This window comes from Flavobacterium sp. K77, from assembly GCF_021608205.1.
GTDB classification, from domain to species: Bacteria; Bacteroidota; Bacteroidia; order Flavobacteriales; family Flavobacteriaceae; genus Flavobacterium; species Flavobacterium turcicum.
Window position 1 is genome coordinate 230,687 of the sequence record NZ_JAKIHO010000002.1, and the last position, 57,671, is coordinate 288,357.

Annotated in this window: 57 protein-coding genes and 3 tRNA genes (2 of these 60 running past the window's edge); 46 read left to right on the forward strand and 14 right to left on the reverse strand. The window is 31.9% G+C overall.

Features of this window, described 5'->3' with window-relative positions:
- Nucleotides 1–309: the final stretch of a M28 family peptidase gene (locus L1S34_RS06660; protein WP_236363348.1), read on the forward strand. 1,074 nt of this gene lie to the left of the window's left edge; only the last 309 of its 1,383 coding nucleotides appear in the window; its start codon lies beyond the left edge, outside the window; it ends in the stop codon at nucleotides 307–309.
- Nucleotides 310–313: 4 nt separating this feature from the next.
- On the opposite strand, the gene L1S34_RS06665 is transcribed toward L1S34_RS06660, so the two are convergent.
- Nucleotides 314–1,075 carry a C40 family peptidase gene (locus tag L1S34_RS06665; protein WP_236363349.1) on the reverse strand — a complete coding sequence of 254 codons (762 nt, stop codon included), beginning with the start codon at nucleotides 1,073–1,075 and terminating at the stop codon, nucleotides 314–316.
- A 71-nt stretch (nucleotides 1,076–1,146) separates the two neighbouring features.
- Nucleotides 1,147–2,325: an acetyl-CoA C-acyltransferase gene (locus L1S34_RS06670; RefSeq protein ID WP_166135294.1), complete on the reverse strand. Its 1,179-nt coding sequence runs from the start codon at nucleotides 2,323–2,325 to the stop codon at nucleotides 1,147–1,149.
- Nucleotides 2,326–2,553: 228 nt separating this feature from the next.
- Here L1S34_RS06670 and L1S34_RS06675 point away from each other — a divergent pair.
- From L1S34_RS06675 to L1S34_RS06820, 30 genes are all read left to right on the forward strand, one after another.
- Nucleotides 2,554–2,637 (forward strand) — tRNA-Ser (locus L1S34_RS06675).
- 18 nt (nucleotides 2,638–2,655) lie between these two features.
- A tRNA-Pro gene (locus tag L1S34_RS06680) sits at nucleotides 2,656–2,730 on the forward strand.
- A 30-nt stretch (nucleotides 2,731–2,760) separates the two neighbouring features.
- Nucleotides 2,761–2,834, forward strand: a tRNA-Arg gene (locus L1S34_RS06685).
- A 140-nt stretch (nucleotides 2,835–2,974) separates the two neighbouring features.
- A complete protein-coding gene (locus tag L1S34_RS06690; RefSeq protein ID WP_236363350.1) occupies nucleotides 2,975–3,751 on the forward strand; it encodes a hypothetical protein in 777 nt (258 codons plus the stop codon).
- A gap of 124 nt (nucleotides 3,752–3,875) precedes the next feature.
- Nucleotides 3,876–4,160, forward strand: a complete 285-nt coding sequence (locus L1S34_RS06695; protein ID WP_144892271.1) for a helix-turn-helix domain-containing protein — start codon at nucleotides 3,876–3,878, stop codon at nucleotides 4,158–4,160.
- Nucleotides 4,161–4,266: 106 nt separating this feature from the next.
- Nucleotides 4,267–5,454, forward strand: coding sequence for a primase-helicase family protein (locus L1S34_RS06700; RefSeq protein WP_236363351.1), 1,188 nt, complete (start codon nucleotides 4,267–4,269; stop codon nucleotides 5,452–5,454).
- Nucleotides 5,455–5,684: 230 nt separating this feature from the next.
- Complete coding sequence (locus L1S34_RS06705) at nucleotides 5,685–6,551, forward strand: toprim domain-containing protein (RefSeq protein ID WP_236363352.1); 867 nt, start codon at nucleotides 5,685–5,687, stop codon at nucleotides 6,549–6,551.
- A 159-nt stretch (nucleotides 6,552–6,710) separates the two neighbouring features.
- Nucleotides 6,711–7,373: a BfmA/BtgA family mobilization protein gene (locus tag L1S34_RS06710; protein ID WP_236363353.1), complete on the forward strand. Its 663-nt coding sequence runs from the start codon at nucleotides 6,711–6,713 to the stop codon at nucleotides 7,371–7,373.
- A 4-nt stretch (nucleotides 7,374–7,377) separates the two neighbouring features.
- Entirely contained in the window at nucleotides 7,378–8,901 is a 1,524-nt protein-coding gene (locus L1S34_RS06715; protein WP_236363354.1) for a DUF5712 family protein, read from the forward strand.
- A 47-nt stretch (nucleotides 8,902–8,948) separates the two neighbouring features.
- Entirely contained in the window at nucleotides 8,949–9,539 is a 591-nt protein-coding gene (locus L1S34_RS06720) for a ParA family protein (RefSeq protein WP_236363355.1), read from the forward strand.
- 66 nt (nucleotides 9,540–9,605) lie between these two features.
- Nucleotides 9,606–9,830, forward strand: coding sequence for a hypothetical protein (locus tag L1S34_RS06725; RefSeq protein ID WP_236363356.1), 225 nt, complete (start codon nucleotides 9,606–9,608; stop codon nucleotides 9,828–9,830).
- A gap of 285 nt (nucleotides 9,831–10,115) precedes the next feature.
- A complete protein-coding gene (locus tag L1S34_RS06730; protein WP_236363357.1) occupies nucleotides 10,116–11,051 on the forward strand; it encodes a hypothetical protein in 936 nt (311 codons plus the stop codon).
- A gap of 930 nt (nucleotides 11,052–11,981) precedes the next feature.
- A complete protein-coding gene (locus tag L1S34_RS06735; RefSeq protein ID WP_236363358.1) occupies nucleotides 11,982–12,221 on the forward strand; it encodes a hypothetical protein in 240 nt (79 codons plus the stop codon).
- Between the two features lie 111 nt (nucleotides 12,222–12,332).
- Nucleotides 12,333–12,482 carry a hypothetical protein gene (locus L1S34_RS06740; protein ID WP_236363359.1) on the forward strand — a complete coding sequence of 50 codons (150 nt, stop codon included), beginning with the start codon at nucleotides 12,333–12,335 and terminating at the stop codon, nucleotides 12,480–12,482.
- Nucleotides 12,483–12,518: 36 nt separating this feature from the next.
- On the forward strand, nucleotides 12,519–12,761 hold the full coding sequence (locus L1S34_RS06745) for a hypothetical protein (protein ID WP_236363360.1): 243 nt from the start codon (nucleotides 12,519–12,521) through the stop codon (nucleotides 12,759–12,761).
- A 3-nt stretch (nucleotides 12,762–12,764) separates the two neighbouring features.
- Entirely contained in the window at nucleotides 12,765–13,022 is a 258-nt protein-coding gene (locus L1S34_RS06750; protein WP_236363361.1) for a helix-turn-helix domain-containing protein, read from the forward strand.
- 17 nt (nucleotides 13,023–13,039) lie between these two features.
- Nucleotides 13,040–14,332 carry a DNA cytosine methyltransferase gene (locus L1S34_RS06755; RefSeq protein WP_236363362.1) on the forward strand — a complete coding sequence of 431 codons (1,293 nt, stop codon included), beginning with the start codon at nucleotides 13,040–13,042 and terminating at the stop codon, nucleotides 14,330–14,332.
- Nucleotides 14,325–15,860 (forward strand): ATP-binding protein, encoded by a 1,536-nt coding sequence (locus tag L1S34_RS06760; RefSeq protein WP_236363363.1) that lies wholly within the window; start codon nucleotides 14,325–14,327, stop codon nucleotides 15,858–15,860. Before L1S34_RS06755 ends, L1S34_RS06760 begins: the two co-directional genes overlap by 8 nt.
- Before the next feature lie 3 nt (nucleotides 15,861–15,863).
- The gene (locus L1S34_RS06765; RefSeq protein WP_236363364.1) at nucleotides 15,864–18,029 is read left to right on the forward strand and encodes a Z1 domain-containing protein; all 2,166 of its coding nucleotides are present in this window, start codon (nucleotides 15,864–15,866) and stop codon (nucleotides 18,027–18,029) included.
- Nucleotides 18,030–18,033: 4 nt separating this feature from the next.
- On the forward strand, nucleotides 18,034–19,029 hold the full coding sequence (locus L1S34_RS06770) for a PD-(D/E)XK motif protein (protein ID WP_236363365.1): 996 nt from the start codon (nucleotides 18,034–18,036) through the stop codon (nucleotides 19,027–19,029).
- Nucleotides 19,030–19,037: 8 nt separating this feature from the next.
- Nucleotides 19,038–19,754 (forward strand): hypothetical protein, encoded by a 717-nt coding sequence (locus L1S34_RS06775; protein ID WP_236363366.1) that lies wholly within the window; start codon nucleotides 19,038–19,040, stop codon nucleotides 19,752–19,754.
- Between the two features lie 104 nt (nucleotides 19,755–19,858).
- Nucleotides 19,859–20,725, forward strand: coding sequence for a hypothetical protein (locus L1S34_RS06780; protein WP_236363367.1), 867 nt, complete (start codon nucleotides 19,859–19,861; stop codon nucleotides 20,723–20,725).
- A 293-nt stretch (nucleotides 20,726–21,018) separates the two neighbouring features.
- Nucleotides 21,019–21,417 (forward strand): NUDIX hydrolase, encoded by a 399-nt coding sequence (locus L1S34_RS06785; protein WP_236363368.1) that lies wholly within the window; start codon nucleotides 21,019–21,021, stop codon nucleotides 21,415–21,417.
- A gap of 116 nt (nucleotides 21,418–21,533) precedes the next feature.
- Entirely contained in the window at nucleotides 21,534–21,878 is a 345-nt protein-coding gene (locus tag L1S34_RS06790; protein WP_236363369.1) for a hypothetical protein, read from the forward strand.
- A 255-nt stretch (nucleotides 21,879–22,133) separates the two neighbouring features.
- Nucleotides 22,134–22,241: a DUF4113 domain-containing protein gene (locus L1S34_RS06795; protein WP_370637586.1), complete on the forward strand. Its 108-nt coding sequence runs from the start codon at nucleotides 22,134–22,136 to the stop codon at nucleotides 22,239–22,241.
- Between the two features lie 130 nt (nucleotides 22,242–22,371).
- Nucleotides 22,372–23,064 carry a hypothetical protein gene (locus L1S34_RS06800; RefSeq protein WP_236363370.1) on the forward strand — a complete coding sequence of 231 codons (693 nt, stop codon included), beginning with the start codon at nucleotides 22,372–22,374 and terminating at the stop codon, nucleotides 23,062–23,064.
- Nucleotides 23,065–23,255: 191 nt separating this feature from the next.
- Entirely contained in the window at nucleotides 23,256–24,131 is an 876-nt protein-coding gene (locus L1S34_RS06805) for a DUF6602 domain-containing protein (RefSeq protein ID WP_236363371.1), read from the forward strand.
- On the forward strand, nucleotides 24,128–24,853 hold the full coding sequence (locus tag L1S34_RS06810) for a nucleoid-associated protein (protein WP_236363372.1): 726 nt from the start codon (nucleotides 24,128–24,130) through the stop codon (nucleotides 24,851–24,853). Before L1S34_RS06805 ends, L1S34_RS06810 begins: the two co-directional genes overlap by 4 nt.
- The gene (locus L1S34_RS06815; RefSeq protein WP_236363373.1) at nucleotides 24,834–25,172 is read left to right on the forward strand and encodes a hypothetical protein; all 339 of its coding nucleotides are present in this window, start codon (nucleotides 24,834–24,836) and stop codon (nucleotides 25,170–25,172) included. The genes L1S34_RS06810 and L1S34_RS06815 overlap by 20 nt, the downstream gene beginning before the upstream one ends.
- Before the next feature lie 399 nt (nucleotides 25,173–25,571).
- A complete protein-coding gene (locus L1S34_RS06820) occupies nucleotides 25,572–25,727 on the forward strand; it encodes a hypothetical protein (RefSeq protein WP_236363374.1) in 156 nt (51 codons plus the stop codon).
- A 287-nt stretch (nucleotides 25,728–26,014) separates the two neighbouring features.
- Here the strand turns inward: L1S34_RS06820 and L1S34_RS06825 are convergent, their stop codons facing one another.
- Entirely contained in the window at nucleotides 26,015–27,259 is a 1,245-nt protein-coding gene (locus tag L1S34_RS06825) for a site-specific integrase (protein ID WP_236363375.1), read from the reverse strand.
- Between the two features lie 510 nt (nucleotides 27,260–27,769).
- On the opposite strand from L1S34_RS06825, the gene L1S34_RS06830 reads away from it, so the two are divergent.
- Both L1S34_RS06830 and ddpX read left to right on the forward strand, forming a co-directional pair.
- Nucleotides 27,770–28,474, forward strand: a complete 705-nt coding sequence (locus tag L1S34_RS06830; RefSeq protein ID WP_236363376.1) for a DUF4328 domain-containing protein — start codon at nucleotides 27,770–27,772, stop codon at nucleotides 28,472–28,474.
- Between the two features lie 173 nt (nucleotides 28,475–28,647).
- Nucleotides 28,648–29,295, forward strand: a complete 648-nt coding sequence (gene ddpX, locus L1S34_RS06835; protein ID WP_236363377.1) for a D-alanyl-D-alanine dipeptidase — start codon at nucleotides 28,648–28,650, stop codon at nucleotides 29,293–29,295.
- Between the two features lies 1 nt (nucleotide 29,296).
- Here the strand turns inward: ddpX and L1S34_RS06840 are convergent, their stop codons facing one another.
- From L1S34_RS06840 to tsaD, 8 genes are all read right to left on the reverse strand, one after another.
- Nucleotides 29,297–29,863 (reverse strand): hypothetical protein, encoded by a 567-nt coding sequence (locus L1S34_RS06840; protein ID WP_166135303.1) that lies wholly within the window; start codon nucleotides 29,861–29,863, stop codon nucleotides 29,297–29,299.
- Complete coding sequence (locus tag L1S34_RS06845) at nucleotides 29,860–31,047, reverse strand: THUMP-like domain-containing protein (protein ID WP_236363378.1); 1,188 nt, start codon at nucleotides 31,045–31,047, stop codon at nucleotides 29,860–29,862. Before L1S34_RS06845 ends, L1S34_RS06840 begins: the two co-directional genes overlap by 4 nt.
- Nucleotide 31,048: 1 nt before the next feature.
- Nucleotides 31,049–32,140: an AI-2E family transporter gene (locus L1S34_RS06850; RefSeq protein WP_236363379.1), complete on the reverse strand. Its 1,092-nt coding sequence runs from the start codon at nucleotides 32,138–32,140 to the stop codon at nucleotides 31,049–31,051.
- Between the two features lie 78 nt (nucleotides 32,141–32,218).
- The gene (locus L1S34_RS06855; protein WP_166135312.1) at nucleotides 32,219–33,169 is read right to left on the reverse strand and encodes a zinc metalloprotease; all 951 of its coding nucleotides are present in this window, start codon (nucleotides 33,167–33,169) and stop codon (nucleotides 32,219–32,221) included.
- Nucleotides 33,170–33,382: 213 nt separating this feature from the next.
- Nucleotides 33,383–34,330 (reverse strand): zinc metalloprotease, encoded by a 948-nt coding sequence (locus L1S34_RS06860; protein ID WP_236363380.1) that lies wholly within the window; start codon nucleotides 34,328–34,330, stop codon nucleotides 33,383–33,385.
- A 567-nt stretch (nucleotides 34,331–34,897) separates the two neighbouring features.
- Nucleotides 34,898–35,536: a DUF4159 domain-containing protein gene (locus L1S34_RS06865; protein ID WP_166135318.1), complete on the reverse strand. Its 639-nt coding sequence runs from the start codon at nucleotides 35,534–35,536 to the stop codon at nucleotides 34,898–34,900.
- Between the two features lie 16 nt (nucleotides 35,537–35,552).
- The gene (locus L1S34_RS06870; protein WP_236363381.1) at nucleotides 35,553–36,260 is read right to left on the reverse strand and encodes a 16S rRNA (uracil(1498)-N(3))-methyltransferase; all 708 of its coding nucleotides are present in this window, start codon (nucleotides 36,258–36,260) and stop codon (nucleotides 35,553–35,555) included.
- Between the two features lie 3 nt (nucleotides 36,261–36,263).
- Entirely contained in the window at nucleotides 36,264–37,286 is a 1,023-nt protein-coding gene (gene tsaD, locus L1S34_RS06875) for a tRNA (adenosine(37)-N6)-threonylcarbamoyltransferase complex transferase subunit TsaD (protein ID WP_236363382.1), read from the reverse strand.
- 174 nt (nucleotides 37,287–37,460) lie between these two features.
- Between tsaD and L1S34_RS06880 the strand changes: the two genes are divergently transcribed.
- The 4 genes from L1S34_RS06880 to L1S34_RS06895 all read left to right on the forward strand — a co-directional run bounded on the left by L1S34_RS06880 (nucleotide 37,461) and on the right by L1S34_RS06895 (nucleotide 45,307).
- On the forward strand, nucleotides 37,461–41,939 hold the full coding sequence (locus L1S34_RS06880; protein WP_370637583.1) for a translocation/assembly module TamB domain-containing protein: 4,479 nt from the start codon (nucleotides 37,461–37,463) through the stop codon (nucleotides 41,937–41,939).
- Between the two features lie 324 nt (nucleotides 41,940–42,263).
- On the forward strand, nucleotides 42,264–43,250 hold the full coding sequence (pfkA, locus tag L1S34_RS06885) for a 6-phosphofructokinase (protein WP_166135327.1): 987 nt from the start codon (nucleotides 42,264–42,266) through the stop codon (nucleotides 43,248–43,250).
- Nucleotides 43,251–43,322: 72 nt separating this feature from the next.
- A complete protein-coding gene (gene gap, locus L1S34_RS06890; RefSeq protein WP_166135330.1) occupies nucleotides 43,323–44,327 on the forward strand; it encodes a type I glyceraldehyde-3-phosphate dehydrogenase in 1,005 nt (334 codons plus the stop codon).
- A 128-nt stretch (nucleotides 44,328–44,455) separates the two neighbouring features.
- A complete protein-coding gene (locus tag L1S34_RS06895; RefSeq protein WP_166135333.1) occupies nucleotides 44,456–45,307 on the forward strand; it encodes an N-acetylglucosamine kinase in 852 nt (283 codons plus the stop codon).
- An 84-nt stretch (nucleotides 45,308–45,391) separates the two neighbouring features.
- On the opposite strand, the gene L1S34_RS06900 is transcribed toward L1S34_RS06895, so the two are convergent.
- Together L1S34_RS06900 and L1S34_RS06905 are read right to left on the reverse strand one after the other, a co-directional pair.
- Nucleotides 45,392–45,772: a RidA family protein gene (locus L1S34_RS06900; RefSeq protein ID WP_166135336.1), complete on the reverse strand. Its 381-nt coding sequence runs from the start codon at nucleotides 45,770–45,772 to the stop codon at nucleotides 45,392–45,394.
- A 58-nt stretch (nucleotides 45,773–45,830) separates the two neighbouring features.
- A complete protein-coding gene (locus tag L1S34_RS06905; protein WP_236363383.1) occupies nucleotides 45,831–48,581 on the reverse strand; it encodes a putative LPS assembly protein LptD in 2,751 nt (916 codons plus the stop codon).
- An 83-nt stretch (nucleotides 48,582–48,664) separates the two neighbouring features.
- On the opposite strand from L1S34_RS06905, the gene L1S34_RS06910 reads away from it, so the two are divergent.
- From L1S34_RS06910 to L1S34_RS06950, 9 genes are all read left to right on the forward strand, one after another.
- The gene (locus L1S34_RS06910; RefSeq protein ID WP_236363384.1) at nucleotides 48,665–49,891 is read left to right on the forward strand and encodes an N-acetylmuramoyl-L-alanine amidase family protein; all 1,227 of its coding nucleotides are present in this window, start codon (nucleotides 48,665–48,667) and stop codon (nucleotides 49,889–49,891) included.
- Nucleotides 49,892–49,924: 33 nt separating this feature from the next.
- Nucleotides 49,925–51,067: an N-acetylmuramoyl-L-alanine amidase family protein gene (locus tag L1S34_RS06915; protein WP_236363385.1), complete on the forward strand. Its 1,143-nt coding sequence runs from the start codon at nucleotides 49,925–49,927 to the stop codon at nucleotides 51,065–51,067.
- 50 nt (nucleotides 51,068–51,117) lie between these two features.
- Nucleotides 51,118–52,089 (forward strand): MlaD family protein, encoded by a 972-nt coding sequence (locus L1S34_RS06920; protein ID WP_236363386.1) that lies wholly within the window; start codon nucleotides 51,118–51,120, stop codon nucleotides 52,087–52,089.
- A gap of 1 nt (nucleotide 52,090) precedes the next feature.
- Nucleotides 52,091–53,422, forward strand: a complete 1,332-nt coding sequence (locus tag L1S34_RS06925; RefSeq protein ID WP_236363387.1) for a (Fe-S)-binding protein — start codon at nucleotides 52,091–52,093, stop codon at nucleotides 53,420–53,422.
- 66 nt (nucleotides 53,423–53,488) lie between these two features.
- Nucleotides 53,489–54,280, forward strand: a complete 792-nt coding sequence (locus L1S34_RS06930; RefSeq protein WP_166135353.1) for a (Fe-S)-binding protein — start codon at nucleotides 53,489–53,491, stop codon at nucleotides 54,278–54,280.
- 1 nt (nucleotide 54,281) lies between these two features.
- Nucleotides 54,282–54,890: a hypothetical protein gene (locus L1S34_RS06935; protein ID WP_236363388.1), complete on the forward strand. Its 609-nt coding sequence runs from the start codon at nucleotides 54,282–54,284 to the stop codon at nucleotides 54,888–54,890.
- A 32-nt stretch (nucleotides 54,891–54,922) separates the two neighbouring features.
- Entirely contained in the window at nucleotides 54,923–55,405 is a 483-nt protein-coding gene (locus L1S34_RS06940) for an ABC transporter ATPase (protein ID WP_236363389.1), read from the forward strand.
- Between the two features lie 258 nt (nucleotides 55,406–55,663).
- Complete coding sequence (bshA, locus tag L1S34_RS06945) at nucleotides 55,664–56,797, forward strand: N-acetyl-alpha-D-glucosaminyl L-malate synthase BshA (protein ID WP_236363390.1); 1,134 nt, start codon at nucleotides 55,664–55,666, stop codon at nucleotides 56,795–56,797.
- A gap of 16 nt (nucleotides 56,798–56,813) precedes the next feature.
- Nucleotides 56,814–57,242 (forward strand): protease complex subunit PrcB family protein, encoded by a 429-nt coding sequence (locus L1S34_RS06950; RefSeq protein WP_236363391.1) that lies wholly within the window; start codon nucleotides 56,814–56,816, stop codon nucleotides 57,240–57,242.
- Nucleotides 57,243–57,293: 51 nt separating this feature from the next.
- On the opposite strand, the gene L1S34_RS06955 is transcribed toward L1S34_RS06950, so the two are convergent.
- Nucleotides 57,294–57,671 carry the 3' portion of a hypothetical protein gene (locus tag L1S34_RS06955; RefSeq protein WP_166135365.1) on the reverse strand. Its footprint extends 108 nt past the window's final position, so only the last 378 of its 486 coding nucleotides appear in the window; the start codon falls outside the window, past its right edge — the gene reads right to left on this strand; its stop codon occupies nucleotides 57,294–57,296.

Here is a 57,671-nt window from a genome sequence, read left to right on the forward strand (position 1 = left end):
TCGCCAAGAGGTTTTTCTATTGATGGAGATGAGGCTAATTTTAACCAGATCAAAAATTGGAATTCATTATTTGAACCGTATTTGATTCACAAATTTGTAAAAGGAAGCTCTGGAGTTGATATTGGACCGTTGCAATCCAAGAAAATTGTAAAAGTAGGTTTGCAACCTGATTCGCAACGCTATTTTGACCATCATCATGCATCCAATGATACGTTTGATGCTGTTAATAAAAGAGAGCTTGAATTAGGAGCTGCCGCGATGGCTTCACTATTGTATTTAGTAGACCAAAACGGAATTGTAACGCAATAAATCCTTAGATTATTTTTTTTATCACACGTAGCTTATGAGTGTGTTTGTTAGTTTCGGCATTAAAAATACCCAAATGATCGAGTCTGTCAATACGCACTCTACCGCTTGCGTGAATGATGTAATTATCAGCCATGATAATACCGACATGAATAATACTACCTTCTTCATTGTCAAAAAAAGCCAAATCTCCTGGCTCACTTTCTTCAATAAAACTTAGCGCTTCACCCTGAGTTGCTTGTTGCGATGCGTCTCGTAAAAGCGAATGACCGTTTAATTTATACACCATTTGCGTAAAACCAGAACAATCAATACCAAAAGGTGTTTTTCCGCCCCACAAATAAGGAGCGTTCAAATACAGTAATGCCGTGTTAATGAGGTTGAATTTTTCTTTTTTACCACTAGTTTTAGTGCCTTCGAACTCAAATTGCGTACTGTTAATTTCAGGATGATGCAAAAAGGAAAGCGATGCTCCCAGTGGAATAGGCAACATAAAATTAGACGGCGCTGTAATGTAATCAATTAAGTCTGCATTGAGAACAATTGCCTCATTACTCAGTTGTATGTAATTTTCAGAGGATATAAGTTGGCATTGCTTACTATCAATCCATCCTTCGTAATTGTCGTAATGTAATTTAATTTTGTACCATTGTTTAGATTGTTCTTTTACAGCAAAATGCTCTCCAAATAATACTTGCGATACAATTTCACTGCGGTCGCTGGCTTCTGCACGAAGCGGGATCATGGCTAAATTACAAATTCCGAACATGAAGGTTTTGATTTATTGTTAAAAAAGTTATGAGTTGCACCAACTGATACAACTCATAACTGATAAAAAAATTATATTCTTTCTACAACAATTGCAGATGCGCCACCGCCACCATTACAAATTGCAGCAGTACCAATTTTGGCATCGTTTTGCTCCAAAACATTAAGTAAAGTAACAATGATACGTACACCAGAACATCCTAGAGGGTGACCTAATGATACTGCACCACCATTTACGTTCACTTTAGATCCGTCTAATCCAAGAATTTTAGAGTTAGCCAAACCTACCACAGAAAACGCTTCGTTAAACTCAAAAAAGTCAACATCGTCTAATGTGATGCCAGCTTTTGCTAACGCTTTTGGAACTGCTTTCGCAGGAGTTGTGGTGAACCATTTTGGCTCTTGCTCCGCATCTGCATATCCTTTAATGAACGCTAATGGTTTCAAGCCTAATTCGATTGCTTTTTCTTCACTCATTAATATCACTGCAGCAGCTCCGTCATTAATTGTTGATGCGTTAGCGGCAGTAACCGTTCCTCCTTTTGTGAAAACAGCACTTAAAGTTGGGATTTTATCTAGTTTTACATTGCTGTATTCTTCGTCTTTAGTAACCATTATTGGGTCGCCTTTGCGTTGAGGAACTGCAACAGGAACTACTTCATTATCAAATTTACCTGCGTTCCATGCAGCAGCACTACGCTCGTAGGATTGAATTGCAAATGCGTCTTGGTCTTCGCGTGAAAATCCGTATTCAGTAGCACATAAATCAGCGCAAACTCCCATCGCACTGTTATCGTAAGCATCCTGTAATCCGTCTTTTTGCATTCCATCAACCATAGTTGTAGGACCAAATTTAGTTCCTGTACGTAGGTTCATGTAATGCGGAATCAAACTCATATTTTCCATTCCACCAGCTACTACAATTTCAGCATCGCCGCATTGAATAGCTTGCGCGCCAAGCATTACAGCTTTCATACCAGAGGCACATACTTTATTTACAGTGGTACAAGCTACGTGGTGAGGCAATCCAGCAAATAATGCAGCTTGTCTTGCAGGTGCTTGTCCTGCTCCAGCCTGTACGACTTGCCCCATGTATACTTCATCAATTAAATTAGGGTTTAATTGTATTTTGTCTAAAGCCCCTTTAATGGCAGCTGCGCCTAATTGTGGTGCGGTGACAGTAGATAATCCCCCCATAAAACTTCCGATAGGTGTTCTAACGGCAGAAACGATAACAACTCTTTTGTTCATGACTTTCATAATGTTAGTTTATGAAGCAAATTTACTCTTTTTTAAGTAATTTCATATTTTGGAAAATGCTTTATAAGTTTAAAAATATTTTTTATTCTATATCTTTGATTGTGAAGCTTTTTTGACTTTTAATAAAAAAAATATAAAAAAAAGTCGCAAAATAGTTGTGAGAAGTCTGAAGATGTCTTAAATTTGCAACCGCAAAACAGAACACGTTTTCTTGAGCTTGGAGGGGTGCCAGAGTGGTAATGGAGCAGTTTGCTAAACTGTCATCGAGTGATCGGTGCCAGGGTTCGAGTCCCTGTCCCTCCGCTTTTTAATTTTGTTTTTCGGGGTGTAGCGTAGCTCGGTTATCGCGCCTGCTTTGGGAGCAGGAGGCCGCAGGTTCGAATCCTGCCACCCCGACTTTTAAAAGTCTATTGAGATTTTTAAAATGGAGGCATAGCTCAGCTGGATAGAGCACCTGCCTTCTAAGCAGGCGGTCGAAGGTTCGAATCCTTCTGCCTTCACATTGAAAATCAAGCCCTTACAAATTTGTAAGGGCTTTTTTTATGCCTTGTAACGAACATTTGACGAACATTATAGTCAAATTAAGTAAATCATACTCTGATTATTTTTTCCTATTTTTGATAAAGTTAAAAATTAAAATATGGAAACTGTTCAAATTATTGCGGGATGTTGGGGTATACTTTTTCTATTTTACCTTTTAATAGTAGGGCGATTGTCTTATATTATCACTCCTGTTTTGTCTACTTATTATTTTGATGAAAAATTAGAATGGAATGAGAAAATAAACTCTGTAAAGTTGAAAATATATTTAATTTTATTTTTGCTCGCTTCCTCTTTAATTTGGTTCAGTTACCAATCGTTTATTGAACCTAAACCTTTGTTTGATATTACGATTACTTTCATTGTCGATTCTGTCGCGTTTGCTGGGATATATTTTTTTTTGGAAAATAAAATAAGAACTCCTTCAAAAGAAAATCTTAATAATTGTTCTAACGAAATCAACGATATTATATTAGTTTCAAATGTAATCAATGATCAAAATAATATTTTGTTAGAAGATGTAAAGAAAATAGACAACTCTTTTTCTTTTACTAATGATGAAATTAAACGAAAGCATGTGGAAGCTTTGGAAAACAAATTGTTTGATTGTGAATTATCAGTTTTTAAAACTTTCATTTTGTTAGAAGAACCTATTGAAAAAATAATTTGGAAACCAGTTGCGGATAGTGGTCATAAAAACAGACAATTACTTTTTGATTATATTAATGATTTGTTTCCTAATCAGATATTGACTAAAGATAGAAACGAAAGTGTAACCATGATAAACAAATATTTTGAGTTTAACGAGATTGGACACCCTAAAAAGGAGAAAGAGGTATATCCTAAGTTAATTGGAGATTGGATGAAAAAAAAATAGGAGAGTTTCTTTTGAGAGTTAGGACAGTTATAATAGATTAACTGTCTTTTTTTCTTTTTATCCTTTCTATTCCTTTGCTTCATGGTTCTCACAAAGAGAATCTAAAATCTTAAAAAAGAAAACTATGAGCAATCTACAAATCGAAGAGAAACTATTCCACATTGAGAATAGTATTCAAAAGTTAAGTCTAGCAGTTAAGACTATTTTATCTCATGAAGAAGCAGCAGAGTTTTTAAATATGAAACCTTCATATTTATATAAGCTTACAGCAAGAAAGGAAATAAGATTTTTCTGTCCATTAGGAAAGTTGAATTATTTTCAAAAATCTGATTTAGAGGATTTTTTACTTCGTAATGAAATCCCTGCAATCTATAAGGAACATACAATTGAGAATCATTGGAAAAAATAAACACAATCATAATAGCTTCCGACTATAATGATTGTGTTCTATTTTGTTTTTAATCCATTCGTATCTCACAAAGATACAATAAAATTCATATTGTATAATGAAAAACATGTATTTAAGAATAGGAACTACCTATTTTAAGAAATCCTTATATCCTTTACCATCAGGTGATTTTATTGAAATTTTAGTTATTTGGTCTGCCGAGTTAATCAGACAAGATCATGGCAAAAATGTCCTTTCAGAAATTGAACGATTTGATGGGTTCATATGCATCCCTGAGAATCGCCCCGAGTTCTTCAAAAAAAGAGTTCAGGATTATTACAACACCTATCATCAAATAAGTAAATCGCCTTTAGAAGGCGAAATTATTAATACTCTGGAGTTTCTATCTCACATTTTTGGTGAGCAACTTGAACTTGGGCTTGATTATTTGCAATTAATTTATTTAAAGCCGACTCAAATTTTACCAATTCTTTGTTTAGTTAGTAAGGAACGTTCTACAGGTAAATCAACATTCCTAAAGTGGTTAAAAGAAATTTTTGAATACAATCTGACTTTCTTAACTAACAGTGACTTTACTTCAAATTTTAACTCCGATTGGAGTTCAAAACTATTGATTTGCATTGATGAAGTTTTATTTAAAACTGATGAACTCACAGAACGGATAAAATACCTCTCTACTACAAATACACACAAAACGGAAGCCAAAGGAAAAGACAAAAAAGAAGCTTCTTTTTTTGGAAAATTTATTCTTTGTTCTAATAATGAAACATCATTTATTAAAATTGATGCTGATGAAATTCGCTTTTGGATCATAAAAGTGAATCGTTACAAAAAAGAGGATGTTAATTTTCTAAAAAAATTAACTGACGAAATTCCTGCATTTCTACATTTTCTAACAACTAGAAAATTATCTACCGAAAATCAATCCCGAATGTGGTTTACTCCAGAACAGATAAAAACTAAAGCATTGCAAAAACTGGTACGCTATCATTCGAGTAAAATTGAAAATGAATTAGCAAACGTCTTATTGAATACGATGGAAAGTTTAGATACTGAACTTTTAGAATTTTGTTTTTCAGATTTATTAAATATTTTGAACAAATTCAGGATAAAGTATGATGCTGCTGAAATAAAAAAAATCATTCGTGATAATTGGCAATTAGTCCCAGCATCTAACTCTAATAAATACCAAAAAATAACACTCACCATGGATTTAGATTTTTATCAAAATCAATCCAAAGGAAGACATTATTCAGTTTCTAGAAATTTTTTAGCTGAAAAATTGATGAATTGATGACAGACTAGTCTTAGCCCACTATTTACAGGGCTTAATCTTGTCATCATTTTGTCATCAAAAATAAAAGTGATGACAGAAAAATGATGACGAGCATAAAAAAGAAATCAAAACTGATGACGTGATGACAAAATGATGACAACGCAAACCCTTTATCATATTGACTTAAGGGAGCTTTGTCATCAAATCATCATTTTTTTGCAATTTTTTAACCCACTAAACAAATTGAGATGAATACGATCCAAGCAAGAGAAATATTAATTGAAAAAGTACTCCAAAATTTAGGCTGTGAACCTATAAAATCTACTGAAAATGAAAGCTGGTATTTATCCCCTTTTAGAATTGAAAAAACAGCTTCTTTTAAGCTCAATAGAAAAATTAATCGATGGTTTGACCATGGAGAACAAAAAGGTGGAAACGTTATAGACTTGGTAATTGAAAAGTTTGGATTTAGTGTTAATGAAGCTTTGAGTTACCTAGAAAAATTCGACACTTTTTTTTCTTTTCAAAAGCAAATTTTTGAAACAGTAACTAAGGAACTAAATAATAAAAATCAAATTGAAAAAATATTACCGGTTCAACATGTTGCTTTAGTTCAATATTTAAAAACAAGAAAAATAAGTAATTCCAAAAATATTGAACAGCTAAAAGAAATTCATTACACAATAAATGACAAAAACTACTTCGCTTTAGGATTTCAAAATAAAAGTCAAGGCTGGGAAATCAGATCTAAATATGTAAAAATATGCCTAGGAAAGAAAGACATTTCATTAATCCATAATGGATTAAAAACGCTAAGGGTCTACGAAGGTTTTTTTGACTATTTGTCTTTTGTACAGATTCGGGGAAATTTAAAAATAGAGGAATCGGATTATTTGATTTTAAATTCTGTGGCATTGTTAGTGAAAAATATTTCGGTTTTGAGTGATTATGATTTTATAGAATTGTACTTAGACAATGACACCACAGGGGATAAATACACTTCATTGGTAATAGGGAAATTTAAAAATGCGAAAGATTGTAGAGTGCTATTTGATGGATTTAAAGACTTAAATGAATGCTTGGTAAGTGGCAGTGAAATTAAAGATAGAATTTGAAGATATGAGGGAGCAAGAGGGGATTGCGCTATGCGACAATCCAAACTACAACTGACTGATTTTTAATGTTTTAATTTATTTTAGTATTAATAAATGCGTGCAATCTTTCTCCTTTTTTACTAAAAAAGACAATAATAAACTAATAATCAACACTTTACGATGAATAATAGTAAACATAATTACATGCAGAAGGATGTAAACATCAGAATTAGCAACGAATGTAAAAGCCAGCTTGATTGGTTGAAAAAAACTTATTCGTTTACAACTTTTAACGATTGCATTTCTCAAATCCATTATTTTTTTAAGGTAAATAATATAGCTCCGAACGAACAAATCTCAAACATGTTTTTGAAAAATTTCGAAGAATTAAAATTTGAAATCAATAATTTAAAAAAGGTAATGAAAGACGATTTTAAAGTGAACGAGAAAATTTTAAAAATAAGCGAGAGAGATATTTTGACTCCTATGAGCCGAAAAATAAATGCCCTTTTTGAAAATAGAAACATTCAATCTATTGATAAAAGAAACGAATCTTTGATTGAAAAAGCGGAAGAACCTAATAAGATTTGGGAGCTAGATAAAAAAATAATTAGCCTCACACGGGACTTATCATCGAAAAATCAACTGCTTATTTCCATGGAAAAAACTATAGAAGGAATAAATGAAGATTTAGAATTTTACAGAAGATTACATCAAATCTTAAGGGAAAACACAAAAATAGAAAAGCAGCTTATCAGTAAGGATAAAGTGGTAATTGAATGGGATATTGACGATTGGAAAGATATTTTAGAATATAAAGAAGTCTTTAAACGAAAACGATAAAATCATGAATATAAAATTTATCGCGCACGATGCCAAATCAAGTTCCAGTTGTTCAGGGCTTGTAGAATATCTAAATAAGGAAAACGAAATTGACACTGATAAGGTAAGACTTCAGGAGAATTTTTTCAATCAAGAATATTCAGAGACACAACCTTTGCAAAACATAAAAATGGATGACGTCAAAGATACTGTGGATTCGAATAGAGGGTCTCGGAAACTAAGCGAATCTAATTTTTACATGCTAAATATTTCGCCGAGTAAAGATGAATTAAAACACCTAGAAAAAATTGCCGTTGCCGAATTAACCCAAAGAGGATACGATAAAAACAGTCCTGTTCATGAAGAAAGCAAACAAGAGCTTATCAAAATGCAATTGAAGCTTTACACCAAAAATCTAATGTCTGAATATGCTTCAAATTTCGAAAGGGAAGTCTTTATTAATCCCCACAAGGTTCCGAACAATGAGGAAAAGAAAGCTCTAGAAATGGAAACTAATAAAATTTACAAAGACTACTTGAGAGAAAGAGGAATAGAGATCAAAGAAAATACAAATCCGAAAGAATGGAAGGAATTGAAAGATTTGAAAATTATTTCGGAAAATAAAAAATCTTTGAAAGTTGAACTGGATTTGGAAGGTTTTGGAAACAAAGAGGTTTCTATTCCAAAAACACTTTTACATGAACAAAAAAATGGAACCTATAAAATTCCTCAAAAATTGTATGATAACAAAGTAAATGAAGCAATTGAGAAAGAATACGGAACCAAAAAAGAAAGTATTTACAAAGGCCTCGCCCAACAAAAAGGGTTTGATTTGAGCAAAAGACAGCTTACGGGGGATGATTTACTTTGGTATGGAAAAGTAGAGACACAAAGGCATTACAACCACAAAGACAGGGAGGTTATAAGAAATAAGGAGCTGTTACGAGAAATTGAAATCGAAAAAAATAATCCTGCAAAAATAAAGGAATTGGAAGCCAAACTAAACAGAGATCCATTAACCAAGGAAGTAATCAAACACGACACTTTGAAAGGTGGCGACAACTTTCACGTACATGTTTTAGTCTCTAGACATGATAAAACCAATCATAACGCACGGGATAAAATATCACTGTCTCCATTGTCAGCCGCAAGGGACAAAATGCTTTTAGCTGGAAAAAATCAAGTTGGTTTTAATCGTAGTGCTTTTTTCAAAACGGCAGAGCAAACTTTCGATAAAAAATTCGAATATGCCAGACCCATTCACCAATCGTATGAATATTTTAATGATAAAAAGAAAAATTATAATATTGAAAAGTCCGAAAAAGAATTAGGAAATAAAATATCCAGTGGGGTAAAAAACGAGGCTAAAAATTTCATATTTAAGCACACTGGGTTAAATGAGGTAAAGCAACAATTGAACCCAATTCAAAGTATAAAAGAGCAAATCCCATTTGCTAAGATACCGACTAGTTTCCCAAAATCCATAACGGATTTGTCAATAAAAGTTGTGAGGAAAATTCTTGATAGTGGTAAGGATTTGGGCTACTAATCCCCTCGCTAAGTTTACAAAAATAATAACCGTTTAAATTTTAAAACATGCCGAAAATTATATTAATAACACACCAAAAAGGTGGAGTTGGTAAAAGCACTCTTACTTTTAATCTTGCACAAAATATTGCTGCAAATTCTAAAGTTGCCGTATTAGATTTTGATTTACAAGGAAGTTTGAGCCAATTAGAAGAATTGGTTACTGATTTTAAAATAATTCCCTATCAAGATAAATTGGAAAGTATTTCAGAGCTGCAATATGATTTTATATTCATAGACACTCCCCCTTATTTATCTAATCATTTAGCTAAACTGATTTCAATATCAGATTTAATTATTGTGCCAACTAAAGCAGGTATTCTAGATCTGCTTGCCATAAAAAGCACCCTTACCCTTATTGAACAAGAGAAAAGAACTATGGATACCTTGGTTGTTTTCAATATGATAAAACCAAACACGACTTTAACCCTAGACATTTTAATTGGCTTAGAAGAATATAACGTGAAAACAGCTACTACGCATATTAGTGATTTGGTCGCTTTTACACGCTCAGTCTTGTTAAAAGGGGTTTCCAATGATAAAAATGCACAAAAACAGATTGACCAACTTACAAAAGAAATTTTAACCAAGCTAATATGATTATGGAAAAATATAAATCTATAAATCTATAAGTCTATAAGTCTATAAAAATACAAATCTATCATTATGGAAAAACAAAACATCAATGACCTAATTAACAAGGCGAAATCAAGCAATCAGCAAAAAGCAATTCAAAAAATTGTTCCTATTGTTACCAAAGAAATAGAAGAAGTCCAATTTTCTTTTTATATTGAAAAAGAACTACTTAAAAAACTAAAGCTTAAAGCCCTGCAAGAGAATACCAGTATGAAGCAAATTGTCAACGAGGCTGTGAAATCATTTCTTATTTAAACTTGATCTTTGATAGATTAATTAATTTAAAATTGATATCGCTCTTTAAAAACTTTGACTAAATTTGAAACTAATATAAGATGTAGCAAAATACAGTTTTAGAAATAAAAATATAAAGTGTTTAGCTTTTGAATTAGTACTATAAAATCGCCAAAATTAATAGCACGCTAATATCAAAACTAAGACGCCCATGCCTAGCGTGGGCTGTTCTTGTTTGGTGTGCGGGTGTTTGGCGATACCTATAGTGCTAACAAGAAACAGTTCCACGCTTTTTTTAAAAACGTCATGGGAAATATAAACGAAAAAGTCTCTAATATTCGAGTTCAAGTTTCAGAAAAATGTACTGAAAGAGAGAAATCAATCATTGAATTGTACTGGAAGTTTAATGGTTTTGAATTTTTAAATACAGTCAAAAGTATCATGGAAACTTTTGAAATTTCTCAAAGTCAGCTAAACAAACTTATTTCTTCACGTGGTTTACTACTGTTTTCTATTCCTTGTGGGTCTTGTCCTAAATTTGATGATTTTCAAGCATCTAGTAGATTGAATTTTAAATCAATTATAAATCAAGCATTGACAAGTAATCTTATTTCAACTTATAAGTGCAATTTTTGCAACAGTAAAGAACTAGAAGAAGCTTATTTGAAAAATGTTCAAGAACAAAAAAAAATAAATGAAAATTTAGAAAAAGCCATTGAAACTGAAAATTGGCTACACCTTTCTAATTTTCAAAAAGGAATGCTATGTAATTGCTTCAAAATGAATTTTGTTGAATTAAAAAAACATTATCATCCCTTATTAGGTTCAGATAATTGGATTCTATTTATTGAATCATTGGAAGCTATTGAGGCTTATAATCTTTTGAGTTTACAAAGAGACTCAACCACGAAAGAGATCATAAATTATCGTTACTTAGATAAACTAGCTAGTTTTAAAAATGAAATCTCAATAAAAGAAACGATTACCAAAAGCTCATTTGATCTAGATATTGAAACAAATGAATTAAAATTTAGATTAACCACTAATAAAGATCAACATTACCCTGATCGTCCTTCTCATACAGGAACTATAATCTTCAATCAGAAAATAGTTATTGAACCTGGAGTAGAATATATTTATGGACTATGGAAAAGAGACAATGACAATCTATATTTGACTATGATTCCAAAAAAGAATTTAGAACTTTTACCAACTTATGGAAGTTCGCTTAAAAGGAAATAATTACAAAAAATGATTTTTTTTTGATCAGTACAAAAAAAATTACGTTTCTATAAAACTAGATTTATAGAATTATATAATTCTAATTTTATAGAAAATATTAAAAGTGCTAATCAGAATTGCCAAAAGTTATTTTCATATTTTTTTATTTTTTTCTTACATTTATTTTAACAACTCTGTTAATTTATTTGCTGTGATTACAATTTACTATAAACTATACATAACCAAAGAAGTAAAAAGCATAGTAGTTAATTGTCTAAAGAATGCAGTACTCCGAAAACTATTAACTCAGTTTAGTTTCACTATTTACGGGGAGCAACAAAATGTTTCAGACTTAATTGTTACTGCAACTTTTATTTGGGCGACTTACCCGATTGTCAGCAACAGCATGATATGATGCTTTTGATTATTGATTTTTTAAATGCTTGTCCTAAAGGGGAACTCACTTCGCTATATTTCTATTTATTAAATAAAAAATACATGGAATAATACGATAACTTTAAAGTTGATTTAAAAGATTCAGATGATTGCATTGAACGCCTTAATTATAAATTCAGTAGCGAATTAGCATACAAACTGTACAATCCAGAATCATCAGAACTAAAGGAAGAACTGCGTAAAGAATTACGAAATTTACGTATCGGATTTGCTTGTGAGTTTGATTTTTCATTGGTTAATAAATCTTCAATTCTTGAAATAGAGGAAATGTTAGAGAGATATTGCGATTAAAGACATATTATTAGTCCTAAAAACTTTATTAATTTTGAAATAGAAATATATAAATCTACATTTATATAGAACTATAAATCTATTGTAGTTTTCACTACAAGAGCTATCTAGCCTTATTTTTATAATAATCAAAAAAGAAATTTTTTACTTTAAAATCAGTTACTAACCTTAAACTAATTATTATTTTATTGAAATTGTATAAAATTGTTAATAAAATGTTCAATATATTGCACTTTATTGTGCTCGGTTTACTATTTTTGTTCAATAAAATACGAAATAATCTACATAAAGGGATTAATTATAAAACCAATTGAAAAAGGACAAATCGTAAAATTTCATACGCCGCTACAAGAAGAGAATCCGAATCAATTGTTTGTTGTGTTGGAGGTAACAGCTGATGATGAAAGACCTAGAGCAGATATTCAAGCTTTGAATACAGGTTAATCTTTTCCGCCAATTAATAAAGTTCGTTTAGGTGATTTAGAAGTAGTAGAAGTTGATACAAATGATTTAATTGGTCATAAAGTAACAATCAATAAATCCGACTATTCTCAAGTGGAAGGAAGAGTGATTAAAGTGAGTGAACAAAAAGTAGAAGTTAATCTTTCTAATGGAGTTCATGGTGTTGTAACGAATGTTTGGCTTATGGTGGTTGATAATGATGGTGTAGAGCACTTAGGAACCTTGTTTGTCAACCCAGAGTAAAGAATCAAAAGAGAGCAAAATTAAAACATTAGTATTATGAGTATATACATTAGTGAAGAAGAAAAACTAAAACATCCATACTATAAATTGATGGAATTGAAAGGAGAAGCTTTGGAAAAAGAATTAAATTCTTGGTCTAGGTTAGATTTAATAGAATGGTTGTGTTGGAATGATCGTAATGGTGTTTACAAAGACGAAGAATCTTTACAAGAATTTGGAAATACGGTTAGTAAAGAAGAAGCGATTGAAATTATTACTAGACAAATAACAGAAGCTTAAAAAATGAAAACCGAGGTAAAACTAACATCCAAAAATATAGATGAGTATCTCAATAGTTGCCGCGTAAAGATTGGCGAATCTATTCGTGAAATCAGAGAAAAGAGAGGGTATAATCAAGAGCAATTAGCAGAAATTATGAATATTAGTAGAACTACCATATCAAAAATTGAAGGAGGTAAATTTAATTTTAGTATGGATTATCTTTCTAAATTTTCATGGTTTTTAGAATTTGATTTTACGGTAATTAATAACAAAATATAAGAATACTAAATTAATAAATGAAGGAATTAAAATTTATTGACCTTTTTGCAGGTCTAGGTGGTTTTCATTTGGCTTTGCATGATTTAGGTCATTCATGTGTTTTTGCAAGTGAATTAAATAGCGAACTTAGAGATTTATATGAAAAAAATCATGACACCAAAATTGAAGGTGATATTAATTTAGTTGATGTAAATAAAATCCCAAGTCATGATATTCTTTGTGCTGGTTTTCCTTGTCAACCTTTTTCAAAAGCTGGTGCTCGATTAGGTTTAGAAGACCCAAGAAATGGAAATTTATTTTACAAAATAGTAGAAATATTAAATCGTCATAAGCCTGAGTTTGTCTTTTTAGAAAATGTTGCAAATTTAAAAGGTCATGATGATGGTAATACTTGGAAAGTAATATTTGATGAATTATCAAAATTATATGAAGTAAAAGAAGAGATTTTATCACCACATCATTTCGGTATTGCTCAACACCGTTCAAGATTTTATATTGTTGGAAGATTAAAAGAAAAAGGAGGATTACAAGATTTTAAATTTCCTGAGAAAGAGGAAAAAGAAAATATAAGTATACATGATATAATCATTCTTGATGATAATGATTTCATGACATTTAAAGATACTACAAAAAACCATTTAGCGATTTGGCAGGAGTTTTTAGATTATTTAAAACCTGAAGAAGTTCCTAGATTTCCAATCTGGGCTATGGAATTTGGGGCAGACTATCCTTTTGAAGGTAAAGCTCCAATTAAGTTAGATGCAAAAGATTTGAAAAACAAGAGAGGAACTTTTGGAACTTTAATACAAGGAAACTCATTTGATGACATGCTTAAATGTTTACCGACTTATGCTCAAGATGGGTTAAAAACTAATCAAAGTGAATTTCCTGTTTGGAAAAAGTATTATATCCGTGCTAATAGAGAATTTTATAAAAAGCATAAGGAATGGTTAGATAATTGGATTCCAAAAATTTTAGAATTTGAAAATAGTCACCAAAAGTTTGAATGGAACTGTGGTGATAAAGGACCACTAACAATTAACGATAAAATAGTTCAATTCAGACCATCTGGTATAAGAGTGAAGCAACCAACTTACTCACCAGCATTAGTGCTTACAACAACACAAATTCCAATTTTCCCATGGCTCGGAAGATATATGACTAGAAAAGAAGCAGCTAAATTGCAGTGTATGGAAGACTTAAAAGAGTTACCACCTACAGTTGCAAAAGCATTTAGAGCATTAGGAAATGCAGTAAATGTTGGAGTTGTAAAAAAAATAGCAATTAATCTGATTAGAGATTATGAATAATATAGAAAACGTATCAATAAAAATCCAAACTGGTGTTTACGGCCAATTTAGAAACTTAAAAAATACTGCTTGGTTTGCTTTAGGTGAATATGTAGATAACGCTGTTCAAAGTTTTGAAAATAATAAATTAAGACTAAAAGCGGCCAATAATAACAATTACCAATTTGAAGTAAGAATTAATATTGATAAAGACAATGACTTTATAAAAATATACGACAATGCAGCTGGGATTGATATTGACAATTATGTAAGGGCTTTTGAACCTGCAAAAATTCCTATTGATAATACAGGTCTTCATGAATTCGGAATGGGTATGAAAACTGCCTCCATTTGGTTAGCTGATTTATGGTCAGTTAGAACTGCTGCGCTAGATGAAGATGAAGAAAGATTGGTTGAATTTGATTTGAAAAAAGTATTAGCTGAAGAAAAGGAATTATTGGAAGTAGAAACTTTAAGGAAAGAAATGACAACACATTTCACCGAATTAACTTTAAATCAACTTTCAAAAAATGCACCATCTAATCATCAGATTGACAAGATAAAAAGACATTTATTAAGCATTTATAGAAAGTTCATTCGCAACGGTGATATGAAACTTTTTATCAATGATGAAGAATTAATATATGAAGAGCCGGAAATATTAAAAGCTCCTTTTTATACTGATCTTAATGGTTCTTCTATTGAATGGAAAAAAGAAATAAATTTTTCATCAGGAAAATATAAAGTGAATGGTTTCATTGCAATACTTAGTACAATGAGTTCAAGTACTGTCAATGGGTTATCACTTTTTCGTAGAGGAAGAGTTATTGAAGGTAGTCATGATGAAAAATATAGACCAAAAGTATTATGTGGACAAAATGGTTCTCCAAGATATAAAAGAATTTTTGGAGAGTTAGAACTAGAAGGATTTTCAGTTAGTTTTAATAAAGGGAGTTTTCAGGAACATGATGATTTAGAAGCATTAATGGAGGCTTTAAAAACTGAAATATCAAGTAAAGATTTTGATTTATATACACAAGCAGAAAAATATATAAAACCTAAAACCATTGAAGACAACAAAGTTGTTGGTAAGAACATTGTTAATACTTTAAAGAAAACTGCTGACAAAGAAGTGCTTAAAGCTAAATTAGATACTTCAATAAAAGAAATTGAAAATCTATCTCTTGCTGCAAGTAATATTGAGTTTTCTAATAAAGCAGAAACAATTGACTCACATGAAGAAATCATTGAATTGAAAGGTGAAAAATATAAATTGCGCCTTGATTTAATAACTGAACATGCTGTATCTGATTTATATTCAATGATAATTCTGGAAGATGAACTTTTTTCAAAAAAAGTAATTTATAAAATAAATTTGGCTCATCCTTTCTTTACTCGATTTGAAAAATTAAAAAAGGAAGAGGATTATCAACCCATTCTGTTAATTATTAGGTCGCTTGTTTTAGCAGAAATTATTGCACCATCTCAGGGAACTAAAGGAGCTGGAAATGTAAGATTGAATTTCAATTCTTTTATAAAAAACCTTTAAAATATGGCGGATACAATTAAAATAATCAATGAAAATAAATCTGAATTTAATATAATTCAAGGTTCAAGAACCTTAGATTTAATAAATCGGCTTACAAAATTAGATAGTCAGGAAAAGGAAACTTTGTTACATGAATCTGAAAGTATTTTAAAAAACTGTATAAATCCTGTTGAAACTATTGGAAGTACTACAGGTATTGCTATTGGTTATGTTCAAAGTGGTAAAACTATGTCATTTACCACATTAACTGCGTTAGCAATTGATAATGGCTTTCGCATTATAATATATTTTGCTGGAATTAAAAATAACCTCCTTGAGCAGACTACAAATAGATTAAAAAAAGATTTACTTACTGATTCAGATAATAGTAGGTTTTATAAAGTATATCAAAACCCTACTATTAAAAATAATGTTCATTTAAAAATAAAAGGAGCTTTATTACTCAATCAAAAACCTGCAATTTTAATCACTATTTTAAAGCGATTTGATTCAATTGACTCATTAACTAAAGTTTTTGAAACATTTGAAGTAAAAGAAGCTCTTGGTAATAATGGTGTTTTAATAATTGATGATGAAGCTGACCAAGCCAGTTTGAATACTTATGGAAGAAAAAACAGCAAAAGTGAAGATTGGGAAGAAGATGAATTTAGTTCTACTTATTCAAGCATCTTAAATTTGAGAGCTGCACTAACTAACCATTCTTATATTCAATATACAGCAACACCACAAGGTCCATTATTGATTAATATAATGGATTTACTTTCTCCAAAATTCCACAAAGTATTAACTCCAGGAAAATCATATACTGGCGGCAAAACATTTTTTGAAGATAATACGGATTTGATAATTTCTATTCCTGAAAATGAAGTATATCATCATAAAAAAAATCAACTTTCTGAATGCCCACAAAGTTTAATTAATGCACTACAAGTTTTTATATGTGGTGTTGCAATTACTGTAAATATAAAAGGGAAAGAGAATTTTCTATCTATGTTAATTCACGCAGATAGCTTAAAAGATGTTAGTCGTCAATTTCACGATTGGGTAAAAATGTTAAAAGATAGCTGGGAAGATAGATTACAATTGCCTGATGGAGATCCAAGCAAATCAGAACTTATTGAACAATTCAAAGAGAATTATAGTGAGGCAGTTAGAAGGATTCAAAATCCACCAGAGTTTAAAGAGGTAATGGTTGAAGTCTTGCAAGTTATACTTGATACAAATATTGAATTAGTTATCGCAGGTTCTAAAGAGATTGATTGGAGTAATGCAACAGCTCATATTTTGGTGGGTGCCGATATGCTTAATCGTGGCTATACAGTAGAAGGCTTAATGGTTTCATATATGCCAAGATATAGTATTGGTAAATCTAATGCAGATACTATTCAGCAGCGTTGTCGTTTTTTTGGATATAAAAGAAATTTCCTAGATAGTTGTAGAGTATATCTACCAAACGAATCTATAATGGAATATCGCGAATATGTTGAGCATGAAGAGATATTTAGAGCTAATTTAAAAGAGCATTCTTTAGAAGAATATGAGCAACTTTTAATTTTAAGTGGAAATGTAAATCCAACAAGAAATAACATTTTATCAGTTGATTTGATAAAGCATAAACTTAGCGGATGGAGACAACTTAATGCTTTGCAACATATAGATGAAAATAATGTTTTTGTAGAGAAATTTATAGCCAACAATACTTTTACAAACTTTGAGGATTTTGTCACTCCTGACAGACGCCATAGATATATAAAAATTGATATTAATGCAGCAATAGAATTTTTAAAGAATTTCAAAATTGCTAATATGCCAGATGCCTTACGAAAGTCCTCTACTATTCAGTATCTTAGGTTTTTAGCTGATAAAAAAGAAGTAAATCATGTTTATATTTTTCAAATGGCTTATTCAGTTGAAGAAGGAAGACGAAGAAGTTTAGATACTGAAGAAGGTAAATTAAAAATTAGTAATATTTTTTCAGGTCGGGCATTATCTGGAACGGATAAATATCCTGGAGATAAAGGTGTGAGTTTTGAAGATTCAATTTGTATACAAATACATAGGATTAGATTAAAACATCCATCAATGCAATGGGACAATAAATTAGTTCACACTCTTGGTATATATTATCCAGAAGATTTTGCACATTCATTTGTTGGCATTAATAAATAAACCTATGCATTCTATTTTTAAAATATTTCAAGATTTAAAGAATGAAACACCTAGTAAAATAGATGGCTTCACTATTGCTAATTTACCCAAAATAAAAAATCATAAAATTGGATTGTCTAAAGACGGTTTGCCTTTGTTTTTTATTAAATGTGAGAATGAAACTAATGAAAAATCATTGGACTATAATTTAGAATCTATATCAATTCAATTTAATCAAAAATGTCAATTATTATCTAATGATAAAAAAATTGCAAATGGTGTTTATACTGTAATTGCATTAAAAACGGATTCAATTGATTTACAAGAGTATTTTTTAAATATCTTATATTTTGTTATCGTAAAGCTTCCAGAAACAACAAAGTTAAAAGAACTTAAAATTGAAGTTGAAAAACTAGTTAGCTTGTTTAATAAATTCTCAAAATTGCCAACTAAAACAGTTCAAGGGCTTTGGGCAGAATTATTAGTTATTGAGCAATCAAGCAATCCAGAATATTTAGTAAAAGCTTGGCATTATTCTCCAAAAGATAAATTTGATTTTAATGATGGTATAGATAAAATAGAGGTAAAAAGCACATCCAAAAGTAGAAGAATACATAATTTTTCTTTGGAACAACTAAACCCTAACAAAAATTCAAAACTCATCATAGCTTCTGTATTTGCAGTTGAAACAGGAAAAGGTAAAACTATTTTTGACGTTGTTAAATTGATTGACGAAAAAGTAAAAAACAAAGATGTATTATTTAGGATAAATGAAGTGCTTGTAGAAACGTTGGGGATCGATTTTGAAAAAATTTTTGAACACTATTTTGATTATCAACTTGCTATCGATTCATTGGCTTTTTTTGATAGTGAATTAGTTCCTAAAATTGAAACTTCGTCCATTAGACTAGAAGTTTCAAATATTCATTTTGATTGCGATTTATCAAAAACTGAAGAATTAAAAAAAATGCCAACCAATTCTTTGTTACATAAATCTTTAATAAAACAGACAATTAGTTAATCTACAATATGAGGAATATATTAGCCAAAGAACTTAAAATAAAATTCGTTGAAACTCTTAGCGGTATTGACGGATTTAGTTATGAAGATGGAAATCCATTTTTTATAGAAATTTACGATAAACCATTTTTTATTTTTCTTAAAAATTTATCTCCAGCATATTTCAAAAACTCTCCAGATGTAACTCGTGTTCAATTGCCATTTAGCGACCATTTTGACAAAATATTTAAAGCCAATATACCATTTGTAATTCTAGGTTATGATGTGGATAATGATACTGTGGTTTGTTGGAACCCATCAAAAATTAAGGAACGATTAAATGCGAGGAACAATGTTTCTTTATATTCCAGAAACTCTCTTCAATCGGATATTAAAAAGGATGAAATTAAAACAGGTTTCCTTTCCAATGGAGAAAAAATAATTCTTTTTAGAAGAGAAAATTTGGATTTATTTTTTGAAAAAATTCCTGTTTTATTTGATGATAATCAAATTAAAATTAAAGATAATGAGGATTTAGTCTCGGAGCCAGCCGAAATTTATTTTCCAGAGAAACTTTATGAAATAACAGACACTCAAGTATTGAATTTGTTAAACCCGTTATTAGAAAAAAACAGAGTTCTTGAAGCGGTTGAGATTTGTACCAAGTATTATTTTGACAAATATAAAAGTATGACCTTTAAAGATTGGTTTAATTTAATTAATACTTTATATAAAAAGCAAAATTGAAACTTATTAGATTGAATAAAAATAAAGAGAGTGTATTAGTATGTTTACTTTTAACACTTTAGAATAGATTAAAAATTGTAAAATCAATAATTTTATATCATTTTATGGAAAAAAATCCTTTTTCTCTTTTTGACTTTCTTGGTTATTTCATACCCGGTGCCTTTGGTTTATTTTTATTTTATTTTTTGCAAAATATTAATGGCTTAGAATATTATTTTTATTATGAAAATATCAAAACATTAAATACGGATATTTCAATTGTTCATATTACATTTTTCGTAATATTATCATATACTTTAGGTCATATTTTAAGTTTTCTTTCTACTTTGACAATTGAAAATTTTACAGTTTGGATGTTTGGTTATCCTTCTAAAAATCTTCTACTTATTAATGGTTCGGGTACATATTTTGAAAAAAAACGAAAAAATGAAAATATTGATAAAAAAGCAACATTTGTATCTTATAGTCTTAGATTTTTACTATTTGTTTTCTTGTCTCCGATTTCAATTTCAAGTATCACTATTGGTAAGTTATTAGACCTAAACAACTCTGTTTACAAGAAATCATTAGGAGAACCATATATTAATTTAATTAAAACTGAAATTGAAGTTGTTTTTAAAAGGCTAAATAATAACTTGCAAATTGATTTTATAAATCACGACTATAACAAATTATTAATACATTATAGTTATAACGTCAACGCCCCACACCAACCTAAACTGATGAATTATGTTTCCTTATACGGTTTTTTAAGAGTAATTAGTTTAGTGTTTAATTTACTTAGTGTTTTTATGTTTCTGAAGATATTTTTATTTAACGAAAATCTAAATATAAATTTAAGCGAAGAATTTAATAATGAATCAATTATCTTTTTTATTTCAGCATTTTTAACTTATATTTCTTATTTGGGATATTTAAAATTCTATCGAAGATATACTCAAGAAAATTTGATGATATTACTTTTAAAATAGCCGATCACTTGTTAGTAAATCGTTTCTAAACTTTATGAAGTTATCGTCCTGCTAATTTGATTTAAGCGTTTCAAATCTATATTTTCACCAGAGAGTCATCTAAAAACGCGGGGAAAATGAAATTCCCGAAGTTTCCTAACTTCGGGGTTATTTTTTAAACTAGTCGCAAAATGCAATACTACTGCCGCTAAAAATTTATTTAAAAATTATTTTATTCAACAAATCGTTTTTCTTCATTATCCTGTGTTAGTGTAAAATCTGATAATTTATTAATTTTAGAAAAATTTTATATGATGAAAGAAATAGATAAAGTTGCCCTGATAGTATTAGAAAACGGGAAAATTTTAAGCACTAAATCGATAGGCAAAAATAAATATTACATACCGGGAGGAAAAAGAGAAAATAATGAAAAGGATCACGAAACGTTAATACGGGAAATTAAAGAAGAATTGAGTGTTGATATTTTGCAGGAAACAATTATTTACGTAGGAACATTTATCGCTCAATCTGACGGAGATACAAAGGGTATCAATGTAAAAATGAACTGTTATAAAGCAGACTACTTAGGGGTTTTAAAGAAAAATAATGAAATAGCAGAAATTAGGTGGCTTAGTTATAAAGATCTGGACATAATATCTGAAGTAGACAAAATTATTTTTGATTTTTTGAAAAATAAAAATGAGCTATTTTAAATAAATAGAACATATATTTTCAAAAGATCTCTAAAGTACAAAATATATACTTTTATATGTGTCAAGTATCTGAAAAAATTAAATTTTGTAGTAGTGCTACTATAAATGCTCATAACTTGAAACATTACTGGGTTTTGCATCAGTACAATAAAGATAAATACTTAATGATTGTTGGCGAAGTTTACTTGCCCAATTATACCATTGACATAAATAAAAACATAAATAAAAAAACGATATTGAATCGATTATCAGAAATAGATGCATTTGACAAAATATTAGTTTTTAAAAATAAAGACGTGTTAGAAATAGTACTAAACAATGATCAAAATGACTGTCCACTAAAGTACTATTTTCAATTTAAAAATGGGTCCTGGAAAAATAAAAAGTACTCTTCTTTCGGACTGGAAAGTGAATATGACGATAAAGAAAAAGGCAAAATAAAGAACCCAATAAAACGCTAAAGCAAAATGTTTTAAAATCAAATCAATATTAAATTGCTTAACTTTTACTCCAACTCACTAAAGATGGGGCTCAATCATATTAAATTGTTGCTCCAAACGTCAAGCATAGCTAGTCATTATATAGAGTTTCTAGAATTTTTAGTTTCATAAAGCATGAAAAATTGAAGGGGGGAGCATCACTATGTTGATAAATATTTCCCTCTATTTCCTAACTACCAATTTCAACCTTCTTAAAAATAGTTATGGGTCCAAGAAATAAAATTCGCTACCCATTCGTTAGACAATCAGTGGAGAATGAAACAGGAAAAACTTTCTGCATCCTTCACCATGAAAATTAAGGAAATTATCTCCATAAAATTGTAATATTGTAATAAAAGTTATATATATTTGAAAAGCGATAAAGCTAGACAAACATCTGCCACTTTACTCAAGTTTTGGTGTATATAAGAATCTTTTTTAAGCATATAATCTAGTTAGCCGTAATTTCCCAAATATGCTACAAATTGAAGAATATAAAATCGTAAGAGAATTTATAAAGCAGAAGTCTGTTTTATTAATGGACCACGAAAAGAAAAATCACGCAAAAGTTGGCATAGCAATAAATAATTATGAATTAGTTGTGATTGGCGGAAAACGATTTTATGTGATACCCACAAATATGTTTAAAGCGATAATTGAAAGAAATATTAGAATTGCTTGTACAACGTATCCAGAAAGATTTGGAACAGGTAATGCTAAAGATGTTATCAAAGCAATTTATGATTTAGAACCTTGGATTACTTTAGAAAGATTTATTGAAACTTTACAAACAGAACAATTTTGTTATGTTGTTGAAGTTATTGAAGGGAAGCTCCAAGAGAAACTTTTAAGAATTGATTTATATCGTGATATTAAAGAAAATAAAAAAGAAGGATTTGACTTTATTGGAGGAATATTTCATTGTTACAAACATTTTAGCTTTCAAGGCGTACCTCTTTCTACAAGTAAAGAAATTAACGATTTAAAACATCCTAAAGAATTGGTTTATAATATAATTAGCGCTTTCTTTTCAGGAGATGTGAAAGAAGTTGAAGAAAACACATTTGTTTCTGAAGTTAAAATAAATGATGCTGAAAATTTGCGATTAGTATTTTACTATGAAAAGAACACTGAAGTGTATTTTGTAAAAACTACTCATAAAGTTTAATGTTAAATAACAACCACCAATAACCACTAATAAGGATTTAGGCAATTGGCTTAATAGACCGGTCTTGAATTTAGAAGATTGGCAAATCCTAATAATGGGCGTACTTTAGTCCCAAACTGTGCATAACTTGGGAACATTGGTTGCAATTCTACCGAAGAGTCAAGAATCTAACGCAATTTTATAATTAAAATATGGATGATTTAAAGCCATTTTCTAAATTGACATTATCAAAATATTTTCAACACGATGTTGAAAAAATTTTGATGGCTTATCGATTGTCAGGAAGTATTCAAAGTGAATTAAAAAATATAAGAGCATCAGGAGATGAAGTAGAACTTTCTGTTAAAAATTTTTTTAAGGAAAAACTTTTTCCAAAATATCATGTTTGCGATGGTCATATTATTGATAAAACGCTGAAAGTTAGTCCGCAATATGATTTAATAATTTCAGAAAACTCGAAAAATCCTATTCTATTTAATCTTTCAGATAAATCTGAATTAATTTATTTTGAAACAGTTTATTGCTTTGCGGAAATAAAAAAATCGTTTTATAAAAATGATTTAATCTCATCATTTTCAAAAAACATTAAACGAACAAAAAAAGAATTAAAAAGAGATTTGATAGACCCTAAATTTATAGAAACTGCTAATTCGGGGTTTTATATAGAACAAAATTTAACTAATTTACCTTGTAGAAATCCTCTATTAAGTTTTATGATATTTATAAATTCATCACAATTAGACGCAACTAAAATTGGTAAATTTTTTAATTCTAAACCGAATTCCGAATTACCAAATTTCATCGTTCTTTTAGACCAAGGAATGATTTTAAATGTAAATAAAAAAGAATTTGAAGTAGGCAAGCTTAAAATAAATTTATATCCAGAATTTGAAACTGAAGAAAATATTTGGATTTTAATAAATATTAATGAAGAACAAAATGTTTTAATTTATCAATATATGATGGTTTTGGAACATTTAAACAATTCCGTTTTATCAACACCTAATTTAAGAGAATATACGAATAATTTATTTCAATTTACATTGAACAATATCTATAAACTATGAATATAAATACATTAAAAATTGCGTCAATAGATAGATTAATAGCACATCAGGTATTTCCAAAAACTAAAACTAAAGATGCCTATTCTATTAATAGAACGGAACTTTTGACTTTTAGCGAAGCTGAAAAAGATATCTTGATAAGCAGATTAGAAGAAGCTTTAACGAATACTTCGAAAACTTTTCAATTAGAATTTGAAGATAAAGGTGATGCTAGTATTTATGATGTTTTAAAGACAATTTCATCAAAAGATGAAAAAAAATATATTACAACAACTCAAGAATTAGCTGAAAATTTAGCTTCTACACATTTTAGAATAAACATCCCAGGAGGTTATTGTTTAATGGGACAAGGACTAACAGATAAAGGAATATATTTTTTCTTTATCATTAAAGCAGAACTTCAAGAAGCATTTAATATTAGTTCTGGAAAATTAAATTTGTTAAAAGATATTTTTCTTTCACCTGCTAAAGATTTCTATAAAATTGGTTTTTTTATTAAAAACGCTACTCATTTCTTGCCTTTTATGTTTGATGACCAATTTTCATTACAAAAGAAAGATTTAACAGAATATTTTTATTCTCATTTTTTAGGTTTAACTACTGAAAAAAACGATAAACTAAAATCGAAAAACTTCTATGACGATACAACTTATTTCATAGAACAAAATGTAACAAACTTACAAGATAGAATCGGTCAATGCATTGAAAGTTTTATATCGTGAAAACACCTCTGGTATAATATCCGCAAAAAAATTTTCAGAGGAACATTTGGAAGGTAAACTAAAATCAGATTATGATAAAAAAATTGTTGCTGAAAAATATCCTACAAGCTTTGCTAAAATAAATACTTTAATAGACAAAAGACTTCAATTAGACAGAATTACAATTCCTTTGTCTTATAATCTAACATTAACAGGCTCTCTTGCAAGATTAGGCAATATTGAAATAATTGATAATCTTAATGTTGAAAGCCTATCTAATTTGCAAACAGAGATTAATACTGGTTCTGTAGATAAGTTAATTGTTTTGAAAAATATCTAAATAAAAAAACTACTGCCAATACACGCTATAACGGATTTGGGCAGTTGGATTAATTTGAAAGTGGTTTTGTGTTGGATGATTTGGCAAATCCTAATAATGGGCTTAATTTAAACCCTAAGCCGCTATATTACTAGAACGTTAGGAGGTATAATTAGAAACTGAAAGTTGAAAACGAAGTAATTATTTATGAAAGACTTTAATCCTGATGAATTTCCTAGAAATCTAATTGATGAGGAAATTGAAATATTATCTTAACTAGTTATTAAAAATCCAATATCAGATTTATGGAAGCAAATTGCTGGTAAACTAACTTCTGATCAAAAACAAAGAATCAATAAAATAATTGATAGTAAAAAATATTCTGAATCAGAAAAACTGTCCTCATTCAATAAAAAAGCGATGGAAGATGAGGAGTGGAAAAGGTTAGTTCAACAAAAAGAAGATGAAAAATTTTATGGCAATATGGGACAACCTCAAAATGTATTTGAGTGCAAAAATAGATATGGAGAATGGCCAAATGGATTCGACGAAAACGGAAATAAAAAAACAAACTGAGAATTATTATACTTCGTAACAGCCACCACAACGTACTTGAGCATTGGGCTTAATGGGAATATGGTTTTGTATTTGAGGTGATTTGCTTCGCTTGTTCTCTATCGCCCGGGTGGCCAATTCGAAAACGGGTTAATTTAGTTCAAAACCTAATGTAGCTTCTGAATAGTATGCGGTGAATAAATCAATTAATCACCGCATTTTTGCGACGTATTAAACATATTTATACCGCAAAATTACTTTCATGCGGTAATTAAACACTAGGAATTCGATTTTTATAGGGTTTCATTTTAGAAATATTTTGAATTTTCAAATACATCATCAATAATTTTGTCAAGCTTTTTGTTAGGTAGCTTGTTTAAATAAGCCTGAGTGGTTCTAATATCGGTATGACCTAACATTTCACTAATAGCATCGATAGGAATGTTTTCAAACTTCAAAAATGTAGCAAATGTATGGCGAGCAGTATAAAAAGTGATGTGTTTGCTAATTTTTAAAATTCCCATCATTTCTTTCAGAGCTGGATTTATTTGTCCAAGTAATTTATGACTTCGGTTTTTAATTTTTTTTATGGTCATGTTTTCATCTAGTAAAAGAGGAAATAGATAAGAATTCATGGATTTTTGGTTGTATACTTTTAATATCTCGAGCGAGTGATCACGCAGCTTAAAATCTAAATGTACTCCAGTTTTAGTTCTTAAATAGGATAGTCTTTCATCGTATAAATTTGAATTGTTTAATTTTAGTAAGTCAATAAAATTCATTCCTCTACAGTAGAAACTAAATAGATACATATCTTTTGCAAATTGATGTTTTTTATTTGAGCTGAAATCTTTGGCAATTAGTTTTTGTAACTCTTCATCAGTCAAATACTCTCGTTTTGCTTCTTTCTTCAGCGTTGATATTTTATAGTGCTTAAAAGGGTAGGTGTTGGAAGAGATTATTTCTCTTTTTATAGCATTATTAAATACGGCTCTAATCGTTCTCATTTTGATGCTTATTCCACTATCAGACCCATTGTTACTTCTTAGAAAAGAATCATATTTTTCTAAGAACTCAAAATTTAAATCTTGAAATTTTAGTTCAGTCTTTGTATAGAATTTCTTGAGCGAACTCAGAGTTTCTTTATAGATTTTTGCAGTTCCAATTTTATTCGAATTTAGAAACTCATCTGTAATTTCTTGATGAAATTTATAATAATCTAATGCTGGTGCTTTGGTTATATCATCTGCTTTAATTTCATTTGCAATATCCTTGATTGTAAAATCTACATTCAAGCGACGTTTCTCTCTTATGAAATCTTCAATCTTAAGATTTGTTTTACTAATGAAATTATTTATTTCCGTTATCCTTTTTAGTTCTTGACCTTTTTTATTTGTCTTTAATGTATTGCTCTCAAAACTCCACGCATCAAATTCACATGTGTAGTTGGTAGCCATTGTAGTATTACGTCTGTTTTTTATTAAGACCAAAACGATCGAATGTTTCCCATCCTTGTTTGCTTTACTTTTTATTGTAAATTTGACTGAAGTCATATTTTAATTTTTTCTGACGAACATTTGACGAACATCTGTGTGACAAAAGTATAAAATAATCAATAATAAGAATAATTTATTAAATATAATATGTTAAAAATCAACAAAGTAAACAAAAAGAATAAAAAAGAAAAAATAAAACACCTGCCTTCTAAGCAGGCGGTCGAAGGTTCGAATCCTTCTGCCTTCACAAAACCCACCATTTGGTGGGTTTTTTGTTTTTAATATATTTAAGCCAAAGTATTTTCAAGGCGTTAAAAGAAAAAAGCACTTTCTTCCAAAATAAATTTGTTCGATAAATAAAGGATTCCCATTTTCCAAATGGGACTTTCTAAATTTCGAATTCACTGCTTTTACAACAAAACCTACTTTGGATAATGTGTTTTTTGCATTTTTTTTTATTTTATATTTTCCTACATTTACCACCAGAGAGAGTTACTTTCTAAACTTTAAAAAAAGCAAAAAAAAATAATTGAAGGTTACACAGTTGTACTTCTTTACAAATAATCAATGGAAATCTTAAGACCAAATAAGCAAAGAGCAAAAAACGCGATTACTTTAATATGGATTGCATTAGCAGTAGAGGTGATTTCTTTAATTTCTGGCTATGTTCAATTTGAGTTAATCGCTATTGCAATAAACGGTGGAGGAATTTCTCCAGAAGCAGCTAATGCCAATGATTTAAGAGAGCAAGTAATTGCGGTTGTTAATTTGATTGTCTTGCTTACCTCTGCAGTTACTTTTATTCAATGGTTTAGGAGAGCTTATTATAATTTACATTTGAGAGCAGAAGAGCTTTCATTTACAGAGGGGTGGGCCGCAGGTTGCTGGTTTGTTCCTATTATTAACTTATCAAGACCTTATCAGATCATGAAAGAACTGTATAATGAAACTCATGTGTTGATTGAGAAAAATGGTCTGAATATTCCGGTAAATTTCTCGGTTAATCACATCGGTTGGTGGTGGGGACTTTGGATTGTAAATAGTATATTTGGACAATTTGTATTTCGATATTCCAATGACGCGGTATCACTTGATGAATTGTCAAATGCTACAATTGTAAGTATGGTGGGGCATGTTTTAGGTATTCCACTTGCAATTATTGCGATTAAAGTAATTAAGGATTATTCAATTTTAGAGCGACAACTTCTTAAAATAAGCGCTACAACAGTAAAACCAAATCTCGAAGCTAATTTTTCCAATGGTTTAACATAAGTTGTTAAATCTTATAGCGGCAAAATAAATTTTAAGAGTAGCGTTCTGGCTTTCCTGGGATTAAATTGAAATTCATAAACACTTTGGGCAAACTAAGGCTTAAAGTGTTATTTTTAGGTTGATTTTGTTTTGTACATTGGCGTTATAAAAATAAATATTTTTAAAACAATTATATGGCGTCGTTTACTTTTAAATTTTGGCTTGTCAGTTTATGGATATTAGTTTTTCAACTAAGTATAGGGCAGAATAAAGATAAAAATACTATAGTTGTTCCTGATTCTACTTTCGTAGATTTAAAAGCATACAGCAGTGATTTTGTATATGATATGAAGTATGCTACACCAGATAATTTCTTAAAGCAGCAAGTATATGATTGTGCCTCGTGCTTTTTGCGACTAAAAACTGTAAAAGCACTAATAAAAGCCAATGAGCAGTTTATTAAAAAGGGGTATAAAATAAAATTATACGATTGCTACCGACCATTAGATATTCAAAAAAAAATGTGGGCTATGGTTTCTAATCCCAAATATGTAGCCAACCCTGCAAAAGGTTCAATCCATAATCGTGGAGGTGCCGTTGATATTACATTGGTCAGTGCCAATGGAGATGAATTAGATATGGGAACCGGTTTTGACCATTTTGGTAAAGAAGCATCGCACAATTATGAAGGCGTTTCAAAACAAGTTAGAAAAAATAGATACTTGCTCAAATCAATTATGATCCGCAACGGATTCAATGCATTTGAATCAGAATGGTGGCATTATAATTTAAAATTAGGTTTGAACGAATCCGTTTCTAACACAAAATGGGATTGCAACTAGTTTACTCAATACACTTGATGTAGTTGATAAAATAACTTTCTGGATAGTAAACTTGCGAGGTAAGTTCGGAGGTAAATTCTTTTTTAAGTACGTAATCTTCGGTATTGGTTGCGTATTTAATGCGAATCATCGTTACAGGCGACTCTTTTAAATCTTCGAAATTATCTTTAATGATAAAAAATGTTCCCGAATTGACACGGTTATCAAATCCTTTGTCATCGCGAAGTAGTGTGCCACAATTTTCTTGATTAATGTGGTGTAAGGTTACAATTTTACCATTGGCTAATTGTAAATACAATTTTGAAGTTTTATCAAAACAACTCACTTTCAAAAAATCTTTACTTTTTTGAATTTGCTGTAATGTTAAAGTCGGGATATCATCAGTTAAGGCCAAGGAAAAGAAAAAATAATCAGAGGTACCGCCAAAGTTTTTTTCGGCAATCATATACTCTTTGGTAGATTTATAAGTACCAATAGAATCAGTAACATTAGCGCTGTATTCACAATTTTTTTGTGCAAAGAAAGGAATTGTAAAAAGTACAAAAGCAAGCGTAAAAAGAAATTTCATGAGTGTTCAATTTTTGTGCAAATTAATACAATTTTGCGGTTATTTAAGTCGGTTGAGAAAAAACAATAACCCAATCCTCCTTCTTTTATTTTCCATTTTTTACGAATATTGGCCACGGTTTCAGGAAAGTTACGCGTTGTAATGTTAATCTTTTGGTTCTCAAGATATTTTTTCATGTTTGGTTTAGAGTATTCAAAATTATTTTGAATTTCAAAAACTCTACCAGGAAAAGATAGTATCTCATCTGAAGTATAAAGGTGCGAATGTTTGTGCAGTTTTTGTAGCTGGTACTGCTGTGCAACAGCATCAAATCCTCCTGATTTCATAATGGCGCTATTGGGCTCGTATAGATATCGTAAAGGCTCAGAAAGGCTTAGGGAGCTTGTTTCCTGATTCCAAGCGTATTCAAAAGTGTCAATTTGATTTTGTCTCAAATTCACAGTTTTAATACGCGGCTCCTTTATGTAATTTTGCTCAATTTCCCAAAGCAACTCTTTCACCTCGTTTTCGACAGCGATAATATAAATGGTTTTTACAAAGTTCAGCTCTGCCAGTCCTGCAGTTAAATCAAGTAAAGGAGCTGTTTTTATTAGGATGTTTTTAGAGTAACTGAAATAATTGTTTAAATTTTCGGGTACGTTGGGTAAGCAGTCTTTCAACAGAAAGACTTTTCCTTTGACATCGCTTCTGCGAGAAGGATCTATGTATATCCAATCCCATTTTTGATTGAGTTGCTGTAAGGTTAGTATGCTATCGCCAACATAAGTTTTAATGTTTGATACATTGAGTTGGGTGTAATTATGCTGCACAATTGTTGATAAATCGGCATTCATTTCGCAATGTGCGATTTGATTGATAGTTTTCGAAAAATAAAAATCGTCTACACCAAAACCTCCTGTTAAATCAATTAATGATTCACCTTTAATTAGTGATGCTTTGTAATGAGCGGTTTTCTCTGACGATGTTTGTTCTACTGAAATTTTACTCGGATAAATAATGTTTTTTTGCGCAAACCAAGAAGGAAGTTTTTCTTTTGCCTTGGTTTTAGCTTCAATTTGGTTCAAAATATCCATCCAATTCACATCTGGAAATGGATTTTTTTGTAATGCCAATGTGGAGATATTTTGTCCAATATTGGTATTGATGTAGTCTTGAATCTCAGGATTCAATAAAGCTGTCTTCACGTTAAATGTCTTTGGTAAGTATTTTTATAATCTTGTTTTCTGGAAAAAATTCTTTACCAATCACTTTTAGAATGGTGTACAAAGGCACGGCTATTACCATTCCTAAAATACCGAATAGAAATCCTGCAGCTAAAATAACAAGAAAAATTTCTAAAGGATGTGAACTAACGCTTTTTGAAAATATAATGGGTTGCGATACATTATTATCAATTAATTGTACAATCCAAAATCCAATTAAAACATAGGTTGTTGTCGGTAAAATAATAGTTTGAAAGTCACTTCCTAAATGACTTAACATACACAAAATGGCTGCCAAGAGAGAGGCGATCAAAGGGCCTACGTATGGAATAATATTTAAAACAGCACATAAAAAGGCTATTACGATAGCATTTGGAACGCCAAAAACCAACAGTACAATAGTGTATAAAACAAAAACAATAAATAATTGAAGGAGTAAACCAATAAAGTAACGGGATAACAATTGGTTGATTTTTTCTAGCGAGTTTAAAATTTGCTCTTCATGACTACTTGGAAGAATTTTTTTCGTAACAACAATAAATTGTACACGGTCTTTTAAAAAGAAAAAGGTGATAAACAAAATAGAACCCAAGGCTACACCTACGCTGCTCAATGTGTTTAAAATTCCATTTATAAAATTGGGTATAAAATTAAAATTGAGTTTCGAAGTAATTTTAGATTCTTTTAGCAATTGCTCAGCATTCATTCCATGTCCTTCTAAAAACAAAGTTACTTGGTCTACTAGTCGCAATACATCTTTTTCAATAGCGGCGGTATTGAGTAAGGATAGATTTTGACCTTGAGAGACAATTAATGGCACAAAAAGCATAATAAAACCAACAATTAAAAGCACGAAGAAAAGAACTGTAGTTATGGTCGCAAAAAGGTGATTGAATTTGAGTCTTTTTTTTAAGAAATCTAAAATAGGATTGCCAATTAGTGTTAGTATCAACGAAATTAACAAATAGATAATCACCGACTGGATTTGATATATGAGGTATGCGGCAAGTGATATTCCGCAAAGGATTAATGTGGCTCTCACGATACCGTTGGCAATAATTTTAGAGGTGAGCATAGGCTATCTTTTTAGGGTAAAGATAAAAAAAACTCGCTATTAAGTAGCGAGTTTTTAAGTTGAAATTGGTAAGTTCGATTATAGAGCGAAGCTTCTTCTAGCACCACCTGAAACGAATAATGCGTTTATTCTAGATTTCTGTCCGTTAGAGAACATGAACATTCCTCTATCATCAGTATAATCCATATAGTTCATATACATTTCTAGTGGTGTTCCTGAACAAGTACTTCTGTGTCCAGCTGCTGGAACACCATAGTTTGGAGAATCATGTGTTGGTGTATCAGAAACTAAGTCAGATCCACATGTAGCATCACCCCAAATGTGACGCAAGTTCAACCAGTGACCTACTTCATGAGTAGCTGTTCTACCTAAGTTAAATGGAGCAGTTGCTGATCCAGTATTTCCAACGTATTTAGAGTCGATAACTACACCATCAGTTGATGAAGCTCCACCAGGAAATTGCGCGTACCCTAATGTTCCACCACCAATTGTGCAAACCCAAAGGTTCATTGTTGTAGTTGGAGTAGTAGCTGCAATTCCGCCTTGTGATGCAAGTTTCATCGCATCGTTTGTACCCCAAGAAGACTTGGTTGTAGCTTTTCTGTAAACAGCATTTAGTTCAAAGGAGATTCCAATGTTGGCTTTTACAGATGAAAAAGCTGTTGGCACTTGATTGAAATCGGAATTTGTAGCATTGAAATCTCTATTTAAAATATCAATTTGTGATTGTATTTGTGCTAAAGAAATGTTTTCAGCAGTCGTTCTGTATAAAACATTTACTACTACAGGAATAACTACCTTGCCATTAACCAAACGTCCTGATGCAATGGCATCATTTGTTATTTGCTCAATTTTGTTCATTCGTAATGCAAGTGTCGGATCGGCAGCAAGTTGTTTTTTAAGTACTTCATCTGAAGCACAACCACGACGAGCAACAACTGAAGCTTCCGCAGAAGTAGTTTCTGTTATGTCATTTTGACAAGAAAATAGCATTGCAATTACTGCCGCTGATAAAAGATATTTTTTCATTTTTTTTGAATTTTTTTTGTTTTGTAAAAATTGTTTTTTGTTTTTGGTTTAATTTTTTACCTGTTTGGTTTTTTGGAAAAATTATTATTTTCCTCGAAAGTGGTATTTAACACGGTAAAAAAGAAATCTGAAATAAATTATTTCCTTGACGCAAAGTCATTAAAAAAGTGGTGATTTAGTTAATCACCACTTTTATAGTATGTGTGATTAAAATTAGATACCGAAACTAGCTCTTGCTCCTCCAGAAACGAAAAGGGCTGACATTCTAGCTTTTTGACCGTTAGAGAACATAAACATTCCTCTATCGTCAGTATAATCCATATAGTTCATAAACATTTCTAATGGAGTACCAGTACATGTACTTCTGTGACCTGCTGCTGGAACACCATAGTTAGCAGAATCGTGTGTTGGTGTATCAGAAACTAAATCAGATCCACAGTTTGCATCACCCCAAATGTGACGTAAGTTCATCCAGTGTCCTACTTCGTGAGTAGCTGTTCTTCCAAGATTAAAAGGAGCTGTAACTGTACCTGTTGTTCCAAATGCATTATTATCCATAACAACTCCATCGGTAGCAGATGATCCTCCTGGAAATTGAGCATAACCCAATATTCCACCACCTAAGTTACAAGACCACATATTTAAAACAGTTGAAGGAGTAGTTGGGGCAATTCCTGTTGATGCTTTTTTCATTGCATCATTTGTAGAAAAAGAAGTTGTTTTAGTTGATTTTCTTACTACATTTTGAAGTACAAAAGTTATACCTACGTTCGCTTTAACTCCTGAAAATTCAGCTGGAACAGAATTGAAGTCTGAATTTAAAGCGTTAAAATCGTTGTTTAATACATCAATTTGAGATTGAATTTGAGCTAATGAGATGTTTTCTGCAGCAGTTCTGTACAATACATTTACAACAACTGGGATTTCAATTTTTCCGTTTACTAAACGTCCAGTCGCAATTGCTCTGTTAGTTATCTCTTCAATTTTATTCATTCTTAAGGCCAAAGTCGGGTCAGCTTTTAATTGACGCGCTAGTACTTCTTCTGAAGCACATCCTCTTCTTAAAGATGCACTAGCCTCAGGAGTTGACATTTCAGTTGTGTCATTTTGACAAGAAAATAGCATCAAGAGGGCTGCTGCTGATAAAAGAATTTTTTTCATAATAAATTTGTTATATAATCAATAGTTTGGTTAATTGTTTAGCAATTCTATAACATATATTTGATAAAAAAAAATTTCTCAAATTATTTTTTTTAATTTTTTTTTAACTCTTTGATTTTACGGGTTTCCGTAAAATAAAAATTTTCATAGATTAAGTTTTTTCTTATGTTTTTAAGAATCTCTCTAGCAATCTTTTGTGTCGTAAATTGATAATACTATCTAGTAATTGGTAGAATTATTGTGCTATTGGTGATAAAAAGTAAAATATTTTATTAAATAGATAATATATTAGTTTATCGTTTTAGTAATGGTTTACTTTTTTTCGGACTTGAATATGCACTATTCACAAACGAATTATCTAGGTTTTTAGTATGCATACTTCAAGAAATCGAAGTTATTTAATTGTTAAAAAGTGTTAATAAACGAAACTAAAAAGCACTCTGTTAAAAAAGAATTGTTTGCAGATTAGTTTTGAACATTTAAACGTGATTACATATTAGATGATGCACAGAAAAATTCACCTTTTAAAAGTTGAAGAAAAGTAGGTTTACCTGTAAACAATCGAAACTAGTTGTTAAAAACATAGTGGATGATGTTTGCACCCATTTTAAGGGCTTTGTCGCGTACATCTTTAGGGTCATTGTTTACCTCCGCATCTTCCCAACCATCTCCTAAATCACACTCGTAAGTGTAAAGTAAAACGAGTTTATTAGCAATAAAAATCCCAAAAGCTTGTGGTCGCTTACCATCATGCTCATGAATTTTAGGCAAACCATTCGGGAATGAATATGGTTTTTGAAAGATTGCGTGTGTGGCAGGAAGTTCAATTAATTCATTATTAGGGAAAATCTTTTTTATTTCTTTACGAATGTATTGGTCCAAACCATAATTATCATCAATGTGTAAAAAACCGCCGGCCATGAGGTAGTCTCGTAAATTATTGACTTCAGCATCATTAAAAACTACATTGCCATGACCTGTAAGGTGAACATAAGGATAAGAGTGTAAATCAGGACTAGCTGTTTCTACTGTTGCTGGTTTATTTTTTATTCTTGTTTGAATCGAAGCGTTGCAAAATTGTATTAAATTAGGTAAAGATGTTGGGTTTGCGTACCAATCACCACCGCCACTATATTTTACCAGTGCAATTTCTTGAGCCCACAACGGACTCGTTAAAAGGAGTAGTAGGTAAGTTATTTTTTTCATCGTGACGGTTTATATTTTAATCTTCGTTAGTAAATGCAATGCTATGGCAGGCTACTACTGCAGCAGTTTCAGTACGCAATCGAGTATTACCAAGTGTTACAGGAATGAAAGTGTTTTCTAATGCCAATTGTATTTCTTTGGTTGAAAAATCACCTTCAGGACCTATGAGAATAGTGTAATTGGTGTCTTTCTGCAGTACTGATTTAAGTGATTTTTTGTCTGTTTCTTCGCAATGTGCTATGAGCTTTGTGCCATATTGGTCCTGCTTTATAAAATCTTTAAAGGAAACTGCTGGATTTAATATTGGTAAAAAAAGCGAATTAGATTGCTTCATAGCGGTGAGAATAATTTTTTCAAATCGCTCTGTATTTACTGTTTTTCTTTCGGAGTGGTCACAAATTATTGGTGTGATTTCATGAATTCCTATTTCGGTTGCTTTTTCGAGAAACCATTCAAAACGATCATTCATTTTGGTTGGTGCTACCGCTAAGTGCAAGTTGTAATTGGATTGTTCTGCTTTCGTTATACTATTAACTTTAACCGCACATTTGCTATCTGAAGCCAAAGTAATTTCGGTGATAAACAATAATCCTAAACCGTTAGTTACGTGTAAGATATCAGTATCTTTTTTTCGTAAAACTTTAATAATATGTTTGCTTTCTTCTTTGTCAAAAGAAAAAACTTCAGTTGATTCGTTTATTGTTGGATTATAAAATAATTGCATAGTTTAGAATTGTATTCTTGCTTTTGAAACCACTGATGCAGTTTCAAAATGTTGATTTAAAAATTTTTGATAACCTACAATGCCAATCATGGCCGCATTATCAGTGGTGTATTCAAATTTTGGTATAAAAGTTTTCCAGCCATATCGAGCTTCAGTTGCTTTTAATGCGGCACGAATTCCGGAGTTAGCTGATACGCCGCCTCCAATAGCTACTTGCTTGATGCCTGTTTCTTTTACAGCTAGTTTTATTTTATCCATTAAAATCTCGATGATAGTATGTTGAATTGAAGCGCAAATATCATTTAAGTTTTCAGTTATAAAATCGGGATTTTGTAGCTTTTGTTTCTGAATAAAATATAGTATCGCTGTTTTTAATCCAGAAAAACTAAAGTCTAATCCAGCAACTTTCGGTTTGGTAAAGGCAAATGCTTTTGGGTTTCCTAGTTGAGCATATTTATCAATTAACGGCCCTCCAGGATAAGGAAGTCCTAGTATTTTAGCACTTTTGTCAAAAGCTTCCCCAACGGCATCATCAGTAGTTTCACCAATAATAGTCATGTCAAAAAATGAATCTACTCGTATAATTTGGGTATGTCCGCCACTGATGGTTAAGGCTAAAAAAGGGAAAGAAGGTTTGTCAAAACCATCCTCGTCTATAAAGTGGGCCAAAACGTGTGCATGCATGTGATTGACAGCTATAAGAGGTATTTCAAGTGCAGCCGACATGGATTTTGAAAATGAACCACCTACTAATAACGAACCCATCAATCCGGGGCCTTGTGTAAAGGCAATTGCAGAGAGTTGTTCTTTTTGTATATTTGCCTTACGTAAGGCGGCATCAACCACAGGAACAATGTTTTGCTGGTGCGCTCTTGAAGCAAGTTCAGGTACCACGCCTCCGTATTGATTGTGAATAAGTTGATTGGCTACAACATTGGCTAGTACTTTATCGTTGTGTAAAACAGCTGCTGCGGTATCATCGCAAGAACTTTCGATCGCAAGAATAAAAACCTCGGGATTTTGCATAAAAAGGCATTAATTTTGATTTATATTTGAACTAACAACTTTGAAAAATCAATTTGTAAAAGCCAAAATTAGAGAATTTTTAGTTAAGGTGCGTGTGTTTGCCAAGGCAAAAACAAATTTTAGAACATTAAATAGTAAATAGGTATCAAAAAAGTATTAAAAATAATTTTACGTGTGCTCATTGGTCTTGTCTTGCTTTTATTAGTGACAGGAATTGCGCTGACGATGCCTATTGTTCAAACTAAAATTGCACAATATTTTACGAAAAGTATCAATGAAGATTTTGGAACCAATATCGCTATTGAAGGTGTAGCCGTATCTATTTTTGGAGGGGTGAAGTTCAAAAATGTGGTGATAAGAGACCATCGAAAAGATACTTTGTTGGCCGCAGAACGAATTTCTACTACAGTCCTTGACGGTAAAAAGCTATTGAATGGCGATCTTTTGTTTGATAATCTCGATATCAATGGATTCTTTTTTAACCTGAAAACGTATAAAAATGATAAGGAGACCAACTTAGACATTTTTGTAAAAGCTTTTGATACTGGAAAAAAAGCTAAGCGTAAATTTTTACTAAAAGCAAACAAGTTAAAATTATATAACAGTAGGTTTGTTTTGATAGATGAGAACCGCGAAATTGTAAAAAATCTTGATTTTACAAAATTAAATGCGTCGGTAACCAATTTTTTGATTTTTGGTCCTGATGTATCTGCATCGATTAATAAAATGTCTTTTTTAGATTTTAGAGGCTTGTACGTAAGGAATTTGCAATCCAATTTTTCATATTCTAAAAAAAGCATCAAACTCGAAAAATTAAACATTCTTACCAAGGAGTCCGCTTTTGCAGGTACGGTTATCTTAAAATACAAACGAGAAGATTTTGTCAATTTTAATGACAAAGTTTTATTTGATATTCAACTAGATAAAGCCAAAATTGCTTCGAATGATATTCGTTACTATTACGATGAACTAGGTAAAAACCAGCAGTTTTATATTAAATCAAAAATTAAAGGAACCTTAAATGATCTTGAATTTAGTCGATTAAATTTAATTGACGGACGAAAAACTACTCTTATAGGTTTCATAAATTTTAAAAATCTATTTGCAAAAAAAGGTCAAAAATTTTCCATGTTTGCCAAGTTTGACAAATTGAGTTCAAGCTACGATGATTTGGTGGTTATTTTACCCAATATTTTAGGGAACAAATTGCCAACTTCCCTTCAAAAATTAGGAAGATTTTCGGCTATTGGGACTTCAACTGTATCAACGACTGCCGTTTCAGCTGATTTTTCGATGACTACTGCTTTGGGTAAAGTAACGGCAGCTTTAGCATTACAAAATATTGATGTGATTGATAAAGCGGCTTACAAAGGCAACGTTATTTTAGATCGTTTTGATGTTGGGACCTTATTTAATCAAAAAGATTTTGGTTTTGTGAGCATGAATATGGATGTTGACGGTAAGGGTTTTAATCAAAAATACCTAAACACGGCGCTACAAGGTGTAGTGAGTGAATTGGTTTTTAAAAATTACAAATACACTAACATTGACGTAAATGGTGTTTTGAAAAGCCCAATTTACGAGGGACAACTGGCAATTAATGATCCCAATGTTAAACTTAATTTTGAAGGCTTACTTGATTTAAGTAAAAAAGACAGTCAATATGATTTTCATGTGAATGTGGTTTATGCCAATTTGAATACTTTGAATTTCATGAAAGATGCCACTTCTATTTTTAAAGGTGATGTGGTTGTTAAAGCTTCGGGAAATTCAATTGAAAACTTTCAAGGAAATATTTACATCAACAAAACTTCCTATCAAAACACAAAAGACACCTATAATTTTGATGATTTTACTATCAACTCTGTTTTTGATGGAGACAAAGTGCGCACCATTACTGTAAATTCGCCAGATATTGTTCAAGGTGAAATAGTAGGTCGCTATGCTTTTAATCAAGTGCAAAGTTTGATTAAAAACTCGTTGGGTAGTTTGTATACCAATTTTAAACCTATCAAAGTTAACAAAGGACAGTTTTTAAAATTCAATTTCTCTATTTACAACAAGATTATCGAGATTTTTTATCCCGATGTAACTATTGGTGCTAATACTATTGTTAAAGGTGCAATTTCATCAGATAATCAAGATTTTAAATTAAATTTTAATTCGCCTCAAATAAAAGCATCCAATATTGTTTTTGACAATATTAATGTAGCAATCGATAACAAAAATCCGCTGTACAATGCTTTTATTGAATTGGATAGTATCAAAACTAAATACTATAAAATTCGAGATTTTAGTTTGATTAACGTTACCATGAAGGATACTTTGTTTTTTAGGTCTGAATTTAAGGGTGGTAATAAAGCTGAGGATTATTATAACCTTAACTTGTACCATACCATAAATAAGGACAATAACAATGTGGTAGGAATTAGCAAATCGGAGGTGAAATTTAAAGATTATCTCTGGTTTTTGAATGAGCAAGAAGGTGCTGATAATCAAATTGTTTTTGACAAGTCGTTCAATAATTTTAAGTTGGATAATTTAATAATGTCTCATGAAAATCAATCGATTACCTTAGATGGGGCGTTTAATAATGCTGATTTTAAAGATCTTAATCTTAGTTTTAAAGATGTCGATTTGAATCAAATCACCCCTGCTAGTAATAAGTTTGCTTTTTTCGGAAATATAAATGGCGAAGTCGATTTTAAGCAAAATAAAAATGTTTTTCAGCCAACAGCATCGATTGTAATCGATAATTTGGTAATGAACAAAACGCCACTTGGAACGCTAAATTTTGATATTGAAGGCGATCAAAGTTTGCGCAAATTTACAATTGACTCTAATCTAGAAAATGAAAATATTGACTCATTTGTTGCTGATGGAAGTTTCGAGATTGTCAACAAAGAGACTATTCTTGATTTAAATTTAAAATTCGATAAATTTAAATTAGGAACACTTAACGCCTTAGGTGGTGACGTACTGTCTAATATTCGTGGTTCGGTTGGAGGAAATGCTACAATCGAAGGTAATTTAAAAAAACCAGCAATTAATGGTCGACTTTTTCTAGATGGAGCAGGAGTTACAGTCCCGTATTTGAATGTGGATTATGCTCTTAAGGATAACTCAATTATTGATTTAACTGATGAAAAGTTTTTGTTTCGAAATAACAGTCTTACCGACACAAAATACGATACCAACGGTAATTTAAACGGGAGTATCGAGCACAATAATTTTGGCGATTGGAAGCATGATCTAGCTATAAGTTCTAATCGATTGGTGGCGCTAGATACCAAAGATACCGAGGATGCGGCCTATTACGGAACCGCTTTTATTGACGGAATGGCTACTATAAAAGGACCTACAAACGCCCTTTTTATAAAGGTGGATGCTAAATCAGAAAAAGGTACTGCCATTAAAATTCCGATAAACAACGCTGAGAGTGTAAGTGATAATGTGTTTATGCACTTTGTAACCGAAAGAGAAAAATACAATCTAAAAAACGGTATTGTTGAGAATCTCAGAAATTATAACGGATTAGAATTAGAATTTGATTTTGATATCACGCCAGATGCCGAAGTAGAGGTGATCCTGGACCGAAATACAGGTCATGGAATGAAAGGCAAGGGATTTGGTTCGTTGTTATTTAAAATCAATACTTTAGGAAAATTCAATATGTGGGGCGATTTTCAAGCTTATGAAGGGACCTACAATTTTAAATATGGTGGCTTGATTGATAAAAAATTTCAAGTTCGAAAAGGAGGATCGATCTCTTGGGAAGGCAACCCGATGCGTGCGCAATTGAATCTTGAGGCTGTATATAAAACCATTGCTAATCCCGCAGTTTTGTTAGATAACGCTTCATTCAACTCCAAGGTTCCAGTAGAGGTAGTAATTGGTGTTCGCGGCGATTTAACTAGTCCAGAGCCTGATTTTAATATCGAATTTCCAACGGTTAGTAATGTTCTAAAATCAGAGATTCAATACAAGTTGAATGACAAGGATGTGAGACAAACACAAGCTTTGTACTTATTGTCATCAGGTGGATTTTTGAGTCCAGAGGGTGTTAGTCAATCTGACTTTTCAGGAAGTTTATTCGAAACGGCATCGAGTATTTTGGGTGGTATTATTCGCTCTGATGATGAGAAATTTAAAGTAGGGCTTAATTTTATTGGCGCTGACAGACGAATTGGTAAAGAAACCGACGGTCGATTTGTAGCTACAATTTCATCTAAAATTAATGAACGAGTAACTATTAATGGTAAATTGGGAGTACCGTTTGGCGGAATTAATGAATCAGCAATCGTAGGTGATGTCGAAGTTTTATACCGTGTAAATGACGATGGAACTTTGAATTTGCGATTGTTCAATAAGGAAAATGACATTAATTATGTTGGTCAAGGTATTGGCTATACTCAAGGTTTAGGGGTTTCATACGAAGTTGATTTTGATACCTTTAAAGAGTTTGCTAATAAGATATTCAAAAATTTAAAAATCGAACGCTACACTGTGCCTGCAGCTGAAGATCAAGATTCTAACCTTTCACCAGAGTACATAAATTTCAACAGCGGTAAAAATAAAAAGTCTTCTAATCCACAAAAGCCTTCAATTCCTGTTAAGAAAAATCAAGAAAGCACACTTCCAGAGGAATATTAGTCGCTATTTATTTCAAAAATGAGGTTTTTAACAAATCAATGAATCTCAATTTACTACTTTCTCTTTCCTTTTAAATTTTACTGAAAGTAGTACAAAATCACTTTTTTAAACACGGTCTTGATTACTTAAAAAAAGGAGCAAGTTGCTAATTGTTAAATTAAATGTATGCTTTTTTGAGTTTTGTTAAATAAAATGCAACTTTATTCACGAAACAAAAAACTTATCAACGAAAACGTTTGAATTTCTATTTCATTCTTAATTAAATAAAAACACTGTCTCATAAGTGGTTAATGTTTGCTAGTTTTACACTTTAATACTTAAATAATGCCAAAAACAATAAAAAAAGTTGGGGTTTTAACCTCCGGAGGTGATTCCCCTGGAATGAATGCTGCGATTCGATCAGTAGTACGAACGTGCGCATATCACAACATAGAATGTATAGGAATTTATAGAGGTTATCAAGGAATGATTGAAGGCGACTTCAAAGAAATGGGACCTCGAAGTGTAAATAATATTGTGAACAAAGGCGGTACCATCTTAAAATCTGCCCGTTCATTGGAGTTTAAAACTCCAGAAGGCAGAAAAAAAGCCCATGAAAATTTAACTAAAGCAGGAATTGATGCTCTAGTAGTTATTGGTGGAGACGGAACTTTTACCGGAGGATTGCTTTTTAATTCTGAATTTAATTTTCCAGTAATGGGGATTCCAGGAACTATAGATAATGATATTTTTGGAACCAGTCATACTTTAGGGTACGATACAGCGCTAAATACAGTTGTTGATGTAATTGATAAAATTAGAGATACAGCCAGTTCTCACAACAGATTATTCTTTGTAGAAGTAATGGGACGCGATGCCGGTCATATTGCATTAAACGCAGGTATTGGCGCAGGAGCAGAGGAAATTTTAATTCCAGAAGAAGATTTAGGTCTAGATCGTTTACTAGAATCTTTACAAAAAAGTAAAGCATCAGGAAAATCATCAAGTATTGTGGTTATTGCAGAGGGCGATAAAATTGGTAAAAACGTATTTGAATTGAAAGATTATGTTGAAGCCAATTTACCAGAATATGATGTGCGTGTTTCAGTGCTAGGTCACATGCAGCGTGGTGGTTCACCATCTTGTTTTGACCGTGTGCTTGCAAGCCGATTGGGTGTAAAAGCAGTAGAATCCTTGATAGATGGTAAATCAAATTACATGGTAGGATTGCAAAACGATCAAGTAGCACTTACACCACTAGAGCAAGCTATTAAAGGGAAAACGATGATTGATCGTGAATTATTGAGAGTATCAGACATTATGTCTACATAAATAATTAAAGTTTATTGTGAGGAAATTAGACTTTAGGAAGAGCGAAGTAAAATAAACAAAAATTAAAGTAAAATGTCAAAAGTAAAATTAGGAATAAACGGATTTGGAAGAATTGGAAGAATTGTTTTCAGAGAATCTTTCAATAGAGACAATGTAGAAGTTGTTGCAATCAATGACTTGTTAGATGTAGATCACTTAGCTTACTTATTAAAATATGATTCTGTTCACGGTCGTTTTGATGGTGATGTAGAGGTTAAAGAAGGAAAATTATTTGTAAACGGAAGAAATATTCGTATTACTGCCGAAAGAAATCCTGCAGATTTGAAATGGAATGAAGTAGATGTAGATGTAGTTGCAGAATGTACGGGTATTTTTACAACTATCGAAACTGCAAATGAGCACATTAAAGGTGGAGCTAAAAAAGTAATTATTTCTGCGCCATCAGCTGATGCTCCAATGTTTGTAATGGGTGTTAACCACGAATCTGCAAAAGCAACTGATTTAATCGTGTCAAACGCATCATGTACAACGAACTGTTTGGCTCCTTTGGCTAAAGTAATTCATGATAACTTCGGAATTGTTGAAGCATTAATGACTACAGTACACGCTACAACATCAACTCAAATGACTGCTGATGGACCGTCAAGAAAAGACTGGAGAGGCGGACGTGCTGCATCAATAAATATTATTCCTTCTTCAACAGGAGCTGCAAAAGCAGTAGGAAAAGTTATCCCTGAATTAAACGGAAAATTAACTGGTATGGCGTTTCGTGTACCGACAGCTGACGTTTCAACTGTAGACTTAACCGTAAAAGTAGCTAAAGAAACTTCATACGAAGAGATTATGGCAGTATTGAAAAATGCTTCTGAAACCACTATGAAAGGCATTTTAGGATATACGGAAGACGCTGTTGTATCTCAAGATTTTATTTCTGACAAAAGAACTTCTATCATTGATGCTACTGCTGGTATCGGATTGAATTCTACTTTCTTCAAACTAGTTTCTTGGTATGATAATGAGTACGGTTATTCAAGTAAATTGATTGATTTATCAGTACACATTGCTGGTTTAAAATAATAATTTATATATTTACAAATCCCGTTATGTACATGTATAGCGGGATTTTATTTTTAACGCTTTGCGGATTTTAACCTTAATGTTTTAATTGATCAAAGCGTGGCCAAACCAAAATAAACCAATAGAAAATGAGATTAATAGTTGATAGTGGTTCTACAAAAGCCGATTGGATTGCGATTGATGATAATGGTAAAATATTATTTACTACCCAAACACTAGGTCTAAATCCAGAAGTTCTGGAGGAAGATGAAATTATTGAGCGGTTAAATGACCGTTTTGATATTTTACACAATAAGAAAAATGCAACACATTTGTTTTTTTACGGTGCCGGATGTGGAACCGAAAAAATGAAAGTGACGCTTTCGCAGGTTTTTCAAAAGTATTTTGTTAACGCTATTATAGATGTTCGTGAGGATACCTATGCTGCTGTATACGCTACAACTCCTGTTGGCGAAAAAGCTATAGTTTCTATTTTGGGAACAGGATCTAATTGTAGTTATTTTGATGGCAAAGAGTTGTTCCAAAAAGTACAATCATTAGGCTACATTGCTATGGATGATTGCAGCGGAAACGTATTTGGGAAAGAATTGATCAGAAAGTATTATTTCAACAAAATGCCAAAAGAATTGGCTGAGGCGTTCGAGAAAGAATACGATTTAGACCCAGATGCAATTAAAAGCAAATTGTACAAAGAGCCTAATCCCAATGCTTATTTAGCAACTTTTGCTAAATTTTTAATTCAACATAAAGATTCTGAGTTTTGTAGAAAAATCATTTTTAAAGGAATGAAATCTTTTGTAAAGAACTACATCAAGCAATACGAGAACCACAAAGAAGTTCCAGTTCATTTTGTTGGATCAATTGCTTTTTACTTAAAAGAGGAATTACAAGAAACTTTTGATAAATACGAATTGCAATTAGGGAACGTATTGCGCAGACCTATCGATGGTTTGATTGCTTATCATAACCTGAACAAATAGGCCCTTTCAAAATAATTCGCATAAAAAAACACTATTTTCTCATTTGAGAAAATAGTGTTTTTTTATTTTAGCATCGCTAGTGTTTTACAAAACAGCAATCATCGAAATTTCAACATTCACATTTTTTGGTAAGCAAGCCACTTGCACAGTTTCTCTAGCTGGAGCGGTTTCTTCGTTAAAGTAAGCGCCATAAACGCTATTGATTGCTCCAAAATCATTCATATCCATAATGAAAATGGTTGATTTGACCACGTGATCAAAAGTCATTCCTGCAGCAGCTAAAACTGCTTTCATATTTTGCATTACTTGCTCTGCTTCTTCTTGAATGTTAGCAGTTACTAATTCGCCAGTTTCAGGGTGTAATGCAATTTGTCCTGATGTATATAAGGTGTTTCCAGATAATACAGCTTGACTATATGGTCCTATAGGAGCCGGTGCAGCAGTTGTAAATATTACTTTTTTCATAAAAATAGTTTTGTTTTTGAATATAGAATTAAAGCTAAGAAATTTAAAAGAAGAGTTCTTAACGATTTATTACACTTCTTTTATCCCATTTAATATCACTAAGGATTCCTGATTTAATACCAATAAAAAATCCCCAGTTGGCATTTTCTCCAAACGGAGACCAATTAAAATCCATTCTCCAACTTAGCAAATCTCTTTCAAAACGAAGTTGTGTAAATGTGACACCTTTTTGAACAAAATCGTATCCTGTTGATATTCCTGCTTTCCATTTTGGGGTCAAATCTGCATTAGCAGAAATCATAATGGAATTGCCAATAATTTGATTTTCTCGATTGTTATTTCCGTAAGTAAGGGAGTAAGCAAAAGTCATATCCCAAGGTAACTTTGCATTAAAAAACTCTGCAATTTTGTCTTCGCCTTCGTCTTCTTCTTCATCATCAAATTGACTTCTTCGGCTGTCTCCCAAGTCTGTATTGGTACCAAACAAGTCATCTTCTCGACCACCATTTCGTTGACTTAATGAATTCTTGTCTTTCTTCTTTTTATCTTTTCCTTGGCTTGATAAAGAATAATTAATGGTCATATTTGAGCTGGTCATTCTAAACAAACTACCGCCATTGTTAATGTTAAAGACATTAATTCTGTTTCCAGAATTATCAATTGCGTATGGATCGAGTGTAGCTCCAAAATTGACGTTCATCTTGTTGTCAAATAAATTCGTTCCGCCACTTACACGAATAGGTGCAAAGGCAAGTGAGGTCACTCCGTCAGCATCTAAATTATATGATGTCGAAAGGTTTAAATTATTCAATAACATGATTTTTTTAGGTTCTAACTTGGTGCTGTCTTTATCAGTTACTTTAGCCTCAAATGTATTGCTCAAATCAAATCCAAGTGTGTTTGCATTATTCAGTCCAGGAGCTCCGTAAAGACCGTTTTCAAAACGAGTGTATTGCTGGCGCATTGTTCCTGATGCATCGGTAGCATAAGTGTCGTAGTATTTTTCAAAGCTTGGAGTATACCCGTATGATACAGAAGGACGCATGACGTGACGTATCGATTTAATTTTTTTATTTTCTCCAAAATTAAAAGTCCCGTAAATTGTAGTGCCAATGCTAGTTGAAAAATTATATGTTCTAAATGCATCGAATTCGTTAACCGTTTTGTCAACTACTTGACTTTGGTCAACATCAAAACTTCTTTCAATTGTTTTAGTAGTCCAAATTTCTTCATAATTTACGGAGCTAGTAGCACTAAAATATTTGAACAATTTAAAGTTGGTGCTTAACGGAATACTGTGTTGAAAACCAACTCTGGCATCGCGGAACATTTGCGGCTTAAAGAATAGCGAGTCGTTAGTCACAATACTATTACGACCGTTTAAGTTGTATTGTAAATTGATGTTTTTAATAAATCCCTTACGAGCTCCATCTTTAGTCGAAAAAGGGTAAATACGATCAACACTCACTTGCAAAGTAGGCAGCGTCATGTTGATCTCTTGCGTTTGTGTGTTTTGCGAATGCGTAGCTGTTAATGACATGCGCAATTGCGGAACCGTATTGAATGTTTTTGAGTAAGATACCGATGAACTTAAAGTATTATTTAAGTTAGAACCAATATTTACTTGATTAATAGATTGTTGAAAATAGCGACTACTTCCTAAGTTTACAGATGCTGAAAAGGTAGAATTCGGATTAGCTTTACTGTCTTTAGCGTGTGACCACTGAATGTTATAAATATTCTGTTTTGAGTAATCAGGGTAACCTCTTTCGCTGGTGATTAAGTTTTCAAAACGAACATTGATGTTTCCTCTGTAGCTGTATCTTTTTGCGTAAGCCGATTCGAAACGCATACCGTAACTACCATTCGTGTAATAATCACCCAGAACGGTCAAATCGTAATTATCGCTCAAGGCAAAATAATAGCCTAGATTTTGTAATGAGAATCCTCGGGTATTGGAGTCGTTATAGCTTGGTAAAATCAAACCCGAAACGCTGTTTTCTTTACTCATCGGAAAAAAAGCGAATGGCAATGCAATAGGAGTGGGTACATTGGCAATAACCATATTTGTTAAGCCTGTGACTACTTTTTTACCAGGAATAAATTTTACTTTATTGGTTTGAAAGTAATATTCAGGATTATCAACATCTTTTGATGTAGTAAAACGTGCTCCTTTTAAAAAGTATACTGAATCATTTTCTTTTTTGGTTACGGCAGCCTTAATTTTAAACTCTCCTTGATCTGATCTTGAATTCCAAATCAATGCTTTTTTTGTTTTAAAATTGAATCGAATCGAGTCGGGTTCCACGACATTGGCACCTTGTTTAAAATTCGGATATTGCGTGTAAGCTCCCGTCGAATCTTTTAATCTACCGGCATAGACTTCGTTTTTTTCGTAGTCCATGATAATTTTTCCCGACTTTAGTTCAACGTCTTCATAATACAATTCGGCTTGATCGTATAAAGTGATTTGTTTTTTCTTTTGATCTATTTTAACGTATTGCTCAGCTTTATAGCGTACTTTTCCATCTAAAAAAGCTTTCTTAGGTTTTAAACTATCTTTTTTTATACTGTCGGTAGCTACTACGACCACTGGTTTTGGAGTAATAACGGGTACAGAAGGATTAGTTGCAGTACTTTTTTTAGTAGGAGCTTGTATAGCGGCTTTCTTTGTGACGATATCTTGCGAATATAATTTACCAGAACCCAGAGAAAGGAATAATGATAATAAAACGATATTAAATAAGTTTGTATGCAACGGTATAAATGCTATTTTTGTAAAATTATGGCCTGTTTTTTGACACGTCAAACTTACATATTATTTTTTGTCAAAAATAGTCAATTAAATAATTTTATAACTGTAGTCTTTTAATAAAATTAACGAATAGCTTTATGCACATTTCTAGTAAAATCAAATTCTTTTTGCCAATATGTCTTGCCTTATTTTCCGTGGTAGGATATGGTCAAACTAATGCTTTTAAAGTCACGCTTGATGCTGGACATGGAGCACATGATTTTGGTGCTGTTTACGAAGGTCGAATTGAAAAAAATATAGCCTTAGCAGTGGTTCTCAAGGTTGGTAAAATTCTAGAAGCTACGCCGCAAATGCAGGTCAATTATACTCGTAAGACAGATGTTTTTATTGATTTGATTGAAAGAGCAAATATTGCCAATCGCGTTAATGCTCATATTTTTGTATCTATTCATTGTAACGCAAATAGAAACACTGTTGCTGATGGTACTGAAACTTATGTAATGGGTTTGAGTAAAGTAGCTTCCAATTTAGAAGCTGCAAAGAAGGAAAACTCGGTAGTAACTTTAGAAAAAGATTACAAAGAAAAATACGAAGGTTTTGATCCGAACTCTCCAGAAACCATGATTGGTATGACCTTGATGCAAGAAGAATATTTAGAAAATAGTATTGCATTGGCCAGTAAAGTCGAAGAAGCTTTTGGTGATTTAGGAAAAAAAATTCGTGGAGAGGGAGTAAAGCAAGCTCCGTTCATGGTTTTGCATAAAGCATACATGCCAAGAGTCCTTATTGAAATGGGATTCATATCAAATACTGTTGAAGGTAATCGACTAAACTCTGAAGAAGGTCAAGATGAAATTGCAAAAGCAATTGCTGGCGCTATTGTAAGTTATAAGAAAGAGTATTTTGGAGAGGGCGAAGTTGAAGCACCTGCTGAGACTCCTTCTGAAAAAATGATTGAAAATAGTAAAAATGAAATGCAATCAGGGACTCCGGTTAACAACGATGCCGCATCTGCATTGCAAACTGTGGCTCCTGTTGCTGCAGCGGTTGTTGTTCCCAAAGTCGTTGCGCCAGTTGTTACACCAGCTTTAGCAGTGACAACTACCAATCCAGGCGTAGTTTTTAAAGTACAACTGATTGCAAGCTCCAAAAAAATTGACTTGTTGGCACAAAACTTCAATGGATTGTCTGATGTATCCGTATTATACGAGGATCGAGTGTACAAATACTTATATGGTAATGCAAATAACTTTGAGGCTGCAAAAAAAGACTTGAAGCAAGCCAAAGAGAAAGGCTATAATTCTTCTTTTTTAATTGCATTTAAACAAGGAAAAAAGATAAACATTCAAGAAGCAATTCAATAATATTGCAACACAATTTCTATTCCCACCCTTATTTTGAAAATTACATTACACCCTTGTCGTATCTTTTTAGTTCTTTTAGCTCTCATTGTTACTGTGCCGATTCTGGCCCAATCAAAAAATAAGTTCGTCATAATTTTAGATGCTGGCCACGGTGGAAAAGACCCTGGGAACTCTTACCACGGTTTTGTAGAGAAAGAAATCGCGCTCAAAACTTCCTTAAAATTGGAGCAATTTTTAAAAAAACACAAAGACATTCAAATTGTCTACACTAGAGAAAGTGATGTTTTTATTCCTCTTAAAGATCGTCCTCGCAAAGCCAATTCCCTTCATGCCAATTTGTTCGTCTCGGTGCATTGCAATTCTGTAACTAATCCTGAGCCATACGGGACAGAAACTTTCGTAATGGGACTATCTAGAAGTAAAGGAAATTTAGAAATTGCTAAACAAGAGAATTCGGTAATATTACTCGAAAAAGATTATAAGAGTGCCTATAAAGGTTTTGATCCAAAAAATCCGCTAGGAATGGTAGGTTTGCAAATGCTTCAAGAAGATTATATGAACAGAAGTATTGCATTGGCATCAAAAATACAGAATAATTTTGTGAAGCAATTAAATCGAAAGTCAAGAGGTATTAAGCAAACTCCTCTATGGGTTTTAGATGCGGTATTTATGCCAAGTGTTTTAATTGAGTTGGGTTTTTTGAGTAACAAAAACGAGGGTTTGTATCTGAATTCAGATGCGGGTCAAAGCCAAATGGCTGAAGCGATCGCAACTGCTATTGTGGATTACAAAAGAGAATATTTTGACGATAGAAGTACTTCTGTAACAAATGATGATAGCAAAAGCGCTGATAAAGAAGTTACGAAAAATGAACGCAATGGTAAAGGAACAAGCTCGAGTAAAAGCACAAGTGAAAATGATAAAGTTTCGTTTTTAGTGCAATTTGCTGCGGGAACAAGAGAATTAAAATTAGTTCCATCAAACTTTAAAGGCTTAAAAGACGTATCTATATTAGCAACTAGTACTAAATTGTTTAATTACAGATACGGTAATACAACAAGTTACGAAATTGCTAAGCAAAACTTAAAGGTCGTACAAGATAAAGGTTACACTTCGGCATACATAATTGCAGTGAAAAATGGCCAAACTATTAGTCTAAAAGAAGCATTGAAATAATTATTACAAGTCGATTTTTTTATATTAAATTTGTACAAAATACAGAAATTTTGAAAATAACTAGAGAAATAAAAGCAGCAGTTCTCGTAATTGCATCGATATTATTGTTTATTTGGGGATATAGTTTTTTAAAAGGCAAAGACCTTTTTGGTAACTATAAAACTTTTTATGTTGAATATAAAAGTGTTGAAGGTTTAGCGAAATCTGCTCCTGTTACACTTAACGGGTTGGTAATTGGAAAGGTTAATGAAATAGCAATTGATGAAAATACAGGCGCTTTGCTGGTAGAATTGCAATTACAAACAGATTTTCCTATTTCGAAATCAAGTGCTGCCATGATTTATGAGCCGGGTTTTATTGGTGGAAAACAAATTGCAATTGTACCTAATTTTAATGACAAGACGTTAGCCGAAGACGGACAACGATTGTTAGCAACTACTAAAATGGGACTAGCAGACAAAGTAGGCGATCAATTAGCTCCTTTACAAGAAAAATTAGAAAAATTGCTTGGCAGCAGTGATAAGCTTATTTCGGGTCTTAATAACGTTTTGGATCAAAAAGGACAGCAAGATTTAAAGCTAACCCTATCGGAAATGAGTCAAACCGTAGCGGAGTTTCACAAGCTTTCTGTTAGTGTGAATGAGTTGCTAAACACCAATAAATCACAGTTAAACGGTGTGGTATCAAACTTTGGTAAAATTTCTAGTAATTTCTCTAAAATTTCGGATTCCTTGGTAAAAGCTGATTTAGGTAAATCGGTTAAAAATTTAAATGCTACTTTGGGTCGTGTTGATGGTATAATGAAAAAGCTTGAAGAAGGTAAAGGCTCTATTGGTAAATTGTTGCAAGATGAAGCTTTTTATAACAACATTAAAGCTTCGACGAAAGAATTAGAATTGTTATTGCAAGACTTACGCTTGTATCCTACACGATATGTAAATATTTCTTTGTTTGGAAAAAAAAACAAGCCTTATACAGGTCCGCAAAATGATTCTATCCCTCAAGACAAAATAAATAAATAATATGAGTTATCTAGACAACATTTTATTTGCCGTTTTATTGGCAGTTGGTTTTGGTTATTTTTTTAATAACGTAAAAAAATTAAGGAGAAACATCAATCTGGGTACAAACGTCGATCGTACCGACAATCCAAAAGCAAGATGGACCAATATGGCGATGATTGCTCTTGGGCAATCAAAAATGGTAAAGCGTCCTATTGCAGGAATCTTGCATATCATTGTTTATGTAGGTTTTGTGATTATCAATATTGAGTTACTCGAAATTATTATCGATGGCCTTTTTGGTACGCACAGAGTTTTTGCTTTTATCGGTGTTACTTACGATGTTTTAATTGCTTCGTTTGAAATTTTAGCAGGTTTGGTGCTTTTTGCGGTTTTTGCATTTTGGACAAGAAGAAACGTGATAAAGTTGAAACGTTTTGTTAGCAGCGATCTTAAAGGTTGGCCAAAAAACGATGCTAATTACATCTTGTATTTTGAGGTGGTATTGATGACGCTATTTTTGTTAATGAACGCAACTGACTTACACTTACAAAATGTGCCAGGTGGCTATTCGCATTTTATCAAAGCAGGATCCTTCCCGATAAGTCAGTTTATTGCTCCAATGTTTAATGGCGTTTCTAATGAGTTAGTAATGTTGCTTTCGGAGTTATTCTGGTGGTTGCACATTGTGGGTATTTTGATTTTTATGAACTATCTGTACTACTCAAAGCATTTGCATATTTTGCTTGCGTTTCCTAATACCTATTTTGCTAATTTGAATCCGCAAGGCGAGTTTGATAACTTAGCTTCGGTGACTAAAGAGGTGAAGTTAATGATGGATCCAAATGCTGATCCTTTTGCAGCAGCACCAGTTGATGAGAATGCGGTTCAGAGTAAATTTGGAGCTAGTGATGTTCAAGATTTGAATTGGGTGCAACTTTTAAATGCCTACACCTGTACTGAATGTGGACGTTGCACATCATCGTGCCCTGCGAATATTACTGGAAAGAAATTGTCTCCTCGTAAAATTATGATGGATACAAGAGATCGTTTAGAAGAAGTAGGTCGAAACATTGATGCAAACAAAGGAATTTTTATTCCAGATAACAAAACATTATTAAACGATTACATCACCCCTGAGGAATTGTGGGCATGTACTTCATGTAATGCGTGTGTCGAAGAATGTCCAGTAAACATAAGTCCTTTATCTATTATTTTAGATATGCGTCGTTACTTGGTTATGGAACAAAGTGCTGCACCAATGCCTCTAAACGCTATGATGACTAACATTGAAAACAATGGTGCACCATGGCAGTACAATCAACAAGACCGTTTGAACTGGAAAAACGAGTAGTTTTTTTGGCGAAAGCAAAAATAAATTGAGTTCAAATTATACCATAACACTATCAATATATAGAGTATGTCAGAAAATTTAATAGTGCCTACAATGGCCGAAATGTTGGCCCAAGGAAAACAACCAGAGGTTTTGTTTTGGGTAGGTTGTGCAGGAAGTTTTGATGATAGAGCTAAAAAAATAACTAAAGCTTTTGTACGTATTTTAAACCGTGCTAAAGTAGAATTTGCAGTGCTTGGTACGGAAGAAAGCTGTACTGGTGATCCAGCAAAAAGAGCCGGTAATGAGTTTTTGTTTCAAATGCAAGCCATGATGAACATCGAGGTTTTAAATGCCTATGAAGCCAAAAAAATTGTTACGGCTTGTCCGCATTGTTTTAATACCCTTAAAAATGAGTATCCTGAATTAGGTGGTCAATATGAAGTAATTCATCATACTGAATTTTTAAAATCATTGCTTGACGATGGAAGATTGACAATTGAAGGTGGTCAATTTAAAGGAAAACGTATTACTTTTCATGATCCTTGTTATTTAGGTCGTGCCAATAATGTGTACGAAGCACCAAGAGAGTTAATTTCTAAATTGGATGCTGCATTGGTGGAAATGAAACGCTCCAAAGCAAACGGATTGTGTTGTGGTGCAGGTGGAGCGCAAATGTTCAAAGATGCCGAAAACGGAAATAAAGAGGTAAATATCGAGCGAACTGAAGATGCACTTGAGACACAACCCGAAATTATTGCTGCAGGTTGTCCGTTTTGTAACACGATGATGACTGACGGAATTAAGAACAAAGAAAAAGAAGGTGAGGTAAAAGTGATGGACATTGCGGAGCTTATTGCTAACGCACAAGATCTATAAAATGAAGAAACTAGTTCTTTTAGCTTTTTTCATATTCTCAACTACTATGTTTTCTCAAGATGTTTATGACACGATGGGAAAAGAAACTTGTGAATGTATCACCAAGAAAAAAAATGATTTCAGTACAATATCCAAAAATGAGTTACAATTGCAAGTTGGTCTTTGCATGATTCAAAGTTATTCTTTACATAGTTCAGAATTTAGTGAAGGAGAAAAGATCAGCTTAGACGATAAGGCTGCAATGGAGCGATTGGGAGAAAAAGTAGCGATGAAAATGTTAGATAGTTGCCCTGAAATTATATTAGAGATGGGTAAAGTAGCTACAAGAACTGAGCAAGATCAAGTAGAAGATAAATCGAATCTTTTTGTTATTGGGCAGGTTACTGCGATTACAAAAGAGCAATTTTTGACTATTCAACTTAAAGATAAAAACGGAAGAAGCTATAGCTTTTTAGTTCTTAATTATTTTGATACAGCTTCAATATTAACAAACAATGAATTGAAAGTTAAAAATGAAGTAAAAATCGGTTACAGCGAAGTAGAACTTTTAGATGTGAAAACAAATGAATTTCGCTATTTTAAAATTATAAACAATATAGAAAAACAGTAAATCATTCTGTATCTATCATAAAAACAATAACTATGTACGTTCCTTTTGAAAATTTACCTGAAGAATCTCGCATTTGGATTTACCAATCTAATAGAAAGTTTTCAGACGCGGAATTTGCTGAAATTGAAACAGCAGTTCAATCTTTCTTAAACGAATGGGCTGCACATGGTACAAGTCTTGAAGCATCTTATCAATTAAAGTACAATAGGTTTATCATTCTTGCAGTAAATCAAGACGTTCAAATGGCTACAGGCTGTTCTATTGACGCCTCAGTTGAATTCATTCAAAGTCTTGAAAAAAAATATTCGGTTGATTTGTTAGACAAAATGAACGTAACTTTTAAACTGGGCGAGCACATTGCTCACAAACCATTGCTTGATTTTAAAAAAATGGTTAAAGATAAAGCCGTTACCGAGAATACTATTGTGTTTAATAATTTGGTTAATAACGTACAAGAATTCAATGAATCTTGGGAGGTAGCTGCTGCCGATAGCTGGCACAGTCGTTTCTTTTAACTTTAATTATTACAACAATTTTTAATCTCAATTTGATTTTAACAAAATTAAATTAGAAGCTATATACAGCAGCGTTCTATTATATAAAATAGAAGTTGCTGTTTTTTTTATTTTTGATTATTCCATTTTTTGAACTTTAACTGGCTAGTTTTTTAAGTTATCAAATTGTAATTTTTCCTTTTTTTAAGAGCTATTTAGTACTTTAAATTAAGCTTGCCATTTCAAATTTTAGTACATTCGTAGCATTAAATTACATACATGAAAATTGCAATTGTTTGTTATCCTACTTTTGGAGGTAGCGGTGTTGTCGCAACAGAGCTTGGTTTAGAATTGGCACGTCGTGGCCATGAAATTCATTTTATTACATATAGGCAACCGGTTCGATTGGCTCTTTTAAGTCCAAATGTGCATTACCACGAAGTAAATGTTCCTGAATATCCTTTGTTTCATTACCAACCTTATGAATTAGCGCTTTCGAGCAAATTGGTAGATATGGTAAAATTGTACAACATAGAATTATTGCATGTACATTATGCCATTCCGCATGCCTACGCAGGATACATGGCCAAGCAAATGCTAAAAGATGAAGGGATTAATATTCCTATGGTTACCACTTTGCACGGTACCGATATTACTTTGGTAGGAAATCACCCTTTTTACAAGCCAGCTGTTACTTTTAGCATCAATAAATCAGATGTGGTTACTTCTGTTTCTCAAAGTTTAAAAGAGGATACTTTGAAACTTTTTAATATAAAAAATGAGATTGAAGTTATCCCGAACTTTATTGAGCTTGAAAAAACAGTTAAAGAAGGAGGTTTGCCTTGCCAACGTTCAGTAATGGCAAATACAAATGAACGCATCATAACACACATTAGTAATTTTAGAAAAGTAAAACGAATTCCTGATGTAGTTCAGGTTTTTTATAATATTCAAAAAGAAATTCCTGCCAAATTGATGATGGTAGGTGATGGACCTGAAAAAGAAAAAGCCGAGCAATTGTGCCAAGAATTAGGTATAATGGATAAAGTAATCTTTTTTGGAAACAGTAATGAAATTGATAAAATTTTGTGTTTTACTGATTTGTTTTTGTTGCCTTCGCAAACCGAAAGTTTTGGTTTAGCTGCACTTGAGGCAATGGCCTGCAGTGTGCCTGTGATTTCAAGTAACTCGGGAGGATTACCAGAAGTGAATTTTGAGGGTATTTCTGGATTCTTAAGTGATGTTGGTAATACTGAAGAAATGGCTCAAAATGCCTTGAAAATTCTTAAAGATGATGCTACTTTGGCAAGTTTTAAGGCCAATGCATTTCAAGTGGCACAGCAGTTTGATATTAAGAATATTTTACCTTTGTACGAAGCGCTTTACGAAAAAGCCATTCAAAAATACAAGTAATACAAAACCAAGATTTATGAAAAGATTAGTAGGCTCATTTATCGCAGTAGTTCTTTTTTCTTGTGGTACTACAAATACAAAAAATCAAAGTTCTAATTCGCTTTACGAAATTTTAACTCAACAAAGTAACGGTGGTGCTGCCATTCGTTTTTTTGAAATTTTAACTGCTCCCAATGAAATTGCGATGTTACAAAACGATGAGCTGTTAAAAAACAAAGTTACTGCTGCTGATGTACAACGTGCAAATTTTGTAATTTTAAACCTTGGTGAAAAATCTAGTGGTGGTTATTCTATTGGAGTTGAAAACGTGGTTGAAACAGATACAAATATTATTGTAACTGTAAAAGAGCGAGCTCCAGAACCAGGAAGTATGGTGACACAATCAATTTCAAATCCGTTTTGTGTTTTGAAAATTAATTCAAAAAAACCAATTCTTTTTAAATAACAAAAAGGCCATTCTAAATTTAGAATGGCCTTTTTTTTTGTCAATTATTGATTAAAATCTGTAGCGAATACTCAAAGCTAAATCAGGACCAAAATTATCCGTTCTATATCCATCAGAGTTAAAATATAATTCTGGACGGATGTCAAGTGCTAATTGAATTGGAGCTTCTTCAAAATTGTACTCAATTCCTAAGTCACCTGCTGCAAATAAGAAAGTACCGCTATCATCAATTCTGTTGTTACTCCAAGATCCAAGTCCACCACCAACACCAGCGTACCAATTGAATCCACCGTCAATATTCCATACCCATTGGTAAAGTCCAGCAACTTTAAAAGCATCAAAATTATCATTGTTTCTAAACCCCAAATCTAACTCTAATCTATTATTGTCTCCTAAGCCTCTTTGGTATGAGATTTCTCCACCAAAACC

Excerpts from the sequence above, each read along its gene's own strand:
- L1S34_RS06665 (WP_236363349.1), bottom strand. The coding sequence starts at position 1,075 with ATGTTCGGAATTTGTAATTTAGCCATGATCCCGCTTCGTGCAGAAGCC.
- L1S34_RS06670 (WP_166135294.1), bottom strand. The coding sequence starts at position 2,325 with ATGAACAAAAGAGTTGTTATCGTTTCTGCCGTTAGAACACCTATCGGA.
- L1S34_RS06690 (WP_236363350.1), top strand. The coding sequence starts at position 2,975 with ATGGAAACTGTTCAAATTATTGCGGGATGTTGGGGTATACTTTTTCTA.
- L1S34_RS06695 (WP_144892271.1), top strand. The coding sequence starts at position 3,876 with ATGAGCAATCTACAAATCGAAGAGAAACTATTCCACATTGAGAATAGT.
- L1S34_RS06700 (WP_236363351.1), top strand. The coding sequence starts at position 4,267 with ATGTATTTAAGAATAGGAACTACCTATTTTAAGAAATCCTTATATCCT.
- L1S34_RS06705 (WP_236363352.1), top strand. The coding sequence starts at position 5,685 with ATGAATACGATCCAAGCAAGAGAAATATTAATTGAAAAAGTACTCCAA.
- L1S34_RS06710 (WP_236363353.1), top strand. The coding sequence starts at position 6,711 with ATGAATAATAGTAAACATAATTACATGCAGAAGGATGTAAACATCAGA.
- L1S34_RS06715 (WP_236363354.1), top strand. The coding sequence starts at position 7,378 with ATGAATATAAAATTTATCGCGCACGATGCCAAATCAAGTTCCAGTTGT.
- L1S34_RS06720 (WP_236363355.1), top strand. The coding sequence starts at position 8,949 with ATGCCGAAAATTATATTAATAACACACCAAAAAGGTGGAGTTGGTAAA.
- L1S34_RS06725 (WP_236363356.1), top strand. The coding sequence starts at position 9,606 with ATGGAAAAACAAAACATCAATGACCTAATTAACAAGGCGAAATCAAGC.
- L1S34_RS06730 (WP_236363357.1), top strand. The coding sequence starts at position 10,116 with ATGGGAAATATAAACGAAAAAGTCTCTAATATTCGAGTTCAAGTTTCA.
- L1S34_RS06745 (WP_236363360.1), top strand. The coding sequence starts at position 12,519 with ATGAGTATATACATTAGTGAAGAAGAAAAACTAAAACATCCATACTAT.
- L1S34_RS06750 (WP_236363361.1), top strand. The coding sequence starts at position 12,765 with ATGAAAACCGAGGTAAAACTAACATCCAAAAATATAGATGAGTATCTC.
- L1S34_RS06755 (WP_236363362.1), top strand. The coding sequence starts at position 13,040 with ATGAAGGAATTAAAATTTATTGACCTTTTTGCAGGTCTAGGTGGTTTT.
- L1S34_RS06760 (WP_236363363.1), top strand. The coding sequence starts at position 14,325 with ATGAATAATATAGAAAACGTATCAATAAAAATCCAAACTGGTGTTTAC.
- L1S34_RS06765 (WP_236363364.1), top strand. The coding sequence starts at position 15,864 with ATGGCGGATACAATTAAAATAATCAATGAAAATAAATCTGAATTTAAT.
- L1S34_RS06770 (WP_236363365.1), top strand. The coding sequence starts at position 18,034 with ATGCATTCTATTTTTAAAATATTTCAAGATTTAAAGAATGAAACACCT.
- L1S34_RS06775 (WP_236363366.1), top strand. The coding sequence starts at position 19,038 with ATGAGGAATATATTAGCCAAAGAACTTAAAATAAAATTCGTTGAAACT.
- L1S34_RS06780 (WP_236363367.1), top strand. The coding sequence starts at position 19,859 with ATGGAAAAAAATCCTTTTTCTCTTTTTGACTTTCTTGGTTATTTCATA.
- L1S34_RS06785 (WP_236363368.1), top strand. The coding sequence starts at position 21,019 with ATGAAAGAAATAGATAAAGTTGCCCTGATAGTATTAGAAAACGGGAAA.
- L1S34_RS06800 (WP_236363370.1), top strand. The coding sequence starts at position 22,372 with ATGCTACAAATTGAAGAATATAAAATCGTAAGAGAATTTATAAAGCAG.
- L1S34_RS06805 (WP_236363371.1), top strand. The coding sequence starts at position 23,256 with ATGGATGATTTAAAGCCATTTTCTAAATTGACATTATCAAAATATTTT.
- L1S34_RS06810 (WP_236363372.1), top strand. The coding sequence starts at position 24,128 with ATGAATATAAATACATTAAAAATTGCGTCAATAGATAGATTAATAGCA.
- L1S34_RS06820 (WP_236363374.1), top strand. The coding sequence starts at position 25,572 with ATGGAAGATGAGGAGTGGAAAAGGTTAGTTCAACAAAAAGAAGATGAA.
- L1S34_RS06825 (WP_236363375.1), bottom strand. The coding sequence starts at position 27,259 with ATGACTTCAGTCAAATTTACAATAAAAAGTAAAGCAAACAAGGATGGG.
- L1S34_RS06830 (WP_236363376.1), top strand. The coding sequence starts at position 27,770 with ATGGAAATCTTAAGACCAAATAAGCAAAGAGCAAAAAACGCGATTACT.
- ddpX (WP_236363377.1), top strand. The coding sequence starts at position 28,648 with ATGGCGTCGTTTACTTTTAAATTTTGGCTTGTCAGTTTATGGATATTA.
- L1S34_RS06840 (WP_166135303.1), bottom strand. The coding sequence starts at position 29,863 with ATGAAATTTCTTTTTACGCTTGCTTTTGTACTTTTTACAATTCCTTTC.
- L1S34_RS06850 (WP_236363379.1), bottom strand. The coding sequence starts at position 32,140 with ATGCTCACCTCTAAAATTATTGCCAACGGTATCGTGAGAGCCACATTA.
- L1S34_RS06855 (WP_166135312.1), bottom strand. The coding sequence starts at position 33,169 with ATGAAAAAATATCTTTTATCAGCGGCAGTAATTGCAATGCTATTTTCT.
- L1S34_RS06860 (WP_236363380.1), bottom strand. The coding sequence starts at position 34,330 with ATGAAAAAAATTCTTTTATCAGCAGCAGCCCTCTTGATGCTATTTTCT.
- L1S34_RS06865 (WP_166135318.1), bottom strand. The coding sequence starts at position 35,536 with ATGAAAAAAATAACTTACCTACTACTCCTTTTAACGAGTCCGTTGTGG.
- L1S34_RS06870 (WP_236363381.1), bottom strand. The coding sequence starts at position 36,260 with ATGCAATTATTTTATAATCCAACAATAAACGAATCAACTGAAGTTTTT.
- tsaD (WP_236363382.1), bottom strand. The coding sequence starts at position 37,286 with ATGCAAAATCCCGAGGTTTTTATTCTTGCGATCGAAAGTTCTTGCGAT.
- pfkA (WP_166135327.1), top strand. The coding sequence starts at position 42,264 with ATGCCAAAAACAATAAAAAAAGTTGGGGTTTTAACCTCCGGAGGTGAT.
- gap (WP_166135330.1), top strand. The coding sequence starts at position 43,323 with ATGTCAAAAGTAAAATTAGGAATAAACGGATTTGGAAGAATTGGAAGA.
- L1S34_RS06895 (WP_166135333.1), top strand. The coding sequence starts at position 44,456 with ATGAGATTAATAGTTGATAGTGGTTCTACAAAAGCCGATTGGATTGCG.
- L1S34_RS06900 (WP_166135336.1), bottom strand. The coding sequence starts at position 45,772 with ATGAAAAAAGTAATATTTACAACTGCTGCACCGGCTCCTATAGGACCA.
- L1S34_RS06910 (WP_236363384.1), top strand. The coding sequence starts at position 48,665 with ATGCACATTTCTAGTAAAATCAAATTCTTTTTGCCAATATGTCTTGCC.
- L1S34_RS06925 (WP_236363387.1), top strand. The coding sequence starts at position 52,091 with ATGAGTTATCTAGACAACATTTTATTTGCCGTTTTATTGGCAGTTGGT.
- L1S34_RS06930 (WP_166135353.1), top strand. The coding sequence starts at position 53,489 with ATGTCAGAAAATTTAATAGTGCCTACAATGGCCGAAATGTTGGCCCAA.
- L1S34_RS06935 (WP_236363388.1), top strand. The coding sequence starts at position 54,282 with ATGAAGAAACTAGTTCTTTTAGCTTTTTTCATATTCTCAACTACTATG.
- L1S34_RS06940 (WP_236363389.1), top strand. The coding sequence starts at position 54,923 with ATGTACGTTCCTTTTGAAAATTTACCTGAAGAATCTCGCATTTGGATT.
- bshA (WP_236363390.1), top strand. The coding sequence starts at position 55,664 with ATGAAAATTGCAATTGTTTGTTATCCTACTTTTGGAGGTAGCGGTGTT.
- L1S34_RS06950 (WP_236363391.1), top strand. The coding sequence starts at position 56,814 with ATGAAAAGATTAGTAGGCTCATTTATCGCAGTAGTTCTTTTTTCTTGT.